This window comes from Rufibacter sp. JT3400010 (assembly GCF_054956755.1).
On record NZ_JBUDXA010000008.1, the window covers coordinates 1 to 57,671 of the forward strand.

Annotated in this window: 39 protein-coding genes; 13 read left to right on the forward strand and 26 right to left on the reverse strand. The window is 51.7% G+C overall.

The genetic code is table 11. The features are described 5' to 3' along the window. Nucleotides 1-8: 8 nt before the first annotated feature. Together ACY0JR_RS09980 and ACY0JR_RS09985 are read right to left on the reverse strand one after the other, a co-directional pair. Nucleotides 9-1,178 (reverse strand): trans-sulfuration enzyme family protein, encoded by a 1,170-nt coding sequence (locus tag ACY0JR_RS09980; RefSeq protein ID WP_462633894.1) that lies wholly within the window; start codon nt 1,176-1,178, stop codon nt 9-11. Between the two features lie 249 nt (nt 1,179-1,427). After that, nucleotides 1,428-1,850, reverse strand: a complete 423-nt coding sequence (locus ACY0JR_RS09985; protein WP_462633895.1) for an OsmC family protein — start codon at nt 1,848-1,850, stop codon at nt 1,428-1,430. 56 nt (nt 1,851-1,906) lie between these two features. On the opposite strand from ACY0JR_RS09985, the gene ACY0JR_RS09990 reads away from it, so the two are divergent. Then, nucleotides 1,907-2,962: a homoserine O-acetyltransferase family protein gene (locus ACY0JR_RS09990; RefSeq protein ID WP_462633897.1), complete on the forward strand. Its 1,056-nt coding sequence runs from the start codon at nt 1,907-1,909 to the stop codon at nt 2,960-2,962. A gap of 176 nt (nt 2,963-3,138) precedes the next feature. On the opposite strand, the gene ACY0JR_RS09995 is transcribed toward ACY0JR_RS09990, so the two are convergent. From ACY0JR_RS09995 to ACY0JR_RS10025, 7 genes are all read right to left on the reverse strand, one after another. Continuing rightward, a complete protein-coding gene (locus tag ACY0JR_RS09995; protein WP_462633898.1) occupies nt 3,139-4,638 on the reverse strand; it encodes a TSUP family transporter in 1,500 nt (499 codons plus the stop codon). A gap of 202 nt (nt 4,639-4,840) precedes the next feature. Next, nucleotides 4,841-6,520: an NADPH-dependent assimilatory sulfite reductase hemoprotein subunit gene (locus tag ACY0JR_RS10000; RefSeq protein ID WP_462633900.1), complete on the reverse strand. Its 1,680-nt coding sequence runs from the start codon at nt 6,518-6,520 to the stop codon at nt 4,841-4,843. Between the two features lie 206 nt (nt 6,521-6,726). Further along, a complete protein-coding gene (locus ACY0JR_RS10005) occupies nt 6,727-8,442 on the reverse strand; it encodes a diflavin oxidoreductase (RefSeq protein WP_462633902.1) in 1,716 nt (571 codons plus the stop codon). Nucleotides 8,443-8,452: 10 nt separating this feature from the next. Beyond that, nucleotides 8,453-9,274, reverse strand: coding sequence for a uroporphyrinogen-III C-methyltransferase (gene cobA, locus ACY0JR_RS10010; RefSeq protein ID WP_462633903.1), 822 nt, complete (start codon nt 9,272-9,274; stop codon nt 8,453-8,455). An 80-nt stretch (nt 9,275-9,354) separates the two neighbouring features. Beyond that, nucleotides 9,355-10,632, reverse strand: a complete 1,278-nt coding sequence (locus tag ACY0JR_RS10015) for a sulfate adenylyltransferase subunit 1 (RefSeq protein ID WP_462633904.1) — start codon at nt 10,630-10,632, stop codon at nt 9,355-9,357. 197 nt (nt 10,633-10,829) lie between these two features. Beyond that, nucleotides 10,830-11,738, reverse strand: a complete 909-nt coding sequence (gene cysD, locus ACY0JR_RS10020; protein WP_462633906.1) for a sulfate adenylyltransferase subunit CysD — start codon at nt 11,736-11,738, stop codon at nt 10,830-10,832. Between the two features lie 16 nt (nt 11,739-11,754). Next, a complete protein-coding gene (locus ACY0JR_RS10025) occupies nt 11,755-12,510 on the reverse strand; it encodes a phosphoadenylyl-sulfate reductase (protein WP_462633907.1) in 756 nt (251 codons plus the stop codon). Between the two features lie 693 nt (nt 12,511-13,203). Here ACY0JR_RS10025 and ACY0JR_RS10030 point away from each other — a divergent pair. Continuing rightward, nucleotides 13,204-14,520 (forward strand): leucine-rich repeat-containing protein kinase family protein, encoded by a 1,317-nt coding sequence (locus ACY0JR_RS10030; protein WP_462633909.1) that lies wholly within the window; start codon nt 13,204-13,206, stop codon nt 14,518-14,520. Nucleotides 14,521-14,715: 195 nt separating this feature from the next. Further along, nucleotides 14,716-16,500: a glycoside hydrolase family 15 protein gene (locus tag ACY0JR_RS10035; RefSeq protein ID WP_462633910.1), complete on the forward strand. Its 1,785-nt coding sequence runs from the start codon at nt 14,716-14,718 to the stop codon at nt 16,498-16,500. 453 nt (nt 16,501-16,953) lie between these two features. Here ACY0JR_RS10035 and ACY0JR_RS10040 read toward each other — a convergent pair whose 3' ends face one another. Continuing rightward, a complete protein-coding gene (locus ACY0JR_RS10040) occupies nt 16,954-19,134 on the reverse strand; it encodes a bifunctional alpha,alpha-trehalose-phosphate synthase (UDP-forming)/trehalose-phosphatase (protein WP_462633911.1) in 2,181 nt (726 codons plus the stop codon). A 264-nt stretch (nt 19,135-19,398) separates the two neighbouring features. Here ACY0JR_RS10040 and ACY0JR_RS10045 point away from each other — a divergent pair, with 264 nt between their 5' ends. Continuing rightward, a complete protein-coding gene (locus ACY0JR_RS10045; protein ID WP_462633912.1) occupies nt 19,399-20,496 on the forward strand; it encodes a mechanosensitive ion channel family protein in 1,098 nt (365 codons plus the stop codon). A gap of 617 nt (nt 20,497-21,113) precedes the next feature. Here the strand turns inward: ACY0JR_RS10045 and ACY0JR_RS10050 are convergent. The 5 genes from ACY0JR_RS10050 to ACY0JR_RS10070 all read right to left on the reverse strand — a co-directional run bounded on the left by ACY0JR_RS10050 (nt 21,114) and on the right by ACY0JR_RS10070 (nt 28,102). After that, entirely contained in the window at nt 21,114-22,337 is a 1,224-nt protein-coding gene (locus tag ACY0JR_RS10050; RefSeq protein ID WP_462633914.1) for an RtcB family protein, read from the reverse strand. A 165-nt stretch (nt 22,338-22,502) separates the two neighbouring features. Next, on the reverse strand, nt 22,503-23,078 hold the full coding sequence (locus ACY0JR_RS10055; protein ID WP_462633916.1) for a sugar O-acetyltransferase: 576 nt from the start codon (nt 23,076-23,078) through the stop codon (nt 22,503-22,505). 102 nt (nt 23,079-23,180) lie between these two features. Next, complete coding sequence (locus ACY0JR_RS10060) at nt 23,181-26,453, reverse strand: S41 family peptidase (RefSeq protein WP_462633917.1); 3,273 nt, start codon at nt 26,451-26,453, stop codon at nt 23,181-23,183. 460 nt (nt 26,454-26,913) lie between these two features. Beyond that, the gene (locus ACY0JR_RS10065) at nt 26,914-27,507 is read right to left on the reverse strand and encodes a thymidine kinase (protein WP_462633918.1); all 594 of its coding nucleotides are present in this window, start codon (nt 27,505-27,507) and stop codon (nt 26,914-26,916) included. Nucleotides 27,508-27,781: 274 nt separating this feature from the next. Then, entirely contained in the window at nt 27,782-28,102 is a 321-nt protein-coding gene (locus tag ACY0JR_RS10070; RefSeq protein WP_462633919.1) for a 2Fe-2S iron-sulfur cluster-binding protein, read from the reverse strand. A gap of 34 nt (nt 28,103-28,136) precedes the next feature. On the opposite strand from ACY0JR_RS10070, the gene ACY0JR_RS10075 reads away from it, so the two are divergent. Further along, on the forward strand, nt 28,137-29,183 hold the full coding sequence (locus ACY0JR_RS10075; RefSeq protein ID WP_462633920.1) for a hypothetical protein: 1,047 nt from the start codon (nt 28,137-28,139) through the stop codon (nt 29,181-29,183). Nucleotides 29,184-29,621: 438 nt separating this feature from the next. On the opposite strand, the gene rodA is transcribed toward ACY0JR_RS10075, so the two are convergent. From rodA to ACY0JR_RS10125, 10 genes are all read right to left on the reverse strand, one after another. Next, entirely contained in the window at nt 29,622-30,899 is a 1,278-nt protein-coding gene (rodA, locus tag ACY0JR_RS10080) for a rod shape-determining protein RodA (protein WP_462633921.1), read from the reverse strand. A 10-nt stretch (nt 30,900-30,909) separates the two neighbouring features. Then, complete coding sequence (gene mrdA / locus ACY0JR_RS10085) at nt 30,910-32,748, reverse strand: penicillin-binding protein 2 (RefSeq protein WP_462633922.1); 1,839 nt, start codon at nt 32,746-32,748, stop codon at nt 30,910-30,912. Further along, nucleotides 32,745-33,269, reverse strand: coding sequence for a hypothetical protein (locus tag ACY0JR_RS10090; protein WP_462633923.1), 525 nt, complete (start codon nt 33,267-33,269; stop codon nt 32,745-32,747). Before ACY0JR_RS10090 ends, mrdA begins: the two co-directional genes overlap by 4 nt. After that, complete coding sequence (mreC, locus tag ACY0JR_RS10095) at nt 33,262-34,167, reverse strand: rod shape-determining protein MreC (RefSeq protein WP_462633924.1); 906 nt, start codon at nt 34,165-34,167, stop codon at nt 33,262-33,264. Before mreC ends, ACY0JR_RS10090 begins: the two co-directional genes overlap by 8 nt. 12 nt (nt 34,168-34,179) lie before the next feature. Beyond that, nucleotides 34,180-35,208 (reverse strand): rod shape-determining protein, encoded by a 1,029-nt coding sequence (locus ACY0JR_RS10100; RefSeq protein WP_062542777.1) that lies wholly within the window; start codon nt 35,206-35,208, stop codon nt 34,180-34,182. Nucleotides 35,209-35,610: 402 nt separating this feature from the next. Continuing rightward, nucleotides 35,611-37,140 carry a bifunctional phosphoribosylaminoimidazolecarboxamide formyltransferase/IMP cyclohydrolase gene (gene purH / locus ACY0JR_RS10105; protein WP_462633926.1) on the reverse strand — a complete coding sequence of 510 codons (1,530 nt, stop codon included), beginning with the start codon at nt 37,138-37,140 and terminating at the stop codon, nt 35,611-35,613. 222 nt (nt 37,141-37,362) lie between these two features. Continuing rightward, entirely contained in the window at nt 37,363-37,974 is a 612-nt protein-coding gene (gene purN / locus ACY0JR_RS10110; RefSeq protein WP_462633928.1) for a phosphoribosylglycinamide formyltransferase, read from the reverse strand. 809 nt (nt 37,975-38,783) lie between these two features. Continuing rightward, nucleotides 38,784-39,683 carry a TIGR03915 family putative DNA repair protein gene (locus ACY0JR_RS10115; RefSeq protein WP_462633929.1) on the reverse strand — a complete coding sequence of 300 codons (900 nt, stop codon included), beginning with the start codon at nt 39,681-39,683 and terminating at the stop codon, nt 38,784-38,786. Beyond that, nucleotides 39,637-39,783 (reverse strand): hypothetical protein, encoded by a 147-nt coding sequence (locus tag ACY0JR_RS10120; RefSeq protein WP_462633931.1) that lies wholly within the window; start codon nt 39,781-39,783, stop codon nt 39,637-39,639. Before ACY0JR_RS10120 ends, ACY0JR_RS10115 begins: the two co-directional genes overlap by 47 nt. Nucleotides 39,784-39,863: 80 nt before the next feature. After that, complete coding sequence (locus tag ACY0JR_RS10125) at nt 39,864-41,129, reverse strand: putative DNA modification/repair radical SAM protein (protein ID WP_462633933.1); 1,266 nt, start codon at nt 41,127-41,129, stop codon at nt 39,864-39,866. 234 nt (nt 41,130-41,363) lie between these two features. Here ACY0JR_RS10125 and ACY0JR_RS10130 point away from each other — a divergent pair, with 234 nt between their 5' ends. The 3 genes from ACY0JR_RS10130 (at nt 41,364) to ACY0JR_RS10140 (ending at nt 48,260) form a co-directional block, all read left to right on the forward strand. After that, nucleotides 41,364-43,223 carry a hypothetical protein gene (locus ACY0JR_RS10130; protein WP_462633934.1) on the forward strand — a complete coding sequence of 620 codons (1,860 nt, stop codon included), beginning with the start codon at nt 41,364-41,366 and terminating at the stop codon, nt 43,221-43,223. Between the two features lie 270 nt (nt 43,224-43,493). After that, nucleotides 43,494-47,216 carry a PKD domain-containing protein gene (locus ACY0JR_RS10135; RefSeq protein WP_462633935.1) on the forward strand — a complete coding sequence of 1,241 codons (3,723 nt, stop codon included), beginning with the start codon at nt 43,494-43,496 and terminating at the stop codon, nt 47,214-47,216. 12 nt (nt 47,217-47,228) lie between these two features. Next, nucleotides 47,229-48,260: a PorP/SprF family type IX secretion system membrane protein gene (locus tag ACY0JR_RS10140; RefSeq protein ID WP_462633937.1), complete on the forward strand. Its 1,032-nt coding sequence runs from the start codon at nt 47,229-47,231 to the stop codon at nt 48,258-48,260. Nucleotides 48,261-48,991: 731 nt separating this feature from the next. Here the strand turns inward: ACY0JR_RS10140 and ACY0JR_RS10145 are convergent. Further along, nucleotides 48,992-51,583 (reverse strand): zinc-dependent metalloprotease, encoded by a 2,592-nt coding sequence (locus ACY0JR_RS10145; RefSeq protein WP_462633938.1) that lies wholly within the window; start codon nt 51,581-51,583, stop codon nt 48,992-48,994. A 332-nt stretch (nt 51,584-51,915) separates the two neighbouring features. On the opposite strand from ACY0JR_RS10145, the gene ACY0JR_RS10150 reads away from it, so the two are divergent. The 5 genes from ACY0JR_RS10150 to ACY0JR_RS10170 all read left to right on the forward strand — a co-directional run bounded on the left by ACY0JR_RS10150 (nt 51,916) and on the right by ACY0JR_RS10170 (nt 57,575). Then, nucleotides 51,916-52,752, forward strand: a complete 837-nt coding sequence (locus ACY0JR_RS10150; protein WP_462633939.1) for a CvfB family protein — start codon at nt 51,916-51,918, stop codon at nt 52,750-52,752. 33 nt (nt 52,753-52,785) lie between these two features. After that, complete coding sequence (locus ACY0JR_RS10155; RefSeq protein WP_462633940.1) at nt 52,786-55,284, forward strand: DUF5916 domain-containing protein; 2,499 nt, start codon at nt 52,786-52,788, stop codon at nt 55,282-55,284. Between the two features lie 2 nt (nt 55,285-55,286). Further along, nucleotides 55,287-55,949 (forward strand): oxidoreductase, encoded by a 663-nt coding sequence (locus ACY0JR_RS10160; protein ID WP_462633941.1) that lies wholly within the window; start codon nt 55,287-55,289, stop codon nt 55,947-55,949. Nucleotides 55,950-56,106: 157 nt separating this feature from the next. After that, a complete protein-coding gene (locus ACY0JR_RS10165; protein ID WP_462633942.1) occupies nt 56,107-56,946 on the forward strand; it encodes an SAM-dependent methyltransferase in 840 nt (279 codons plus the stop codon). A gap of 119 nt (nt 56,947-57,065) precedes the next feature. Beyond that, nucleotides 57,066-57,575 carry a hypothetical protein gene (locus ACY0JR_RS10170; protein ID WP_462633944.1) on the forward strand — a complete coding sequence of 170 codons (510 nt, stop codon included), beginning with the start codon at nt 57,066-57,068 and terminating at the stop codon, nt 57,573-57,575. Nucleotides 57,576-57,671 lie beyond the last annotated feature (96 nt).

Below are 57,671 nucleotides of genomic sequence, written 5' to 3' on the forward strand. Positions count from 1 at the left end.
CTACCCTGCTAGCACTTCTCCAGCGCCTGCAGAATATCGTTCAGGATATCATCGGCGTACTCCAGGCCTACGGAGATTCTGATGAGGCCGGGCGTGATGCCTACGGCCTGGCGTTCGTCTTCGGTGAGTTTGGCGTGGGTAGTGCTGGCGGGGTGTGAGGCGATGCTGCGGGTATCTCCCAAGTTAGCGGTGAGCGACATCAGTTGCAGGCTGTCCAGGAACGTACGGCCGCTTTCCAGGCCACCTTTCAGCTCGAAGCAGAACAGTCCGCCGCCGTTTTTCATCTGTTTTTTAGCGACCTCATAGCTGGGGTGCGTGGGCAGGAACGGATATTTCACCCAGGTCAGTTTGGGATGGTCTTGCAGTTTGGTGGCGATGGAAAGGGCATTGCCCGCGTGGCGTTCCATGCGTACATCCAGCGTTTCCAGGCTCTTACTGAGAACCCAGGCATTAAACGGCGACAAAGCCGGACCCGAGCTTCGGCAGAACAGGTAAATGTCTTTGATTAACTCTTTCTTGCCAACCACCACACCACCCAGTACACGGCCTTGTCCATCAATCCACTTGGTAGCGGAGTGCACAATCAAATCAGCACCAAACTCAATGGGGCGCTGGTTGACGGGTGTGGCAAAGCAGTTATCAACGTTGAAAATGAGGTTGTGCTTTTTGGTGAGCTTGCCCGCCGCTTCCAGGTCAATGATATCCAGACCGGGGTTAGTAGGCGTCTCAATGTAGAGCATCTTGGTGTTCGGTCGAATGGCCGCTTCCCACTCCTCTGGCTTGTCTGCGGGTACGTAGCTGTACTCAATGCCGTATTTGGGCAAGTATTTGGTGATAATGGTATGCGTGCTCCCGAAGATAGAGTTACAGGCCAATAGATGGTCCCCCGCCTTCAGCAACGCCATAAACGAGGCAAACACCGCGCTCATGCCAGAGGCGGTGGCGTACCCGGCTTCGGCACCCTCCAGGGCGCACATCTTATCGGTGAATTCCTGCACCGTGGGGTTGCTGAACCGGCTGTAGATGTTATCATCGGTTTCATCGGCGAAAGCCGCCCGCATGTCCTCGGCGTTGTCAAACTGGAAACTGCTGGTCAGGAACATGGGGGTGGAGTGCTCCATCTCATTCGTGCGCTCCGTTTGTATTCTTATGGCTTTGGTAAGCGGATGGTATTCCATGAGTTAATGTGCTAATTTTTGAATGTGCTGATGTGCTAATGGGTGGGCTGCCTACCACCGTTCTTAGAACGCTGCCCTGTAGCGGCGTTTCACCGTAACGCCGTGGTACTATGAAACGATACCGCCCCCCATTAAGAAAAAGCCCTGCTACACCTCAGAAAGAGGTTTATAGAAAGTTTGAAGCTGAGTTGCGGCAGAGAACCACGGCGTTACGGTGAGACGCCGCGATAGTACAGCGCTCTGGGCTTCTTACGCAGTAATCCTTGCTTCCCAGGTAATCTCGGCTCCGGCTCTTCTCAAGGTCTCCGCTACGGAGCAGTATTTACCCATGGAAAGCTCACAGGCGCGCTCAGCTTTCTCTTGGTCAATGGCACCCTGCAGTTCAAACACCACGTGTATTTTCTTCCAGAGGGAGGGCTCTTTGCCGGTTTCGCGCTCGCCGGAAATATCCATTTTGAAGCCGGTTACTTCCTGGCGTTTTTTCTTCAGAATCATGACCACGTCAATGCCGCTGCATCCGCCCAAAGCCATCAGGAGCATTTGCATGGGACGTACCCCAAAATTCATTCCGCCGGTTTCTGGGCTGGTATCTGTGTGGATGACGTGTCCGTTGGCGTCCTTTGCCTCAAAGCCATAGTCGCCGCTCACGCGGTTCATCTCAATTCTTATCATTTTTATTACGGTTTTACGTCTGTAGGCCTTTACTTTGTAAGTTATAAAGGTACTACATGAATTATTTTCAATATAACCAACCTTTTGAATTAGAAGGTGGGCAAATACTTCCTGAAATCACCATTGCGTACCACACCTTTGGTACTCTGAACGCAAATAAAAGCAATGTGGTCTGGATTTGCCATGCACTTACCGCTAATTCTGATGTGTTGGACTGGTGGGGCGGTATAGTGGGGGAAAGTAAGGTCATTGACCCTGAGCAACATTTTATTGTCTGTGCCAACATTCTGGGCTCCTGCTACGGCAGCACCGGCCCATTGAGCATCAACCCCGAGACGCAGCAACCGTATTACACTTCTTTTCCGCAGGTCACCATCAGAGACATGGTGAAGGCGCACATCCTACTGCGCGAGCACTTAGGCCTGGCCAAAATCCAGATTCTAGCCGGAGGCAGCTGTGGTGGCTTTCAGGTATTAGAGTGGGCCGTTGCCGAGCCGGAAGTAGTGGAGAACCTGTTCCTGTTGGCTACCGCCGCCGCTGAAAGCACCTGGGGCATTGGCATTCACACCACGCAGCGTCTTATGCTGGAAGCTGACGGCACCTGGGGCGAACCCAGCCCAACCGCTGGTGACAAAGGCCTGAAAGCGGCTCGCGCCCTGGGTATACTCACCTACCGCAACTTCCAGATACTGGCCCAAAACCAAACCGACCCCGATCCCGAGAAGCTGGACAATTACCGCGTCTCTTCTTACCTCAACTACCAGGGCGATAAACTAGTGGCCCGCTTCAACGCCTACAGCTACTGGGGCTTGACCAAAGCCCTGGACAGCCATCACCTGGCCCGCGGCCGAGGTGGTCGTTTAGAGCCAGTTTTGCAGAAAATAGCCCAGAAAACGCTCATCATCGGTATCAGCAGTGACATTCTCTGCCCGGTAAAGGAGCAGCAATTCTTGGCCCAGCACTTACCAGAAGCCACCTACGTGGAAATTGACTCCAACTACGGCCACGATGGGTTTATCATTGAAGGTCAGAAAATCTCGCAGCATTTCTCGGCTTGGTATTCTGAAATTCAGAAGGAGAGCCCTGTTGCTGGCACCTATTTATCAGTGTGAAGAAGCCGAGAATGTAGGGGCAATCCTTGTGGTCACCCTTCACGGTAATGAGCAGGTAAGGGCACCACAAGGGATTGCCCCTACATTTCTCTTATAGACAGCTAAAACCCGGAAGTCCGTTTGGGGCCTGCTTAATGAACACAGGCCCCAAACGGACTTCCGGGTTTAGCAGGCGCTTAGAACAGCCCTACAGCTTTCAGCAAGATACGCAGGCTCCAGATAATCACCAGGGTGCCTACGGCAATGAACATGGTTTTCATGGGCAGCCGCCCTGCCAGACGAGCCGCAATGGGGGCTGCCAGCATGCCGCCCACTACCAAACCTACAATGACCTGCAGGTGACTCACGCCTAACATAGCAAAAAACGTCAGGGCACTGGCGAAGGTCACAAAGAACTCCGTAATGCTCACCGTGCCTATCACAAACCTGGGTGTACGCCCCTTGGCTATGAGCGTACTGGTGACCAAAGGTCCCCAACCGCCGCCCCCGAAGGAATCCAGGAAACCTCCGGCCCCGGCCAGCACTCCGGCCAACTTGATTTTCTTGCGTTCTTTGTTTTTCTTGAAGGCCGTGTAGATAATTCTGGCTCCCAGCACCAGCGTGTACGCCGCCAAAATAGGCCGAACGTAATTGGCGTACTCCTCCCCTACTTTCGCCAGAAGCCAGGCCCCTGCAATGGCGCCCAGCACGCCAGGCACCAGCAGCACCTTGAACAGTTTCCGGTTCACATTCCCGAATTTGTAGTGGCTGAAGCCTGAGATACCGCTGGAAAAGATCTCGGCGGTATGGATGCTCCCGCTAATGGCCGGCAGGTTCACGCCCAACGAAAGCAATACCGTGGTACTGGTCACGCCGTAGCCCATGCCTAGCGCTCCGTCTACCATCTGGGCCAGAAACCCGGCGAAGATCATCCAGTAGAAGATAGGTTCAATGCCACCCACGTAGGTAGATACCTCCTCCATGGTGATGGCCGAAAACACAAAACGTCCCAGAATCATAAAGAAGAAAGCCAGAGCTGCGCCCGAGGCAATCAGTTTCCATGGCTTTTCCTTGCGTTGGGGAGCATTATTGGTTCGTTCTTTGACAGCTAGCACTTTGGTGATGTCATTGAGTTGGGTCACTTTGGCGGAGAAATCGCCGGAAAGCTGGTTCCTGATGGACTGCATGTTATCCAGTACCTCGTCCAGTTCTTCGGGGAGCGTCTCGTTGAACGTCTCTTTCAGGCGCTTGGCCATGGTGGGCGATTTGCCGTTGGTAGAGATGGCGATCTTGAGGTTGCCTTTGCGCACCACAGAACTCAGGTAGAAATCGCACAGATCGGGTGTGTCGGCTACGTTCACCAGTTTGCCCTGGCGCTTGGCTTCCAGGCTAATGGCCCGACTGGCTTCGCGGTCGTTCACAGCCACAATCACAATATCAACGCCTGTCAGGTCTTCGGGAGTAAATGCTTTGGCTTCTAACGTGATGGTAGTATGCTCCTGCGCCAGTTGCAGCACCGCTTCATGGAACTGGATGGCCACTACCTTGATAGTGGTCCTGGGAGAATTCTGCAGCAACGCCGTCAATTTCTCCAGGCCTATGTTGCCCCCACCTACCACCAGCACGCGCATCTGTTCCAGCTTCAGGAAGATGGGGAACAGGTTATTTTGTTCTTTGGTGACAGTAGCTGGAGTCATTTTTTAGTTTCTTTGGAAGGAACCAGAATATATCTTTAATCAAATATAATGCAATCTCTAGTAACTCTATCAGGTTTCAGAATTTAAATTCAAGTTTAAGGGCCACTTTCTAAAAAGTAGCCCTTAAACTTGTTCTTCCAATTTCTGAATTTTAAAAGTAAATAACCGCCCTTAGCCTTTTACCAAAACCGGTAGCTAAACCTTAATTCAGCAGCGTACGGTACGCGAAATCGCCGAAGCGCTCGCCTGGGATTCTCTGCTGCTTGAAAGCCGCGAAAGCAACATCCAACTCTTGCAGAATCTCGGCTTCATTCAGGTTCTCTTTGTAGAGTTTGTTCAGACGATAACCTTGCTCATCTCCTCCCAGGTTCAGGTTATAGCGGCCGGGAGCAGTTCCTATAAAACCAATCTCCGAAAGAACCGAGCGGCCGCAACCATTGGGGCAACCCGTCATTCTAATGATGATTTCCTCATCCTGCAGCCCGTGGTTTGCCAGAACACCGTCAATCTTCGTGATCAAAGTTGGCAGGTAGCGCTGTGCTTCCGCTAGAGCCAACGGACAGGTAGGAAGGGCCACACAGGCAATCGCGTTTTTGCGAAGCGGGGAAGCCGCCTCCGTGTGCACGATGACGTTGTGTTTTATCAGAATCTGCTCAATTTCGGCTCTATTTTCTGGCGTGATGTCGCTCAGGATCACGTTCTGGTTACAAGTGAACCGGAAGTTGGCTTTGCCCGTCTGAGCTACCTCCAACAAAGCCGTTTTCAAGGCTACATTGTCCAGGTCTGTGATGCGGCCGTTTTCCACGAACACCGTGTAATGCAGTAGACCGTTGTAACTCGTGGCCCAACCGTAATGATCTACCCGGGTTTTCAGCTCATAAGCGCGGGCTGGCTCCAACGCGAATCCAGTGCGTTTTTCCACTTCTGCCCTAAAAACGTCAAGCCCCATGTTGTCTACGGTGTACTTCAGGCGGGCCAGTTTACGGTCAGCCCGGTTCCCGAAGTCACGCTGCACAGTCAACACTTCGTACACGGCTTTGAACAGCTTCTCATCAGACTCTTCGGTGCTCACATACCCGATTTCAGTAGCCAGACGCGGATACGTTTCGGCGTTTCCGTGGGTGAAGGACAAACCACCGCCAACGGCCAGGTTGAAGCCTTTCAGTTCATCGTTCTCAATGATGGCGATCATCCCCAAATCTTGGGCGAACACATCAGAATCATTGTTAGGCGGAATCACGAGACCAATCTTGAACTTGCGGGGCAGGTAACGGTCTTGGTACAACGGGTCTTCTTCCTCTACTTTGTCATAGATTTTCTCGTCGTCCAGCCACACGTCATAGTAAGACCGGGTTTTAGGCAACAGGTACTCACTAATTCTATCAGCGTACTGGTAAATGCGCTCGTGCAACGGCGATTCCAGCGGGTTAGCGCTGGAAACCACGTTCCGGTTCACATCGCCGCAGGCCGCAATAGAATCCAAACCAGCCAGGTTGAAGGCTTTGATGGTAGGTTTGGTTTTGGTTTTCACGATGCCATGCAACTGCAGGGTCTGCCGCGTGGTGATCTTGATCACGCCGGTAGAGTTCTCACCCGCGATATTGTGCGTGGCGATATACTGCGCAGGGGTCATGAAACCACCCGGCAAGCGCAACCGGATCATGAAGGAAAACAGCCGTTCCAGTTTCTTGGCGGCACGGTCTTCGCGGCGGTCCCGGTCGTCCTGCATGTACATGCCGTGGAACTTCACCAGCGCCGTATCATCCTCGCGAATGGCCCCCGTGATTTCGTCTTTCAGGCTTTCCTTCAGCGTGCCGCGCAAGCCCTGGCTCACCTCTTTTATTTTCTCTATAGGAGATAAATTCTTTTTCTCAGTTGACATGGTAACTGGTGTTTATTTTGACAGGATTGCTCCTGTTGAATTCTGGTTTTCTGTTTCAAGGCTGTTTCTGAGGAAACGGCTTTGAAACAGAAGCATTTAAATACCACAAGTTTGCAACTTGCGTTGCACGCATTCTAGAAAGGCAGTCACGCAAGTTGCAAACTTGCCTAATGGTTGCTCCAAGTTGAAAACTTGAAGCATGGACATTAATAAACGTCTTTTAAATAGCGACCTTCTTCTTTCATTTGCTCCAGGTACACGGCAGCTTCTTCTGGGGAAGAACCAGCACCTAAGCCGATGATTTGCAACAGCGTGTTTTCTACGTCTACGCTCATGGGTTCTTTGGCGCCACACACATACACGTACGCTCCGGAGGTTAACCATTGGTAGAACTCAGTCGCGTTTTCCAGCATCTTGTGCTGCACGTACACTTTCTCCTGTTGGTCACGGGAGAAGGCGGCGTTAAATCTGGTCAACGTGCCGGTCTCGTACCAGTTCTGAATCTCCGTCTGGTACAGGAAGTCGGTGGCGAAGTGCTGGTCTCCGAAGAACAGCCAGTTGCGGCCATCGGCTCCAGTAGCATCACGTTCCGCCAGGAAAGAACGGAAAGGTGCCACACCGGTACCCGGTCCAATCATAATCACGTCCTTGTCAGCCGCCGGTAATTTGAACTGGCTGTTTTTGTGGATGTAGAACTCCAGCGGCTGACCTTCTTTCTGCTCTGACAAATAATCTGAGCAATGGCCGCACAGCAACTCTTCGTTGATTCTGAACTCGTCTCTGGCCACCGTCACATGAATTTCACCAGAATGCGCTTCCAAAGAAGAGGAAATGGAATACAATCTTGGGGCGATGGGCTCCAGAATCTGTAACACTTCTTTGAACTGCTCAGCATCTTTCACCGGGTAGATTCTCAAAAGGTCCAGCAAATCAATGCGGGTAGCCGGAATGTCCTGCTCTACCACCTCGGCATATTTCTTTACTACGCGCTCCGGCAAAAACGTGATGTTCAGTTTATCGTGCAGCAGCTCGCGTACGGTTGATTCGCTGTTGCGGTGCAGCACTTTCTCATCTGGCGAGATGCCAGTTACTTTCAGGATAGCCTCAATGGTAAACGGACGGTTTTTAGGAACCACGCCCAAAGCGTCGCCAGGTTCGTAGGCTAAATCCTCGGCCTCAATCTCAATGTGGTGCGTGAGTTTGTTTGACCCAATGTCGTTTAGAACGATGTTGGTCAGGATGGTGCCGTTATAGATTTTCTTGCCTGCTTTTTTGGCGGGAGCAGCAGCGGCAGCCGGGGCTGAAGCCGGAGAAGCTGTCTGGTTTAGGGACTGCAACACGCTCTGGAACCAGGCGTTGGCCTCGTCTTCGTAATCTACGTCGCACTTCTGGATAGGCACCAAGGGACTTCCGCCTAAACGTTGTAACTGGGCATCTACGTCTTCACCGGCTTTGCAGAACAGCGGGTAGGCAGTGTCACCCAATGCCAGCACGCTGTACTTCAGTTTGGGCAGCTTTTTGTCGGTTTGGTGCACATAGTCGTAGAACTTTTGGGCACCGGCGGGCGGGTCTCCCTCTCCCTGCGTACTGATGACGGTTAAGAAATATTCTTCCTTCTCCAGGTCGTTCAGGCGGTATTGGTCTAAGCTGACCACTTTGGCATTGATCCCAGATTTCTTTGCTTTGCTCGCAAAATCAGTAGCTACACGCTTGGAGTTACCGGTCTCGGTGCCATAGGCGATAGTAATCTTTCCTACCGAAGGTTTAGGAACTTCGGCCACTGCGCCTGTTGAGGGAGCCGAGGCCGTTGCGCCCTGTGAGGCAGTAACCCCCGCCAGGTAGCCGCTCATCCAGATTTGTTCCTCTTTAGACGATTGCTGGACCAGTTCCAGGAAGGTTTTTAATTTAGCTTCTGCTAACATAGCTTTGATATTATTGAAGTACTAAGCCTACTTGTTCAGAAACCGGCTTGAAGTAATGTTCTCTACTTAGGTTGTTAGTGAACCACTTGAACTCTTGGTGCAAGTTCACCACTTTGCCTATAATCACGAGCGAAGGCGACACAAACGTCTTTCCGCCCAGGTTCTTTTCGTACTCATACAGGCTGCTGGTTTGCACGTGCTGCAAAGGCGTGGTGGCCTGTTCTACTACCGCCAGTTGTTTCTCCTCTGAGATGCCGTGGCGCGTCAGTTTCTCTACTACCTCCCCTAGCCGCTCACTAGACATGTAAAACACCAGCGTGTCTTCGGTCTGAGCCAACTCCTGCCAATAGGCATCGGTGAGTTTGCTGTAGGTGTAGAAAGTGAGGAAACGAACGGCGGTGGAGTGTTGCCGGGCCGTTAGCGGGATTCCCGCATAAGCGGCCGCGCCCAAGGCTGCGGTGATGCCCGGGATGATTTCGTACTCAATCTCGTTGGCTACCAGGCTTTGCAGTTCATCCAGCACATTGGAGAAAATAGACACGTCTCCGCCTTTCAGCCGAAGTACCTGTTTACCTTGCAACGCATATTCTACCAGTAATTCATTGATAGTGGCTTGAGGAGTGGTGCCATGGCTGCGGCACTGCTTGCCCACGTACACGACCTCGGCAGAAGAAGCTGCATAGCTTTGCAGGATTTCGGCACTCACCAACCGGTCCACCAGAATCACCTCAGCCTGCCGCAACGCTTTTACCGTCTTCACGGTAATCAAATCAGGGTCACCGGGACCGGCTCCTGCTATGATTACTTTTCCTTTCTGTGGCGCTGCTTGCATGGTTTAATTATCTTGTTCCCGAACCTCCGGCGAAGGAGATTCGGGCTTGGTGTTTGGGTATTCTGCTTTAGGCCCGTTTTCTAGATTTCAGGCCAGAAAGGCTTCTCAGTGGCTTCGGTAGAAATCATGCAGGCTCCTACCGTTACATTGCTGGTTTCATCAATCAAGATGGCACCACCGTTGGCTCTAAGTCTCCTGTAAGAATCAAAGGCAATCGGCGAGGCTGTTTTGATGGTGGCCTTCACTACATCGTTAAGACCCGCCGAAACCGGAGAAAGTTCTTTTTCCAGTGAATTCACATTCAGTTTGTACTCTAGTTCTTTCACCACGCAGCGCACGGTGCGGCTGTTGATTTGCAACAGGTAGCGGTTACGAGGCACCAGTGGCGTGTTGCTCATCCAGCACAGCACTACTTCAAACTCCTGAGCCACCTGTACCGGAGCGTCCTGCTTTACAATAGAATCGCCGCGGCTAATGTCCACGTCGTCTTTCAGGTGCAGGATGGCGCTCTGCGGAGCGAAGGCTTCTTCCACTTCCTCGCCGCCTACTTCCACGGCAGAGATAGTGCTTTCTACGCCGGATGGCTGCACCACTACTTTGTCACCCTTGCGGTAAATGCCGCTGATGATTTTGCCGGCGTACCCACGGTAATCAGGCAATTCCTCAGTCTGAGGACGAATCACGTACTGCACCGGGAAACGGCCTTCAGTAAGGTTAATATCTTCGTGTACTTCCACGGTTTCCAGCACGCTCAAAAGAGACTCGCCTTCATACCACGGCATGGAAGTAGATTTCTCCACAATGTTGTCGCCATTAAGGGCACTGATGGGAATATAGGTCACATCCTTCAAGCCCAGAGATTTTGCCACCTGTGAGTAGTCAATCACGATGTTGTTGTAGACTTCCTCTGAGTACTTCACCAAGTCCATCTTGTTAATGGCTACCACCACGTGCGGAAGGTTCAGCAAAGACACAATGATGGAGTGACGGCGGGTTTGCTCTACTACCCCATGACGGGCATCAATAAGAATGATAGCCAAGTCTGAGTTAGACGCGCCGGTCACCATGTTGCGGGTGTACTGGATGTGGCCTGGCGTATCAGCGATGATGAACTTGCGCTTAGGCGTAGAGAAGTATTTGTAGGCCACGTCAATAGTGATGCCTTGCTCCCGCTCAGCGCGTAAACCGTCAGTTAACAAAGCTAAGTCCACCTGGCCTTCTTCGCGGTTCTTGGTGCTTCGCTCAATGGCCTCCAGTTGGTCTACCATGATGGATTTGCTGTCATACAACAAACGTCCAATCAAAGTACTCTTGCCATCGTCTACGCTACCGGCGGTTAAAAATCTTAGAATATCCATTTCAAATGAGTTCTGAGTCTTGAGTGCTGAGTCTGTTTGGATGCTGTTTTAGAAAATCAGCTATAAAACAATGGATTCTTCACCAAGCTTCTCTTTCTATATCTTTCGGCTACGCCGATACAATTACTTTTTTCACTTTCATGAGGCGGAGCCGAACAATTCTCTCATTCACTCCCATCTCTCAATCATTCAATTCCTTAGAAGTAGCCGTTTTTCTTGCGGTCTTCCATAGCGGCCTCGGAAACACGGTCATCAATGCGGGTCTGGCCGCGTTCGCTGGTGTTGGTAGCGATAATCTCGTTGATGATGTCATCCAGGGTAGAAGCGCTGGACTCTACGGCGGCAGTACAGGTCATGTCGCCTACGGTGCGGTAACGAACCACTTTGCGGGTCACCACATCATGGTGGTCAAGCGTTACAAACTCATTGGTGGCAACCAGGCGGCCATCAAACTCCAGCACCTCGCGCTCATGGGCGAAGTAGATGGACGGCAACTCAATTTTCTCGCGACGGATGTAGTTCCAGATGTCCAGCTCAGTCCAGTTACTGATAGGGAACACGCGCACGTTTTCGCCTTTGTTGATTTTGCCGTTGTAGGTGTTCCACAGCTCAGGACGCTGCAACTTAGGATCCCAAGAACCGAACTCGTCACGCACGGAGAAAATGCGCTCTTTGGCGCGGGCTTTCTCTTCGTCACGGCGGGCACCACCAATACAAGCATCAAACTCAAACTCCTCAATGGTGTCCAGCAAGGTGTAGGTCTGCAACCCGTTGCGGCTTGGCAATTTGCCTTTTTGCTCGGTGAGGCCTTTGGCTTTGATGGTGTCTTCCACGTTGCGCACAATCAGCTTCTCGCCAATTTTTTCGGCCAGGTAATCTCTGAAGTCTAAGGCTTCCTCGAAATTATGGCCGGTGTCAATGTGCACCAGCGGGAAAGGGAACTTGCCAGGTCTAAAGGCTTTCAAGGCCAAATGCACCAACACAATAGAGTCTTTTCCGCCGGAGAACAACAGCGCGGGGCGCTCAAACTGACCTGCTACTTCCCTGAAGATGTGAATCGCTTCTGATTCAAGCTGGTCCAGGTAATCTAATTTATATGCTGACATAATCTGTAAATGCTATCTAAACAATTTTGGCTAATGAGTTGGCTACCCCCGGCTCCTGCTCGGTCACGTGCAAACCGCATTCTTTTTTGCTGGCGTCTTCCCACCACCAACGCCCGGCCCGGAAATCTTCGCCCGGCTGGATGGCGCGGGTACAAGGGGCGCAGCCGATGCTGATAAAGCCTTTGTCGTGCAGTTTGTTGTAAGGAATGTTGTTCTGTTTGATGAACGCCATCACTTCCTCAGTGGTCCAGTACAGCAGCGGGTGGAACTTGATGAGCTTGTTTCCTTCGTCCCACTCAAACTTAGGCAAGTCACTGCGGCCCTGGGAATGCTCGGCTCTTAGGCCGGTAATCCAGACGGCGTTGCCTGCCAGCGCGCGTTTCAACGGCTCCACTTTTCTGATGTGGCAGCAGTCTTTGCGGTTCTGGGTAGACTCATAAAAGGAGTTAGGACCGGTAGAGGACACAAACTCCTCCAGCTGCTCATTGTTAGGATAATAAGGCTTGATACGGGTGTTGTATGCCTCATTGGTCCGGCTCCATACCGAGTACGTCTCAGGGAAAAGGCGGCCGGTGTCTAACGTGAAAATGCTGATGGGGAACTGGTTTTCAAGGATGTGGTGAGAAATCACCTGGTCCTCAAAGCTGAAGCTGGAAGAGAACGTCACCTCATTGGGGTAACGGCTCACCAGCAGCGCGAAAGTCTGGTCTATGGTTAAGCCTTCTGTCTCTTGTATAAGTTGAGACACATGCTCTTGTGAAGAAGAGGCCATGGCAAGAAAATACGTTTGAAAAAGAAATTGAATTTATGGGGTGCCGTCTAGGCAATAGAATTTGGTTGATTGCTAAGGATTAGCAACAACAGCAGCAGGTGCTGCAACAGCAGAAACGCATTCGCATTATGTAAGATGAATAGACCATGTAGTCTTTATCTGGCTGTTTTTAAAAGATGACGCAAAGATAGGGGCCGAATTTTACAAATCAAGTTTTCCTATCAATTTAGTAGAGTTTAACAATTAAAAATCAGCAGGTTTCCCTGCCTTTCGTTACGCTTCTACCAACAAAAAATCTAAAGCATTAACGTAATCTCAATTAGGGAGTTCCTTTTTTTAAGGTAGTTTCCTAAAAGTAACGAGAAAACGTCTGCTTCATGAGTAAAACCAATCCACCTCCCTGAAAAGTTTCCCAATGGTTACTATTATATGTACCTACTTATGAATAATTTAGACAGCCTTGTTCCCTCGCTCGCCTCTGGCGAGTGTGAGCTACCTGCGGCGTCCCGCCGCTTGTATAACATTAAGAATAGCCCAACAAGCGGCCAGAGGCCGGAGGTAGCTCACACTCGCCAGAGGCGAGCGAGGAAAATTAAAAGCTACTGAATATACAATTGTCCAGAAATCTTCTCTTAAAGGCAAAAGACATCCAACCGCAATGGCTACCTTCACGGCCGTATATCTTCTGTTTTCATGCACACCTTAGAACAATTACAGGCCGGTGAACTGGCAGGCGCTACCAGAGTGAAACTTTCCTGCGGATTAACCGAAGTCCCCTCCGAAATATTTGACTTAGCCGAAACGCTTGAAATCCTAGACCTTTCCGGTAACCACCTGACCAGCCTGCCCGAGGATTTTACCCGCTTGCAGAATCTGCGCATCGCATTTTTCTCAGATAACGACTTCACCGTTTTCCCCCAGGTGCTGGGCAAACTTCCCCGTCTGGAGATGATTGGTTTCAAAGCCTGTAAGATTAACCACATAGCCGAGGATGCCATTCCGCACACCACCCGCTGGCTTATTTTGACCAATAACCAGATTGCAGAATTACCCGCTTCCATTGGGAAATGTGCTCACATGCAAAAACTGATGCTGGCCGGAAACAAGTTGAAACAGCTGCCTGAGGAAATGGCTACTTGCCAGAACCTGGAGTTGTTGCGCATCTCAGCAAATGAGCTTACAGCACTTCCGGAGTGGTTATTCGCTTTACCGCGTTTGTCCTGGCTGGCTATTTCGGGTAATCCCTGCACCCAGCACCAGCAGGTAATAGCAGATTTGCCCGAAGTGCCCTGGAGCGATTTGACCTTGGAAGAAGAATTAGGTCAAGGTGCCTCCGGCATCATTTCACGGGCGATTTGGCGAAATCAGGCCAAATCCAGTCAACAGGTAGCCGTCAAAGTATTCAAAGGTGAAGTAACCAGCGATGGTTTGCCCGAGGACGAGATGCAGGCCACGCTGCTTGCCGGCGCCCACCCCAACTTGGTGCAGGTATTGGGAAAGCTCAGCCAACACCCGGCCCAAAAGCAAGGTCTTGTTTTTGAGTTGATTCCGGCCGGATACCGCAACCTGGGAGGCTCCCCCAGCTTTGAATCCTGCACCCGTGATGTTTATGCTGAGGACACGGTTTTCACCCTGGAAGAAGCTATCAGCATCTCGTCAGGCATTGCTTCCGCCGCCGCGCACTTGCACGCCCGCGGCATCTCGCACGGCGACCTTTATGCGCACAACACCTTGGTAGATGAAACAGGTCATCCGCTCTTCGGAGATTTTGGCGCGGCAACAGTGTATGACCGGAACAACACTGCATTGGCCTTGGCATTAGAAAAACTGGAGGTGCGGGCTTTTGGGTGTTTGCTGGAAGATTTGCTGGACCACCTTACGCCCCAAGATAAGATGCAGGAACGGGCGCAACAGCTTCTTCAATTGAAACACGAGTGCATGCAACCCCAGGTGCAGAACCGGCCATATTTTGCGAGCATTGTGGAGCAGATAGCTTCTGTTTCTTTATAAAACCAAGTTCTCTCCGGAAACCTATTCTAATAAATTGTTTTTGAAGTTCAGCAGTTTCAGGTCTGTTTCCCAGAAAATAGACCTGAAACGGAGCCAATCTCCGTGGTCCAGAAAAATTAAGAAACCTCTATACGTCTAATACGGTACATGTAATTTCAGACATTCCCTGGAACTTCACCTATCCGTAGAATCCGTATGGCGAAACATACCTATGACATGGGGTTGATTGGCAACTGCGCCTATCTGGCCCTCATCCACAAAGACACCAATATTGAATGGCTGTGCTGGCCTCGTTTTGACAGCAGTTTTGTATTCGGCCCCATGATGGACCGGCAAAAAGGCGGGGAATTTTCCCTGAAGCCTGATGCCGAGGACTTCACGTCCCACCAATACTACGTAGAGAACACCAACATTCTGTGCACCGAAATCACCTGTCAGGATGGTTCTTACCGCGTCACAGATTTTGCCCCCCGTTTTAGGCAGCACCAGCGCTACTACAAGCCCTTGATGCTCATCAGGAAAGTGGAGCCGATGTCCGGTTCACCGCGCATCAAAGCTATTTGCCAACCGGTGGGAAACTACGGGCAACTGGAGCTAAAGCGCCGTCGCAGCAGCAACCACATCGCGTTTTTAGGACTGGACGAGGAAGTGCGCCTCACCACCAATGCCTCCCTGAGCTATATTCTGGAAGACCGCCCTTTCGTCTTGAATGAGACACTGTATTTTGTGGTGACCTACGGCGCACCGTTGGAGGCCAATCTGGAAAGCACTTCTGAGGAATTCCTGCGGCAGACCACCCGCTACTGGCGCATGTGGGTGAAGAACACCAGCATCAGCAACTTCTTCCAGGAGCAGGTGATTCGTTCGGCCTTGGCCTTGAAGATACACCAGTACGAAGATACCGGCGCCATCATCGCGTCGCCTACTACCAGTTTACCGGAACACCCCGGCAGCGGCCGCAACTGGGATTACCGCTTCTGCTGGATGCGCGACACGTATTACATCCTCAATGCCTTCAACAACATCGGGCACTTTGAGGAAATGGAGCGGTACTTCCACTTCATCGCTAACATCACGGCCAAAGATACCCAACGCTACCAGCCGCTCTACTCCATCAGTGCGCAGAGCAAGTTGACGGAGATAGAATTGGAACTGGACGGCTACCTGGGCAACAAACCGGTGCGCATAGGGAACGATGCCTACACGCACATTCAGAACGATGTGTACGGTCAGATTCTGGTAGCCTTGCTCCCGCTCTATGTAGACCGCCGTTTCAATGATGCTGAGCGCATAGAATCGCAGAAACTCATCTACAAGACGCTGTACAAAATACGCGACACCATGCATGAGCCCGATGCCGGTTTGTGGGAGTTCCGGGATTTCGCGCAGTACCATTGCTACACCTACCTGTTCCATTGGGCCGGAGCCTCAGCGGCGGCCAGCGCTGCCCGCTACATGGGCGACGAAGAACTGGGTCAGTTAGCTACCAAACTCATGGAAGAAGCCGCCGCTAAAATAGAGGAGTGCTTTGACCCTGCACAGGGCGTGTACACGCAGGCCATCGGGAAAAACCACATGGACGCCAGTACCCTGCAGCTCATTATGATGCACTACCTGGACCCGGCTTCTGAAAGAGCCAAAACGCACCTGGAGGCCATGGAGAAAGAACTCAAAACCCCCGAAGGACTTTTCTACCGCTACAAACACGCCGATGACTTCGGGGTGCCGCAAAGCACCTTCCTGATTTGTGCCTTCTGGTACATTGAGGCGCTGGCCTGCGTGGGCCGCGTGGAGGAAGCTACCGCTGAGTTTGAAAACATCTTGCAGTACACGAACCATTTGGGCTTGCTCAGCGAAGACGTAGACTCCAAAGACGGTAGCCAATGGGGAAACTTCCCGCAGGCGTACAGCCACGTGGGTTTACTTAACGCCGCTTACCGCATTTCCAAACGTCTGGATAAACCATCGTTCCTGCTGTAGAGCGCAACTTCTGTTATCAAACAAGAAAGGCTTACCAGTTTGGTAAGCCTTTCTTGTTTGATGCATTTTAAGGTTGATTTTCTGAAAAGGGTGCTGAAACGGAAGTTGGCGTAGATGCTCGTAGGACCTTCGGACACTACAAGGTCTTTTGAGCAACGCTGTAGCTGTTAGTTCGGCTGTGCGTAGAGTTAGCGCCAGCGCTCTACGCACCCTTGGACAGCCAATCTCCTGATTGGCGTTACGGAGCCTTAGCAAAACGCACCTCAAGAAGCATGAAATCAGCAAAAGTCAGTTTGAAGCTTTCGCTTCACGGAAGTTGCAAACTTCCGGTCATGGTAGGTCCAAGTTGAAAACTTGAACCATGTTCTTTCTGGTGGATGAACGCAAAAATCAATCAAACCCGTTTCGGGCCTGTTTTCCTTCAAACAGGACCGAAACGGGCTTTAGTAATTTTTACTGTTCAGCACACATGGCCTGCAACAGCAAACGTACTTCTTTGGTATTGTCCACGTTGAAACGGGCCAAGGAACGTTTGCTTCCTACTTTGATGGTGTAGGCTTCCTTGGGCATTATCTTGAACATGTCTTCATCAGTTCGGTCATCGCCTATGCCCAACAGGAAATCATGCGGATGCTCAGCGAGCCAGTTCAAGGCGGCCAGCCCTTTGTTCACCTCTACGTTTTTGATCTCTAAGACTTTGTTGCCCTCCATTACCTGCAGGTTAATGTTAGAGGCCAGGTACTGCAAGTGGTTGCTCAGTTCCCGGGCACGCAACTCGCCCAGGCCTGGATCTACTTTCCGGTAATGCCACACCAGGGAGAAATCTTTTTCCTCTATGAAAGAGCCAGGGGTTCGGCTTACTAAAAGATCCAGAATTGGTCTTATTTCCGCTTTCCAGTCGCTGGTGAGGTGGTGCAGCATTTGCCATTCCTGGCCTTGTTCCTTGCCCCAAACCCCGTGCTCAGCAATGATATCCACGTCCAGATGGCCCAGCCATTCTTCCAACGTAGCGCGGTCGCGGCCACTGATGATGACCACTTTGTTATTATCTTCCTGCGCCAGGCAGCTTAAGACCTGCAGCAACTCTTCATCTGGGCTGGCGTGCTTGGGGTTGTTGGTGAAAGAAGTGAGCGTACCATCATAATCCAGGAATAGGATGCGTTGGTCTGCTTTGGTGTATGCCTCCAGAAGTTCTTCTCGTTCTTCTTCAGAAAGGTATTGAGTGGCCAGGCTCATCTGCTTCAGTTTGATGTAGTCTAACCGGTTCATGAAAATACTCACCCAGTGGTGGATGTCATAGCGTTGCAAGATTTCCTGCATGTGCTGCATCCTTAGTTTCTGCTCCCCTTCTGGCATCACCATGGCTTCCTGCATGGCCCGTACCATGGCGCCCAGATCATTGGGGTTAATGAGGATGGCATCTGACAGTTCCTTGGCGGCACCGGCCATTTCACTAAGAATGAGGACACCGCTCTGGTCCAACTTACTGGCTACAAATTCTTTGCAGACCAGGTTCATGCCGTCTCGCATGGGCGTTACCAGCGCAATGTCGGCCAGGGAATACAACGCCGATAGTTCCTCTAAAGGGAATGAGCGGTAGAAGTATTGGATAGGGTTCCAGGTGATGGTACGGTATGAACTATTGATGCGGCCCACCAGTTCGTCTATGGTTTCCTTTAACTCCCGGTATTGTTCTACCTGGTCGCGGGACGGTACCACCAACATAAACAACGTTATTTTCTCCCGGAACTCGGCATGCTCCTGCAATAGTAATTCAAAGGCTCTGAGGCGCTGCGGAATGCCTTTGGAGTAATCCAGCCGGTCAATGGACAGCATCACTTTCTGGTCGTGCAAGGCCTCGCGGTACTCCACCAGTTTTTCTTTCATCTCTTCTGATGCCGCCAGTGAAGCATATTTCTTATAGTCAATGCCCATGGGGAAGGCATCTACCATGATCTGGCGGTTACCGTTGTCAATAAGGCCTTGCGTGATGCTCCAGCCTACAATTCGGCTCACCGAACTGAGGAAGTGCCGCGCATCGTCATAGGTATGGAAGCCTATTAGGTCAGCACCCAACATGCCTTTCAAAATCTGCTCGCGCCAGGGCAACAGCCGGAACACTTCAAAAGACGGAAACGGGATGTGCTGGAAAAACCCGATGGTGCTCTCCGGTAACTTCTCCCTGATCAAAGCGGGCAGCAGAAGCAGTTGGTAGTCATGCACCCAAATGGTGTCGCCGGGTTGGGCATGCTCCATCACGGCGCGGCAGAATTTCTGATTCACTTGTTGGTACGCCTCCCAGAAGGTATCGTCGTAGACGGCGTACTGGCTGAAGTAGTGAAAAGAAGGCCACAGCGTTTCATTGCTGAACCCCTCGTAAAAATCCCGGATTTCGCTCTCCGTCAGGAAAACGGGTTGCATGCTCTGCTCAGACAAATCTTTGATGACCTGCTCCTCCTCAGACGCATCAGTGAAAAAGGTGCCGGGCCATCCAATCCAGATATTGTCACCGGTTTTATAAATAGACCCTAAACCCGTTGCCAGACCTCCTTCACTGGTTTCATATGTTAATCCGCCTTCGGTGCGTTGAACTTTAATGGGAAGCCGGTTGGAGATGATGATTGTTTTAGGCATAGTATAGTATTTGGTAGGAAATAGCGATGTGCCCGCAAATGAGAGATAGGTTCTCTCGTCTTTTCTTGTAGACAGTAGCCTATTGGTAGATTCTGCCGGGCAACCGCTTTTATATTTACTCATTTGGCAGCCCATAGGTTAAAACTTAGTTGAAATTCCAGGAGAACGGGCACTACGTTGCAGATAGGCAGCGCAGAAGTCAGACAACCTTTCAGCGCCTCTGGGGTATGTATGAACTTGTTTTTGCTTAGAATTAGAAAAGGAATGCTAGAACAGATCAGACATTTCGCCCTGGATCATCTTCCTCAGTTCCTGCAAAGTGCCGGTGTGGTTATAGGGGCCTTGGTAGGAGGCATACTTATCAAATGGCTTCTTTTCAAAGTGTTAGCGGCGTATCAGCATTGGTTTCCGCACTCTTGGGTAGAGGCTATTTTGGTCAAACTCAGCAAACCGCTCTCTTACTTTCTGCCACTCCTGCTTCTTTCCACCTCCCTCCCGGTTATTCCGCTGGCTCCAGAACCAAGGGAAGTAGCGAGGCGGGTGTTAGAGATTCTACTAACGTGTGCCTTTGCCTGGTTTCTGATTGGCTGGGTGAATGTGGTACAATACCAGGTCAGGAAGAAACACCAATTAGACAAAGCAGACAACATTAGGGAACGGAAACTGTTCACGCAGCTTCAGTTTATCCGGCGCATTGCTGTCATACTCATTATCTTCTTTGCTGTCTGCCTCATTCTCATGAGTTTTCCCACTGTACGGAGAATAGGAACAGGTTTGGTGACTTCGGCGGGTATTGCGGGTATCATCCTGGGTTTTGCCGCGCAGCGCTCCCTGGGTAATTTGTTGGCTGGTTTTCAGATTGCGTTCACCCAACCCCTGCGCATTGATGACGTGCTGGTGGTGGAGAACGAGTGGGGCCGGGTAGAGGAAATCACGCTCACCTATGTAGTGTTGCGTATCTGGGACCAGCGCCGCCTGGTGCTGCCCATCAACTACTTTATTGAGAAGCCCTTCCAGAACTGGACCCGCACCAACTCCGAACTTCTGGGAACCGTTTTCCTGTACCTGGACTACACCGCTCCCATTGAGGCTTTGCGCCAGGAACTTGCGCGCGTGCTGAAGGAAACGCATCTGTGGGACGGACGCGTAGGAATCTTACAAGTCACAGAATCTAAGGAGAGAACCCTAGAACTTCGGATCTTGGTCAGTGCCGCAGATTCTTCTGCTTCCTTCGATTTGCGCTGTTTTGTCCGGGAGAAACTGGTGGGTTTTATTCAGAAGAATTACCCAGAGTGTCTGCCGGTTACCCGGAATGTAGGGTTTGTGGATAGTGCTAAATTGCCGTTTGTGCCTATGGGGTAAGGGAGGTGAAGGGAATATCCATCTTCTTTTATCAGTAAACTTTCGCTGTGTGTAGAGTTAGCGGCAGCGCTCTCCGCATTTGGTGGATAGCCAATCTCCTGATTGGCGAAACTGGAGGGTGGATTACTTCCTACTTCCTGACTCAGAACTCTGGACTCAACACTCGCTCTGCTGGCGTTTGTCACTTTTCTCCTTGATGAGAAAAGTAACCAAAAGAATCAAGAAGCTCCGAACTCGCTGCCGCTCAGACAAGCGGAGCTTCAGTAAGGTACCACCTGGTAAAAGCCTTTTGTTTCATAGGGAGCTTACGGCATTGCTGTTTGAACCGCTGCTGCGTGCGCTTCCCTCCGCTTCGGGCTACGCAGGCGGCCCTCCGCTTGGGAAGGCGCAGGAGACGGGTTGCTGCTTTTTCCGCTGCAATGCCTTTATCGTCCTGAGGACGGACAGAAGTAAGGTGGTTTGGAGGTAATTGGCTAGAGAGTGGCTTATGGGAGAATTCCCTTCCTGGTATGGGTAGGGGTGGGTTACGCTTTTGCCCTCCTTTTCGGAAAAGCAGCGCAAAAACACCGCAAGAGCAAAAGCTCCCCTCCTAATTTAGGAGGGGCTGGGGGTGGTTACTAATCCTTATAAGGGTCATAGACATCTTCTCCGGCCATGGCTACTCCTAAAGGTCTGAGGGTGTGCAGAATTTTGATGGTATTTCCCTGGTGCTTCAAAACGTCTTCCAGTTTCTTATAAGCTTCGGGGGCTTCATCTGCACCGGCGCCACGGAGTTCTATGTGGTGGGCTTTCATGCGCTGCTGTACGGCCTCAAAATCTACTAAGCCCGGTGAAACCACGGTTTTGCGTTTCACCCCTCTTTTGTCCTTTATCCATTTGGTTTTACCTGCCGCGGCCCGGCGGCTGAGCAGGCGGCCTGCGCCGTGTACCGTTGAATAAAGTCCGCGCACGGCTAACTCGCTTTCTACGCCTTCAATAATGACGGAATTATCAAACATGTTCGCGCCAATGAACCCTTTCTGGCCGGGGAACGCGGGGGTACAGCCCTTTCGAACCACCCAGTATTCTTCGCCCTGGTGTTTCTCAAACCACGCGAAGTTGTGGTGGTTGTGAATGACCTCGGTACTCTGGGCTCCCAAAATCTTTAATACCTGTTCTACCACCACATCGCGGCCCGCATAGGCGTATTCGCCCGCCAGGGCCATGGCCGCAATGTAGTCTTGCCCCAACTCTGAATGAATGTCGAACAAAATGGGGGGTGCATCCATGGAGCCTTCTTTGGCTTTGTCAAAAAAGCTCAGCCCCTGTGACAGCGCAATAAACCCCGAGGCCGTCTTGTGCCCAAACCCCCTTGACCCGAAATGCACGCCCACCCAGAGATAGCCTTTTTCGTCTTCAAACAAATCAATGAAATGGTTGCCGCTGCCCACGGTGCCCAATTGCTCGGTGGCTACTTTGCGTAATTCCCGCTGCGGCTTGAATTCGGCCTTCTTGATATGCTCCAGTACCAGATGGTCAATGCGCTTGGGGTTAGGTCTTCCCACCCCAAACCCGATGGTGCTGACTATTTCATCCATCACGCGGGCTATGTTTACATCGGCCGCCATGACGTTGGTGCGTACGGCTTTGTTTCCGCAGCCAATGTCAAAACCCACCCCAGAAAGCGACACTTTGTTTTTGTAGGCTACGGCTCCGCCGATGGGGTGCGCGTAGCCGTAGTGGGCATCGGCGGTGAGCACCCCAATGTCTTCTTCGCTCACGCAGCGTTTGAGCTGGTCAATAGCGCTTTGGTCAATGATTTCTTCGCCAAATACCGTGATGTTATTAATTACCGTAGCCATGGACCTACAAATTGGTGGTACAGGCTATACGTAAAAACGGCCTTGCGTTTTTTACCTGTATTTAGGAAAATAAGCTTAAAAGTCGAGAGCCCGACCTTTAAAGACAAACTCTCCGCTTTTTAAACACGCGTCTGCTGCCTGATTAGCTACGCTCAACACCCATTCTCAAATTGTTTCTTCCTCCTGATCCAGAGAACGGATTACCCGGCAAGGATTTCCGACAGCAAACACATAGGACGGTATGTCTTTGGTGACCACGCTTCCGGCTCCAATAACGCTTCTATCGCCTATGGTCACTCCGGGGCAAACGACTACACTGCCGCCCAACCAAACATCTTCCCCGATGGTAATGGGTCTGGCAAACTCCACGCCTGAGGCTCTTTCTTTATGGTTCATGGGGTGCATGGCGGTATAAATCTGCACGTTTGGCCCTATCAGCGTTCTGCTTCCTATGGTTACCTGCATCACATCCAGTACCACACAGTCAAAGTTAAAAAACACCTTATCGCCTAGCGTAATGTTTGTCCCGTAGTCGCAGTAAAATGGAGGCTGTATCCAAAGGTCTTCGCCTGCGTTTGGAAGCAAGGCCTTCAGCAATCGGGCTCTCTCCTCTGGCTGGTCTTCCCGCGACTCATTCAATTCTTTGAGGTATAATCTGGTTTGGATTCTTTCTTCTGAAAGTTGCTTGTCCAAGGCATTGTATAGCTCACCAGAGAGCATTTTCTCTTTTTCGGTCTTCATCTTTCGCGGTAGTGTTTATAACCTGTTTTAGCCAAAGTACACTAAAAACAAAGAAGCCCCACTTATAAGGCGGGGCTTCTTTTAATCATATGCTTTGAAATGTTACTTCTTAGGCAACTCTTGCAACAGCACTTCCACGGCTTTCTCCAACTGCTGGTCACGGCCTTGGGAAACTACGGCGGGGTCATTGGCTACCAGGTAATCTGGCTCTAGTTGCGAATTCTCCAGAAACTTGCCGCCGCCCAGAGTGCGGTAACCTACCTGCGGAATCCCGAAGACCATGGTGGGGTCAATCAGGGTTTCCCACCACACAAAGGTACCGGTTCCGGCCACGGGCATACCCACGGTTTTGCCTATGCCCAGTTCTTTGTAGAGTACCGGGAAGATATGCGCGTCTGAGTAGTTGCTCTCGTTCATGACCACAATAGATGGTTTTGTCCATTTGTTGCGGGGCTCGTCTGAGAGGTGCTGGCCGCGAGGAATAAACTCAGCGTAGCGTTTGGTGTTCAGGAAGCTGATGAGGTCGTCGTGCAGGTTTCCGCCGCCGTTGGAGCGGGTGTCTACTACCAAGGCTTCTTTGGTGGCGTTTTTACCCAAAGCCTCTTCATACACGGTGCGGTAACTGGCATCGTTCATGCCTCTGATGTGCACGTAACCTAAACGTCCACCCGACAAGCGGTCTACTTCTTTGCGGCGGTTGTCTACCCAGCGCTGGTACAGCAACTCGCTCAACTCGGTACCGGAAATTGGCTTCACGGTCTCTTCCCAGCGCTGCTTCGTTTTCTCATTATACAAAGACACCAACGTGTACTTGCCCGATTTGCGGTTCAGGAGCTGGTCTACATCGGTGTTGTCTTCAATGGCCTGGCCGTCAATTTTCTCGATGACAATGCCTGGTTTCACTTTAGAACTGGCCCGGTCAAACGGACTCAGATTGATAACCTCTTTCACTTTGAGCCCACGGCCGGTGTATTGCTCGTCATAGAACAGACCCAGAGAAGCAGTGGCATCTGGGTTGGCCGAACGGTGGCTGTAACGTCCGCCGGTATGGGAGGCATTCAGTTCACCCAGCAACTCGCTCAACAGATCAGAGAAATCATAGTTATTGGCGATGTGCGGCAGGAACTGACGGTAGTTTTCAGCATTGGCTTTCCAGTCTACGCCGTGCAGTTCATTCACGTAGAACTTCTTCTCCAGTTCCCTTATCACGTGGTCATACATGTAGGCGCGCTCGGCGGCGGCATTCAGGTTCATCTCGCCGTTCACGCGTAGAGTTTCCTGCTTGCCGTTTTCAGTATCTACCTTCAGAATTTTGCCTTCGGTTAAGACAAACAGGTTTTTGCCGTCTTTGCTCATGACCATGTCACCGCCACGGGCACCCAGTTTGGCCAGTAGTTTGGTGTCATTGTCGCGCAGGTTAGTTACCCACAGGTCGTAGCCTTTCTCGAAGCGGCTCAGATAGAACATGCGGTCGCCTTTAGCAGTTACCACGGCATCTGCCAAATCGGAGGAGGTAGCGGTAAGGCGGGCTTTGCGCTGGGGCAGATTGTCCAGTTCTAGGGCCATACCCGCCGGAGCAGCAGTTTTAGACTTTTCGCCCTTTTTGCCTTTGGCTTTCGGTTCGGACTTTTCGGTTTGGGCGGCGGCTTCGGTTTCGCGTTTTTCCAAGTCTTCCAGCAGCGTGAAATCTTCTTTGCTCAGTTTGAAGCGGTCAAAGCCATCTTGGGTGGTGAAAAGCGCATAGATATCACCGGTGCCGGAGTTGTTACCGTTGCCGCGCAAGCCTTCACGGTTAGAGTAATAGGTGATCATCTTGCCGCCCATCATCCACTGCGGGCTGTTCTCATAGTAACCACTCTGGGTCAGATTGATGATTTCGCCTTTGCCGCTGGCCGAGATCAGGCCTACTTCACTCAACCACTGCTTGGGTTGGTTATACTGCACCAAAAACCACTTTCCGTCTGGCGACCACTCAAAATACTGGTCTCCGTCTGAGTACGAGTAGTTGTTGGCGTTGCCAAGAATGGTGCGCACCTGTTTACTGGCTTTGTTCACCACTTTGAGCTGGACACGTTCTTCCAGATAGGCTACTTCTTTGCCGTCTGGCGAATACGCGGGCTGGAATTCCTCTGCCGCAGTAGCAATAACCGGCTCTTCTTTCAAAACCGTGGAAGCGTAGAAATAAGGCTCGGCGCTCCGCACCAGACTGGTTTCATAGATGTTCCAGCTTCCATCGCGCTCGCTGGCGTACAGAATCTTGCGCCCGTCTGGCGAGAAACTAACGCTCCGTTCCTGCTCCGGCGTATTGGTGATCCGGCGCGTAATGCCGCCTTCTACGGAGGAAACAAACACTTCTCCTCGGTTCACAAACACCACTTCTTTACCATTGGGCGATACCTCCATCTCTGTCATGCCGCCGGAGATGGGCAACACCGTCTCTGGGTTAGAGCGGATGTCTGAATAAAGTTGGATGGCTACTTTCTGCGGCTGCGCACCTGGTTTCAGCGTATAGATGTCGCCGTTGTACGTAAAGGAGAGCACGCCGTCTTTGGAACCGCTCAGGTTGCGGACCGGGTGCTTGGTAAACGTAGTGACCGCCGTGCTCTGCTTCGGGTTTTGCAGACTCATCTTGCGCACGTTGAACGTGCCGTTGGGTTGCTCACTCAGATAATACACGTCCTGCCCGTTGGGCCCGAAAACCGGCTGACGGTCTTCACCCACATTGTCGGTGAGTTTGGTGTGCTGCTTGGTTTTGGTGTTATAGCTCCAAAGATCACGGGCAGAGGAAGAGGTCTGGTGTTTGCGGAAGTTGTTTTCCAGGCTTTTCTTGTCCTGGTAAAGCAGCACCTCGCCAGAAGCATTGTATTTGGCGGCTTCAGCGGGCGTCGTCAACACCATGGCATTTCGGCCACCGCCCAAAGACACGCTGTACAACTCAGAAAAGGCCCCTGACGGGAACATGGCGTTGGACGCCGCGTCTACCCTGGCCGAAGTAAAAATTACGCTCTTGCCGTCTGGGGTGAAGTCTGAAGGCAAATCTGCGGAAGAATGAAACGTGAGGCGTTTGGACTCGCCGCCCTGTGCGGGCATGACAAACACGTCAAAGTTGCCGTAGCGGTCAGAGGCGTAGGCAATGGATTTTCCGTCCGGCGACCACACGGGCATGTATTCATAGCCTTCGTGCATGGTGAGCGGCGTAGCGTTTCCGCCCACCGAAGCTACTTTGTACAAATCTCCCTTGTAACTGAAGACAATGGTTTGCCCGTCTGGCGAAATGGCGGGGGTATTGAGCCAAAGGGGCGTTTGGGTCTGGGCCATGGCTCCCAAGCTACTTGCGCAGCAAAGAGCCAATACGGCTAGAAACCTCTTTTTCATGATGTAAGCGGTTGTTTGTTAGATTGGATTACTAAATGTAATAATTTGTCAGGGCTTATTCAAAAGGAACAAGATTTCAGCTGCTTTTCAGGAAGGGAATATTGATTGGGTGTTTGGGGGATGTTTTAAGGAAAACTGGCGAGAAATAAATAAGCTAATAGGGGCAATCTCTTGTGGTTGCCTCTATTAGCTAGCCTAAGAATGTTTCCTGGCGTAGTAGGACAGGTCGCGACCTGTCCGTACAAATCTCTGAAAAATAGCCTAAAAATGGGAAAGGGCAACCACAAGGGATTGCCCTACAAAATCAGGTACCGTAAATCAGGTGCCGCATTGCTGCCAATGCCAGAAAGGATTGTCTTCTGGTAAAACGGAAAACCGTTTTAGCCCTGTTTCTCAGAATTAAGGGTTAAAACAGTCATTACCTGACTCAGGACTCAGAACTATAGACTCAGGACTCTCTTTAGAACTTTCCTTTCAGGCCTTCCTGGAAGCAGTGGCGGCAGCGGGCTTCGTAGGAATCAGTTTCGCCTAGGAGGACTTTCTCTTGAGAGGCGGCTTTGCGGAAGGAATAGGAGGCGATGTCGCCGCACTGCACGCAGATGGCGTGTACTTTGGTCACGTATTCGGCTACGCCCATCAAGGCAGGCATGGGGCCGAAGGGTTTGCCCAGGTAGTCCATGTCTAGTCCGGCTACAATCACGCGCACGCCGGAATTAGCTAGATGCACACAAACCTCAGTGATGGCCTCGTCAAAAAACTGGGCTTCGTCTACGCCCAGCACATCACAGCCGCTGCCCAGCAGGAGCATGTCATTGGCAAACTGGATGGGCGTGGAACGAATGCTGGTAGAATTATGGGAAACCACGTCTACGTCATGGTAGCGGGTATCAATGGCCGGTTTGAAAATCTCGACACACTGTTTGGCTATTTTGGCACGGTTGAGCCGCCGAATTAACTCTTCGGTTTTCCCCGAGAACATAGACCCGCAAATCACTTCTATCCAACCTCTCCGCTGCCCTTGCTGGCGGTTTCCTACCCGGGGTTCTATGAACATAACTTAACTTAATGTGCTAATTTCTTAAGGTGCTAATGTGCTATCTCTTCCAGAGGATGAGGCGTTTCCACGTTAACTTATGCGAAGGTACTAGCCCTCTCCCCTTCCCTAATGCACAATTTTTCCACACAGTTATTAGAATTGAATGAGTGAGAGATGGATTGAATGAGAGAATTGGTTGATTTGGAGATGTGCTGATGTGAAGAGTTGGAAATGGATCTAACATCTTCAAATTTCCACATCACCAAATCTTCACATTACATCCATCTCTCACTCATTCATTATAAGAAAGATGCGGGAGTTTCGTTTGTTGGGGAACGCGGCAGGTGACGGGGCCGGTGAGTTGGGCTTGGCAGGTGAGGCGCTCGTTGGGGCGCAGGCGACCGTTGTTGCGGAAACGCGTTTCGGGGGCCGTATCTGGGGCCAGGTTTTCGGCTCCGGTGAGCACCACCATGCGGCAGGAAGTACAGCGTCCTTTTCCGCCGCAGGCGTGCATCCAGTCAATGCGGGCGGCTTGCAGGGCGGCCAGAACCGTTTGCCCCGGGGCTACGTTCACCACAACTCCGCCTAGATTTTGAACCGTTAATTCGGCCATATTTCGCTATATTTACGAGCGTATGCTTCCTCCAATGAAAGACAAATATAATCAAATACGTCTGGCCCAGTACAGCCAGAGCCTTGCCCAGCGCCTCAGCGATGAACATTTTGCTCATCATGAGAACGTTACCGCCCAACAGCTGATTTCCTTTACCCCTGTCAAGCAGGTGAACCTGTACATGATCAGGGAGCTGCTCACGCTTTGGAACCATGAGATGGCCAACCTGCGCAGCCCGTACTTTGATTTTGAACATCCCGAGGTGAAAGATGCGCTGGTGCAGTTCATGAACGTGCTTTCGCGCAAGATATCCATCAAACGTCCGCACTTTGAACCCCTGTTGCTGAAGGCCATTCAAGACACGCTGCGTACCGTATTGGAGCCGGTAGCCGTGTTTGAAGAGAAATTCATGCGTCTGGACGACCTTTCGGTGACCAAGCTGCAGGAAAGCCTCAAGTACCAGGACATTGACAAAGACGTGTACCGCCAGTTTCTGGACACCCTGGCCAACGGTACGTTTGACCGCCACCAGGTCATTCCCAGACTGAACCGCTTCCTGGCCGAACACGAAGCCGAGCGGATGTCAGTAGATGAGTTAGTGGGTAGATTCAATGAGTTACAGCCCCTCAGGGTAGAAGATCTGTTTCCAACCGTGGCTGCTCCGGCTCCTGCCCCTACGCCGGCGGTTAGTACGCACGTGGCGACCCCGCAGCCCAGCTTCCGGCCCACGCTGCACGCCGAGCCTAAACTGAACGAACGTTTCCAGGCCGAGCAACGCCCCACGCTCAACGAACGCTTGCGGCAACCTGTGGCTGTCTCCATGGCCGATCGGCAGCAAGACCAGAAAATAGGCTCTCTCAAAGAGGCGATCTCCATTAACCAACGCTTCTCGTTCATCAATGAGCTGTTTGAGGGCGACAACATGGCCTACCACGCGGTCATCAAAAACCTGGACGAGTACCAGAACCCCGACCAGGCCAAGCAGTACCTGGTGCAGGAAGTGGGCAGCAAATACAACTGGAGCCGCAAAGAAGAGCACGTGCAAAAACTCACCAAGCTGATTGATCGCAAATTCGCGTAAGCTTTCTGCCTACTTTTGGCAAAACACACTAAAAGCGCCCGTCTCTGTAAAAGAGACAGGCGCTTTTAGTTTATAGCTTTGTTGAAAATGCTTTTTGTTCTCTTACAAGACTTGGCATAGTGTCTGGGGAACCTGTCCGTAACGCCAATCAGGAGATTGGCTGTCCGTTGGTGCGTAGAGCGCTGACGCTAACTCTACGCACAGCACTATTTGTTTGTGGTTCCCGGTGATTCTGGAGACTCGCATCATCCTAAGGCACAAGTTTGGAAACTCGCGCCTTAATCAGGTGCTGACAACTATGGTGCGGATTTACTTACGTGACTTTCAAGAATGCCTGTAGACACTCGTAAGACTTTGCGTTTTAAAGCCTGTTTTGCCAAAAATAACCCCAAAACAGAGAATGTCTTGCTACTTGATACGTGCTACCTGATACGCATTCTACCCTCGACCTAAATCTAGTTTACGGTGGGCATCAATGGCGAGCAGAATGAAGAGGAGAATGGTGAAAGACCAGAGCGAAGACCCGCCGTAGCTGAAGAACGGCAGCGGAATACCTACTACCGGGGCCAGTCCTATGGTCATACCCACGTTCACCAGAAAGTGGAAGAAGATGATGGAAGCCACGCAGTAGCCGTAGGTGCGGCCAAAGACAGAACGTTGCCGCTCGGCCACGTAGATGATACGCGTGAGCAAACCCATGAATAAGGCGATGATGACCAAACTACCCAGCCAGCCGTGTTCTTCGCCTACGGTACAGAAAATAAAGTCGGTGCTTTGTTCTGGTACGAAGTCAAATTTGGTCTGGGTGCCTTCCAGAAATCCTTTCCCGAAGAAGCCGCCCGAACCGATGGCTATCTTGGACTGCGTCACGTTCCAGCCTACGCCCAAAGGGTCTACCTCAGGGTCTACCAACACTTTAATCCGGTTCTGCTGGTGCTCCTGCAATACGTTATCAATAAAGTAGGTTACGCTGAAGACCGTTGCCAGCACCACAACCCAAACGCCGATGTACGTGGGCAAGTAACGCTTAATCCGGTGAAAGTTGAGCCAGAGGTAAGCTCCCATCAAAACGGTCACAATACCAGCCAGGTACCATTGCGGAATCAATAGCGTGAGCACGAAGACAAATACTGCTACCGCGCCAATGATCAGAATCAACGGTGACATTCCTTCTCTAAAGAACGCCAGCGTGAAGGCCGCGAACACCAGTGCAGAACCAGTTTCGTTCTGGAGAATGATAATGATGGGCGGCAACATGGCAAGGCCCGCCAGTTTAGCGTGGTCTTTCCAGTTCTGTTGCCGCAGGTTAATGCTGCTCATGAACCTGGAAACCGCCAATGCCGTGGCAAACTTGGCAAACTCGGCGGGCTGTAACCGGACGGATTCTGTAATTACGAGCCAGGAACGGGAACCTTTAATCGGCGAAGCCAGGAGCAGGGTACCCAGCAGAATCAGAATCACAAACCAGTAAATACCATAGGCCAGCGAGTCATAGGCTTTGTAGTCAATGGCAAAGAGCATGATGATGATGATCAGGGAAGTCCCGATCCAGGCCAACTGCTTCCCAGAGTTCAGGGTGAAGTCAAAGATGCTGGTGACATGCTCAGGGTTATAGACGGCCGCGTAGATGTTCATCCAGCCCAGCATAACCATGAGCAGGTACAGCCCAATGGTGACCCAGTCTATGTTGTTGGCTATTTTATAGGAAGTCCGCATTTCTGTTTCGCTAATCCGTCCATTTGTAGAAACCACCGTTGATCATGTCATTCTCCCAACGTTTGCGATAACTCGTCTTGATGGTGTCTGTGAGGTACTTTTCAATCATGAGACTGGCCATGGGCGCAGCGGCAATTGCGCCCCCACCGGCATTCTCCACGTACACAGCAATGGCAATCTTAGGATCATCTTTAGGGGCAAAGGCAATGAACACCGAGTGGTCTTTGCCGTGGGGGTTCTGCACCGTACCGGTTTTGCCGCACAGCACCACACCAATATGTTTCAGGCTGGCGTTTCTGCCGGTTCCCTTGTCTACCACCAACTGCATGCCTTCAATTACCGGCGGGAAATACCTGGGATCTACGGAGGTATAATTCTTCACCAGATATTCCGGCAACGGTTTGCCCTTTTCACCTACTGATCGCACAATGTGTGGTTTGTAATAAAAGCCCCGGTTGGCAATGGTAGCGGCAAAGTTCGCCATTTGCAGCGGCGTTACACCCGTTTCGCCCTGGCCTATACTCACTGAGTAAATGGTAGGGTACTTCCAGCCATCCCGTTTGTAGATGCGGTCATAGAACTTGGCATTAGGCATCATTCCTTTTTTCTCGCCGGGTAAATCTATGCCTAAACTGCTGGCAAACCCGAAGGTCTTGATGTGCTTGTTCCAGTTGTCCAGCCCTTGGCGGGCGTCTTCGTACACATTGCGGGACCGGCCCCGGTTCACTACCGACCGGAATACCTGGTAAAAGTAAGGGTTGCAGGAGTTCTCTATGGCGATGTTCAGATTAGCTGGATACTGATGCCGGTGCGAACATTTCACCAGTGACCAGTTACACGGGTAGCCGGTCTCTGGGGTGAGCACGCCTTCCTGCATGGCAATCAAGGCTTGGGCTAGTTTGAAGATGGAACCCGGCGGGTACGTAGCCATGAGCGGACGGTTGAACAGCGGCTTGGTAGGGTCCCGCAGTAATTTCATGTAGTTGTTACCCAGTTCTTTCCCCGTCAACATAGAAGGGTCAAAATATGGGGCCGATACCAAAGACAGGATTTCACCGGTTTGGGGTTCAATGGCCACAATACTGCCTACTTTCCCGCCAGACATGAGTTTCTCGGCGTAGGCCTGTAGTTTCAGATCAATGGTGGTCACCAGGTTCTGGCCAGCCTCTGAGAGTGTGTCATAGGCACCGTTCTTGAAAGAGCCTTTCTCAATACCGCGCACGTTCACCATCGTGTATTTCACCCCGCGCTTGCCCATCAGGTATTTTTCATACTCGCGCTCAATCCCGCTAATGCCCAGGTAATCGCCCTGGCGGTAACCATGGTACGAACTATCCTCTAACTGCCGGGGGCTGATTTCGCCGATATAGCCCAAGGCGTGGGCCAGGCTGGAATGCGGATAACTTCTGACGGTACGGGCATTGATGTAGAACCCCGGGAAATCTACCAGGTTGTCTTGAATAGCCGCGAACTCTGCGTTAGTGAGGCGCTGCAGAAACGGCGATGGCTTCACATAGGAATACTTCTTGGCGGCCGTGATTTTCTCCCGGTACTCCGGCAACGTCATGCCTACCAACTGGCAGAATTTAAGGGTATCAATGGCGCGGGCCTCTTTGGGCACTACCATTAAATCATAAACGGGAGTATTTTCTACCAGCAGCGTACCATGGCGGTCATATACCAATCCCCGGAACGGATACTGCACCACCCGGCGCATGGCATTGCTCTCGGCGGCGGTTTTGTAGCTGTCATCCAGTACCTGTATGTAGAAAAGTTTGATAAGATAAACCGCCCCTATCGCTATGAAAATTGCTTGAATGACGTATTTGCGGCCTTCTAAGTACTTCATCTAAAACCTCTTGCCCTTCGCTCAAAAAATAACATTTGAAAAATCACCAGCACGGTTCCGGTGAACAGGCTACTGGCGACTATCTTGGCTAACGTAAAACCAATCAGTTTAAATCCGTTGAGCTCCAGAAAAAACAGCGTAAAATGGTGCACAAAGATAAGGGCCAGCCCATACGTGAGAAACCAGCGCCAGCCCATAGACGGCAAACTGGCATGGTCTGAGACCTCATAGCCGTCGCGCGGGGTAATCAATTTGAGCATAGACGGTCGCAGATAGGCCATGAGCACCGTAGCGGCGGCATGCACCCCAGAGGTGTCATAGAAAAGGTCAATGGTAAACCCGCAGATGAAGCCTAGCACCAACAGCAGCACTTTGTCTATTTCTATGGGCAAAAACAGAATAAACCCGATGTACACAAAGCAGAACCCGGTTTCAAACAGCACCAAGTTGCGCATGAGCAACACTTGCAGGCTCATCAAAACCACAAACTGCACTACATGTATGAACCTGAAACTATTCATTCCCTTCGGTTATGCCTGATCTAAGCAGCAAGCTGTCCAGCTCGGGCTTGCGTTTGTTTTCTACCACGTACACGTAAGACAATTTCTCGAAGTCCACGCTCAGCCGCACCAGAATGGTGTAGAAGCTTTTGTCCAGTTCCTTGCGCACACTGATCACTCGCCCCACCAAAATACCCGGCGGATAAATCCCTCCCGCGCCCGAGGTCACCACCGAATCGCCTTTGAAAATTTTCTCGCTCAACGGAATGTAGTGCAGGCTGGCCGTCTCGGGGTTTTCCGTATCCCACCTGATAGAGCCCAGGCTTTTGTTTCGGCGCAGTTTCACGGAAATCAACGTCTGGGAATGTAGCAACGAGGTTACGGTGGCATAATGCTTGGAAACCGCTTTCACTCTTCCCACTACCCCATTAGCCGTTAAAACACCCATTCCGGCCTGAATACCGGCATCTGACCCCACATTCAGGGCCAGGTGGTTGTTCAAACCGCGCACAGAATTACTCGTAACCCGAGCCGGACGATAGGTAAAGACCATCGGCCCCAAAGAATCAAGAGGAGCTAACAGGGTGTCCGTAGGGTCAGTCGAGGCAATGCTGGCGAAAAGGGAATCCTTGACGGTGCCCAGGCTGTCGTTCAGTTGCTGTTCCTGTATCTGCGTGAGTACGCCTCGTAGCCTGGCATTTTCCAGAGCCAGATTCTGATTGACCTCCGTTAACCGAAAATAATCAGCCACCTGGCTCTGGATCTCCAGCACCCGCCCCACATAATAGTTAGACGACTGGTAGAAAGCCGCGCTATGATAGGTGTTGCTCCTATACAGCAGGTACAAGGAAACGCCCTCTAACAGCAGGAACACCAGAAAAGCCCTTATCCGGAAGATGAAAATAAATAATTTCCGCATGGGCGCGTGTGCTTAGCTCAACAGCACGTTGCGGAAACCCTCTATGTTTTTCACGGCCGCGCCGGTACCCCGCACCACCGCTCTCAACGGATCTTCCGCAATATGGATAGGCAATTTGGTTTTAGCGGCCAGACGTTTGTCCAGGCCTCTCAGCAAAGCGCCCCCGCCAATGAGGTGAATCCCGTTGTCATAAATATCCGCAGAAAGTTCTGGTGGCGCAATCTCCAGCGCTTTGAGAACAGCCTCTTCAATCTTAGACACCGATTTATCCAGTGCAATGGCGATTTCCTGGTAGGTCACTTTAATTACCTTCGGAATACCCGTCATCAAGTCACGACCTCTAATCTCAAAGTCAGCGGGCGGGTTGTCCAGTTCGGTCAGTACCGCGCCTACCTCAATCTTGATTCGCTCCGCGGAACGCTCGCCAATTAACAGGTTGTGCTGGCGGCGCATGTGATCCAGAATGTCTTTGTTGAACACGTCACCCGCTACCCGGATGGACTGGTCGCACACAATCCCAGACAATGCGATCACGGCAATCTCGGTGGTACCGCCTCCTATGTCCACCACCATGGTGCCCACGGGCTGCTCCACGTCAATGCCAATCCCTATGGCGGCCGCCATAGGTTCCTGGATCATCCAGACCTCGCGGGCATCGGCGTGCTCCGCAGAGTCTTTCACGGCACGTTTTTCTACTTCGGTAATCCCAGATGGTATGCAGATCACCATGCGGTACGAAGGCTGAAACAAGCGTTTCTTGCCTTTGTCAATCATCTTGATCATGCCCCTGATCATCATCTCGGCGGCCGTAAAGTCAGCAATCACGCCGTCTTTCAAGGGACGAACGGTTTTGATGTTCTCGTGGGTTTTCTCGTGCATCTGCATTGCCTCCCGCCCTACAGCCAGAACTTTGTTAGTTCTGCGGTCCAGGGCAATGATAGAAGGTTCGTCAACTACAATTTTATCGTTGTGAATGATGAGGGTATTGGCCGTACCCAAATCAATCGCTATATCAGAAGTGAAAAAATTAAATAATCCCATTATTTGTCGGTGGTGCATTCACAGTTAGAATGCTATATATGAAATCTATTTTCTCTACAAGGTACTATAATGGCGCAAAATTACGTATTTCCCGCTAATAATTACGCTTGAGAAGGAGGCAGTTCTGTTTTAAGACAATTTTCTACAAGAGAACTCCAAAACAGCGCAATTTAGTCTATTGCCTCGGCTGTCCTTATACTCCCTTCTCTCCAGAACCGATGTACCAAAGGAAAGATTGAAGCTGAAACTTGGTGAATGGCTTTCTCGGGCAAAGAGCCCAATGTTTTTCAAATTCAGCCTTCTCAGATTCTGTTTTAGCACTATTTTCAGAAAAATACTTTAAAAACAAAGCCCGGCTGCTCTGGGAACAGCCGGGCTTTGTTTTGATAAAAATGGAGAAGATTAGTGTTTGAAGTGACGCACACCGGTCATGACCATGGCCATGTTGCGGGCGTCGCAGGCATCAATGGAGTCTTTGTCTTTGATGGAACCGCCCGGCTGCACCACTGCCGTGATTCCGGCTTCGGCGGCAATCTCTACGCAGTCTGGGAACGGGAAGAACGCATCTGAGGCCATCACGGCACCTTCCAACTCAAACCCGAAGCCTCTGGCTTTCTCAATGGCCTGGCGCAGCGCATCTACGCGGGAGGTTTGCCCCACCCCGCTAGCTAGCAATTGATTTCCTTTGGCTAGCACAATGGTATTGGATTTGGTATGCTTGCAAACCTTGAGGGCGAACTCCAGCCCCTGCACCTCTTCTGCTGACGGCCACCGCTGGGTAACGGTTTTAAAATCAGCAGCGGTTTCAACGGCCAAGTCTTTGTCCTGCTCAATCACGCCGTTAAGCAACGTTTTAAACAGTTTAGAAGGCAATTGTACCGGTTTTTGGCGCAGCAGAATGCGGTTTTTCTTGGATCTTAACAGCTCCAGAGCATCAGCGTCAAACTCCGGCGCAATGAGAACTTCAAAGAACAGTTTGTTCAGTTCCTCGGCGGTAGCCAGATCTACGGTTTTGTTCACGATGATCACGCCTCCAAACGCCGAGACCGGGTCACAGGCTAGCGCATTCACGTAGGCTTGGTGCAGAGAATCGGCGACGGCCACGCCGCAGGCGTTGGTGTGTTTTAAGATAGCCACAGCCGGCTGGTCGGCGAACTCGGCCATGAGCAACACGGCGGCGTCTACGTCTACCAGGTTGTTGTACGACAGCTCTTTTCCGTTCAGTTTGTCAAAAAGAGCCTCTAAATCACCGTAGAAGATGCCTTTTTGGTGGGGGTTCTCGCCGTAGCGCAAGGTTTGGCTTTGACGCTGGCTCTGCTTGAACGCAGGGGCCAACTCCTGCTCCTGGCTCAGGTAGTTAAAGATGTGGGTGTCATAGTGCGAGGAAATATCAAATGCCTTGGCGGCGAAACGCTTGCGGTCGGCTAACTCTGTGCTGCCTTCTTTGGTTTGCAGCAACTCTACCACCTCGCCGTATTGCTCGCGAGAAGACACAATCAGCACATCCTGGAAGTTTTTCGCCGCGGCGCGGATAAGGGAAATACCACCGATGTCAATTTTCTCAATTACGTCTTCTTCGGCCGCGCCGGAAGCAACGGTTTCCTCAAACGGGTAAAGGTCTACAATCACCAAATCCAGGGCCGGAATCTGGAACTGCTCTACTTCCTGCTGGTCGGTTTCGTGACCACGACGGTGCAGGATTCCCCCGAAGATTTTAGGATGCAGGGTTTTCACGCGTCCTCCGAAGATGGACGGGTAGTCAGTCACGCTGTCCACAGCCACCACTTCGGCCCCCAGGCCTTCCAGAAACGTCTGGGTACCGCCGGTAGAGTAAAAAGTGACACCTTGTTTCTGCAACTCGCGCACCAACGGCTCCAGGCCGTCTTTGTAGTACACCGAGATAAGGGCAGATTTGATTTTAACGGAATTCATATAAGTAGCGAAAAGTGTAGGTTAGATTGGAAAGGGTAATTGTGCCCGTAAAGGCATGGGCATAACAAAACTGTCTGACCTTTTTCTAGGCAGAGCGTTTGCATAGTTGATTTTTGAAAGCTTGAAAGCGTTTAGCAGCCTAAAAAAAGCCCGCAGGTGACACGTGAATTGCCGCAAGGGCAGAAGAAAGGGCCGTGTCAGTCGCTTCATCTTTGGTCAGGGTTAGGCGGCGGGCGTTTGGGGGCTGTTTTGGCCAGAAGTGAGCAATTCCTCTACTATGCGGGGCAGGTGCCGGTGCTCCAGGGTAAGGACGCGCGCGGCCAGCGTCTCGCAGGTGTCATCTGGGTGTACGGCGCAGAACTCCTGGTAAATGGGCGCCCCCTCGTCATAATGCTCGTTCACGTAATGGATGGTGATGCCGGTCTGGGCTTCTTTGGCGTCAATCACCGCCTGGTGCACGTGCTGGCCGTGCATGCCTTTGCCGCCAAACTTGGGCAGCAACGAGGGGTGAATGTTGATGATTTTGTTGGGAAATGCCTGCACAAACGCGGCGGGCAACAGCCAGAGAAAGCCGGCCAGCACAATCAGGTCTGGGTTGTAGGCTTGTACCTGTGCCTGTACGTCTCCGGCGCGTAACGCGGCTCGGTCAAAGACGGCGGTAGGTACGCCATAGTTCTGGGCCCGCTGCAAGGCAAAGGCCTCGGGGTTGTTGGAGAAAAGGACCACCACCTGAATCTGCGGATGGTGCTCAAACTGCTCCAGCAGCCGCTGGGCATTGCTCCCGGAGCCGGAAGCGAAAATGACGATGTTCTTTTTATTTGCGGAGGTACCCAAAACTGCCGGTGCTGTCAATGGAAGAGCAAAGATAGTGTTTCTGGGGTATTTTCTGGTAAAGCGGTTGAAAACGTTTGAAATGGTGGTTTGCGGCTTCGTTCGCCTGTTTACTCTTCTCCTTCTCTTTCCGATCTCCCTTTTTCTGGTTCAAGTTTTCAACTTGGACCTACCATGGTCTGAAGTTTGCAACTTCAGTGAGACGTCAGCCTCAAGTTTGCATTTTGACCCACTATGGCGCGGAAGTTACTTCCGTGACTTTCTTTCTCGCGTTATTTGCCGTTGTTGGTGTTCTCACCAACAACCATGACTGCTTACCCATTTGTATATGAGCATTTACCTCCCACCACCTTCTTACATTGCTTCCGGCACTTGTTCCTCCGTTTGGAGGTTTGTCACTTTTCTCCTTGATGCTCAACCTAACCAAAAGAATCAAGAAGCTCCGAACTCGCTGACGCTCAGACATGCGGAACTTCATTTCAGTACCACCTGGTGACCGCTGTCTGTTTCATAGTGAGCGCAGGCCATTACTGCTTAAACGGTCCCTGCTTGCGGCAGGCCGTGTCTCGGCCTCACTGTAGGCCTTCGCCCCGACCTGCCGCATGTAGACTGCTTTCTTTTCTCTTTATTCATCTCATATACAATGGTTCAAGTCTGCGACCTGGACCAAGAATGAGCGGCAGTTTGCAACTGCCGTGCGGCAAGAGCCTCAACTTAGGTCTGCGGATAAAAGAAACACAAAGGCAAAAGATGCGAATGAGGTTTCAAGGCCGTTTTCCCTAAAACAGCTAGGAAACGGAAACGGCAAAATATTAGGCTTTCAGCCTGGGTACTGCGGTAGGTACCTGCTTGTTCTGAATGGGCTGATGCGCCTGCATACGGGGCTTTTTCTCGGTGAGGTACTTCCAATAGCGCTCGGGCATGTGCCGCAGGTGCAGTTTCTTGTTCGTCCGCTCGGGGATGTTCACGTGGTCAAAATAGGCCTGCCACAACTGCTGGTACATGGGCTCCACCGACGTTAGGATGTCCGGCGACAGTTGTCCTTTCCGGAGGCCCAACAGGGTTTCTTCCAGCGAGACAATATGCACGTGCTTTAAATCATAGTAGGCACCGTACTGCCGGCGCACATCGTAGATGAGCCAGGTTTGGTCAGCATAGCGTTTTTCAAAATGCGCTACCACTAACGGCAGCACGTTGAAATCTGGGCTGATGGGGGCAACGTACAAACCATCTTGGGTGCGCTGAAACCTGATGAACGCCTCCATGCGGTGTTTCTCACGGTGCATTTGCTTACCCACCACGGCCATTTTCTGCACGTACGGGTCCGCGAAGTTCTCTTCTATGCCTTGCTTGGTACTGGAGAAAACCAGCCGTACGAACTGAAAGATGAGCATCTCAAAGCCGGGTTGCTCCCAAAGATATGCTTTGTACACGTTCTCCCAGGCGGCTTTGGACAGTTTCTTGCCCAGTCCTTCCCACACGCGCTTGGCTTTCTCCTCCTGCGCAGGCACAAAGTGGTGCTCCGCGAAGATGCCCGGCGGGGCCTCTCCTTCCTTGCCAATTTGGGTAGGCCATTCTTTGCGCTCATACGCTTCAAACACCACCGTCAGGAGGCCTTCAAAGGAACCATCATAGGTATAGAAATGCATGCGCGCGGCGGTTTGCTTAGGAAGCGATACGGATGGAGTTGCGTCTGCCGCCGTTGTTCTCATGGCGCTGCGCCGAAAGCTGACGCAGATATGGCACCAGGGTGCTCAGCTTGCAACGGAAAGAAACAGGGGCTACAGTCTGGCGGTTAACTAAAGTTGGCATATTGGGTAGATTTTGATGTGGTTTTACAAAAACAATGCTTTTTCGCTTATAAGGCGGAAGCGGTGCCGCTGGCTTTTGGCTTAGCTTGCCTGCTGGAACAAATCCAGTTGGCTGCCCCACAGGCTGGCCCGGCTCCCCTTCTCCCCGAAAATGATTCTTCTCCGGATGGCTTCTTCGTCCCATTCTCTCGTCTCCAAACTGCGCCCTCCGCAGGTAATAAAATATTTGGCCCTCTTTAGCACGACCCCTATCTGGCGCAGGTGGTCCCAGGTAAGGTGAGCGAAGCGGCGGGCGGCCACTATCTTCTTCGCTGATTTAATCCCAATACCCGGCACCCGCAAAATCATCTCATAGTCTACGGTGTTGATCTCCAGCGGGAACACGTGCCGGTTTCGCAGCGCCCAAGCTAGTTTAGGATCAATCTGTAGGTCCAGTTGCGGGTTCTGCTCGTCCAGTAATTCATTCACCCCAAAGCCGTAGAGCCGCACCAGCCAATCGGCCTGGTACAATCGGTTCTCCCGGATGATAGGTGGTGTACTGATGATGGGCAGGCGGCTATCCGTTACTACCGGCACATAACCCGAGTAGTAGACCCGTTTCAAGTTGAAGTTTTGATACAAGCCATCGGCGAGGGTCAGGATCTGGCGGTCGCTTTCTGGGGTAGCCCCTACAATCAACTGAGTGCTCTGCCCGGCCGGCGCGAAGGAAGGCGTAGACTTGAACAGCTTCTTCTCTTCCTTCACCAGCACCAGTTGGTCTTTGATATGGCCCATGGGCGTGAGCACCTCCTTGAAGTTTTTCTCGGGGGCCAGAGACTGTAGGCTCTGCTCGGTAGGTAACTCAATGTTCACGCTCAGCCTATCGGCGTATAAACCTGCTTCTTTCACCAGTTCCTCGCTCGCGCCCGGAATGGTTTTGAGGTGGATGTAGCCGTTGAACTTGTGCTCCAGGCGCAGCTTCTTGGCCACCCGCACCAACCGCTCCATGGTATAGTCGGCGTTCTTGAAAATGCCCGAGCTCAGGAACAGGCCTTCAATGTAATTTCGGCGGTAGAAATTGATGGTCAGGTCCACCACTTCCTGCACCGTGAAGGCGGCGCGCTTTACGTCGTTGCTTTTGCGCGACACGCAGTAAGCGCAATCGAAAATACAGAAGTTGGTAAGCAGTATTTTTAGCAAAGACACGCACCGGCCGTCTTCGGTATAACTGTGGCAAATACCCATGCCTTCGGCGTTGCCTAATCCTTTCCCCTCGTTCTTGCGTTTACCGCCGCTGGAAGAGCAGGAAACGTCATATTTTGCAGAATCTGCCAAAATACTTAGTTTTTCTAGAAGCGGAGTGTGCATGTGCTATGCGTTTTAAGTCCTTGAATACGTTAGCAAGATACAGCACATCAGCATAATTAACTAATAATTTTAGCCACAACTTATCAACAGGGGTGTGGATAAAGCTAATTTAAATAGCATTAACCTGCTCAACATTGTTCTAAGTAGATTTTGCCGTATTTTAGGGATGGAGTATTAGGTATGAACACGGCCCAAAGATTTTCTGCGTACACAAGACTGCTATTTCTGCTAGTTATGGTAGTAGGAGGCAGTTGCGTTTGCGCCCAAGCTCAGGAAATTCCGCCGGTCAAGACTCCGCCGCCGGTGGTTACTCCGCCCTTAGAAGACACCACAGACGCGAATAACTTTCTCACTTCTCTCAAGCGCTTCAGCCAACGAAAGTCGCTGCTGGGCCGAGCGGTTAAGGCATTGGTCATCTTTAAGCCGAAAAGAATAGAAGGTCCCATTGAAAACACGTTGCTGCCCCCCACCCATGCCCAGCATAATTACAAAGTGGTGCGGAGCATCTATTTCAAGCGGCTAGATGCGTTTGGCTACTCCATTAATGATACGCTTGCTTTGCCAGATACCTGGCTAGAGCGCTGGGGAAATGCCCTGCACATGCGTACCAAACAAGGCTTGCTCCGGAACCAGATCCTTTTCAGGGAAGGAGAATTGCTGGAACCCATGGCCCTGGCTGAATCTGAGCGTTTGCTGCGCCAAACCGACTATCTTTTAGATGCCCGGGTGTTTGTCAATGACTCCACCTCTACCAATGACAGCGTAGACGTAGTCATCATCACCAAAGACGTGTTCAGTATCAGTGGTTCCGGTTCTGCCAGCACCTCCAGTTCGCGCATCGCCCTGCGGGACATTAATTTTATGGGAGTAGGGCACCAGATCAGGACCAATTACCGGTTTGGGTTATCAGAGCCGCAGACCTGGCAATTCTCGGGCAGTTATTTCATCCAGAACATTTCGCGCAGCTTTATCTCAGCGGAGCTCATTTACCAGAACACCTATTACTACAAACAGCAGAGCCTCAGTTTCCGGCGCGATTTCTTCACCACCAATACCAAATACGCGGGCGGCGCCTCAGCGGCCTGGTACCAGACCCTGGTTCCTGATTATTATGAACAAGGCGAGAGCGAAGGAGACGAAACCCAGGACCAGTTCATTGACCATGTTCCGTTAGATTACAACATTCAGGATGTATGGATTGGCCGCGCGTTTCACCTGAAGTCCTATGATCTAGCCCAGGACAACTCGGGCCAGTTTATTACGGCGGCGCGGTTCATGAACATCAAATACACCCAGGGGGCGGGTCCTACCATTCAGAGCGCGCGCTTGTACCTGACCGCCTTCGGGTACAGCTTCAGGAGGTACTACAAAGACCAATATCTTTTCGGGTTTGGTCGCACCGAGGATATTCCGGCCGGGAACTTGCTGGCCCTTACTGCCGGGTATGAAGATGGCTCCCTCAAAAACCGCATGTATCTGGGGGTAAAAGGAGCCTTCGGGAAATACCAGCCTAATTTCGGTTATCTCTACGGCGGCCTGGAGTACGGAAGTTACCGCAACAAAAGCTCCTGGGAACAAGGCGTCCTGACTACTGAAGCCTTGTATTTCACCCCTTTGTACCGTCTACGCAACTGGCGCTGGCGGCACTTTATCTGGAACAGAACTTCCCTAGGCATGAGCCGCCCAGATTTATTTGCACTGGATATTGACCAAGAAGACGGCATACGGGGCTTCAGTTCCAGAGATGTGCGGGGCTACCGCAGGTTTGTCCTGAACTATGAAACCAACTTCTTCACGCCTTTGACGCTGTTGGGGTTCCGGCTCGCCATCATTGGGTTTGCCGATCTGGCCTGGCTCACCAATGTGGCGAACAAGTCTCCTCTGAAGGAAAAGCCTTACACCGGCTTCGGCATGGGCCTGCGTTTCCGGAACGAATTCTTGCCTATCAACACCATTCAAGTGCTTTTGGGGTATTATCCGCGTCTTCCGCAGTCAAGCAGCCAGCAGGATTTCAGACTGTTTCAGACCACCCGGCAGTACTATGATTTCAATGACCTGCGCTTCACCCAGCCCCTCATCACTGAGTTCAGATAAAATCTTCTGAAAATTGCCTTATACGTCAAAAAAACTTCATTTAAATACAAAAACGAGGCAACCAAATAACAATATCAGCATATAGGTATATAAGCAATAAAACATTTTATCACGGCTTTGCCGAATGAACTTATAAACCTGTAGCTATAGAAAGTGAACTTTTACCCCCTTTTATTAAGGGGCCTTTGTGCGTGTCTGCTGCTGTTAGTGACTTACACCACAAAAGCCCAGAGTACATCTAACAAAGGCCGGGACTTTTGGCTGGGATACATGGCCCACATTCAGAACGAATTGGGACCGAATCCGCAAGGAGGTATCTCTCAAATGAACCTGTACGTTACCTCAGATGTCAACACCACCGCCCGCGTAACAGTTGGCCAGGGCGCAGTTGCCACTTACCCGGTTACTGCCAATTCGGTCACAGTTATCCCCATTAGTCCTTCTCAGGCGTATGTGGGTTCCAGCGAAGAAATTGAGAAAAAGGCTATTCACGTGACGTCAGATGCGCCAGTGGTGGTCTATGCCCATATTTACCACCTTAATAAGTCTGGAGCCACGTTGGTGCTGCCTACCAACACGCTGGGCCGTTCTTATTACGCGGTCAGCTATAACCAGACCGCCCAGCAAGGGACCGTGGCTGCTTCGCAACTCATGGTGGTAGCGCTGGAAGACAATACCACCATTGAAATCACCCCCACCGCTACCACGCTAGGCGGGAACCCTGCCGGAAGAACGTTCTCCCCTTCAAGGCCCTTGATGAAGGGCGAGGTGTACCAGGTGCGCGCTCTGAAAGACCTGACGGGAACCAAGGTAGAATCTGTTTCCGGTTCAGGCACCTGCAAGCGCATTGCGGTTTTCTCGGGAAGTTCCTATACCGCCATTCCAGAACCCTACACCTGCGCCTCCAACCGAAATGTAAGCGGAGACAACCTGTACCAGCATCTATACCCGGTGAGCGCCTGGGGCAAGAACTTTGTGACGGCACCTTTCATGACCAGAACCGCCGGTGACATTTACCGGGTGTTGGCCTCTAAAGACAACACCGTGGTTACGGTCAACGGCCAGTCGTTTACTATAAATCAAGGGAAGTTCCACGAGTTTGAGAACAGCGCGGCCAATTACATTTCTGCTTCTGAGCCGGTGCAGGTAACTCACTATACCAAGTCACAAGCCTGTGACGGCGTTCTCAGCGATCCTGATATGGTGCTTGTCAATCCTGTGGAACAGACCCTGAACAACATCACGCTGTATTCCTCGCCCAATTTTCAGATTTCGAGCCATTTTATCAATATCACCATGAAAACGGCCAACACCGGTTCTTTCCGGTTAGATGGCCAGCCTATTTCCTTTTCGCCGGTTCCTTCCAACCCAGGCTATTCCTTCTCCCAGAACAAAGTGATGGCCGGTAACCACACCCTTACCGCCGACAGCGGCTTTAATGCCTTTGCCTACGGATTGGGGAGCTTTGAATCGTATGCCTATTCGGCGGGAGCCAACGTCACCAACCTCAACCAGAACATCACGGTTCTCTCAGACAGTATCTGTGATGGCAGCAATATTCGGTTCAAAGGCTTTGCGATTTACCAGCCGTTGGCTTGGAAGTGGTATTTTGGTGATGGAACTACCTCTACGGAGCAGAATCCTTCCCACACCTTTCCCAGTGCGGGGAAATACACCGTCTCATTGGTTACTACCAAGTCTAACGGCAATGACTGCGACTCGCAGGATTCTACCTACATAGAAGTAGAGGTTTTCCCGAAGCCTGTGGCCGACTTCACGTTTGAGGTGGCCTGTTCCAATGAAAGCACCCGCTTCAAAGACGCCAGCAAATCCACCACGGGAGAAAGCATGGCAGCCTGGAACTGGAATTTTGGCGATGGCACCACTTCTACAGAGCAGAATCCGGCGCACAAGTACAGCAGTCCGGGCACGTACAAAGTTACGCTCTCGGTTAGCAGCAAGAATCATTGTGTTTCAGAATTCCTTACGCGCGAGGTCACCATCCTGGCTCCGCCCGTGGCGAAATTCTCAGCACCTGAAACCTGCGCGAAAAACGCCATGATGTTCCGGGACCAGAGCACGGTACCCGTGGGCCGCGTGACCCGGTGGGAATGGGACTTTGGGGACGGCTCCGCCCGTAGCACTGAGCAGCACCCGCAGCACGTCTATGCGCAGGCGGGTACGTATACCGTGAAACTGAAAGCGTTTTCTGAGCAAGGTTGCCAGGATTCCACCCAACAGATGATCACCATCAACCCTATGCCGGTGGCGGCCTTCAGCCTGCCTGACATTTGTGTACGGGATGAAGCAGCTTTCCAGAACGAGTCTACCATAACGGCTGGCACGCTAAGTTATCGTTGGGATTTTGGGGATGGGACCACTTCTACGGCCTCGGCGCCCCGCCACCGCTATACCAAAGAAGGAGAATATACCGTGCAACTGGTAGTCACCTCCAACAAAGGCTGCCAGGACATTGTTTCGCACACCTACATTATCAGCGGCGCTACCCCAGTGCCCAACTTTACGGCTTCCTCCTTTTGCCAGGAACAAGGCGTCAATTTTCAGGATGCCAGCACCATTGCTTTCGGGAAGATCCTGAAGCGGCGCTGGAGCTTTGGGGACGGCACTTTCTCTGAGGAACCCAACCCGAGCCATTTGTACAGCAAATCTGGTTCCTACAGAGTTACCTTAGAAGTATGGTCTGGTATTGTCTGCATGGAGACTCTTACCAAAACCATTGTGGTGTTGCCCAACCCGGCCGCCAGCTTTACCACTGCTAATGTCTGCGAAAGCACACCCGCCCGTTTTACCAACACCACCCAAAATCAGGGCAGCGGTGAACTCTCCTATACCTGGAGCTTCGGAGATGGCACAACCTCTTCTGAACGCAGCCCTATGCATCAGTACAAGGCCCCCGGTACCTACACGGTTTCATTGGCCGTGAAAGCCGCTAATTCCTGTGAGCAGACCTTTACCAGTTCCATTACCGTGTATCCTACCCCCAAAGCAGACTTCTCCCCTAGCGTAGGCTGCGTGACGGATGTGGTTTCCTTCCAGGACATGAGCAGCCTCTTGAGCGGAAACCTTACCACCTGGGCTTGGGACTTCGGGGACGGAACTACGGCCAGTACCCAGCATCCTACGCATAAGTACCCTAAAGAAGGTTCCTATTCGGTGAAGCTCACGGTTAGCACGGCGCTGGGCTGCCCCAATACCATCACTAAAACTGTGACTATTTCTCCGGCTCCCATCGCGCTGGCGGGACCAGACCAGCTGATTTGCGGGAATGTCACGGCCCGCCTGGAAGCCAATGTCCCTGCTCCGGCCACAGGCCAATGGACCATAGTACAAGGCACCGGCGGCACTTTCGCGAATACGGCCAACCCCACCACTACTTTCACGGGAACCATGGGCGGCACCTACGTCTTGCGCTGGACGGTGAGCAACAGCCCTTGCGTCAATGCCACAGATGAAGTGGAAATTAAACTGCGGCATACGCCCGAAGTAGATGCCGGGAACAATCTCCTGCTGGTGGAAGGCGAGAGCGTAGAGCTACAGGCCATAGGACAGGGCAAACTCACCTGGAACCCTGCTCAAAACCTAAGCAATCCTTCGGTTCTCAATCCGGTTCTTACGGCCACCCAGGCGGGCACTTTCAAATATTACCTGCACAGTGTCTCAGAGGCGGGTTGCCCTAACGTGGACAGCATGACAGTAACGGTAGTCAAACGGCTGAACATCCCCACCGCGTTTTCGCCCAACGGCGATGGCTCCAATGATACGTGGGAACTAGACGGAATTCAGGATTACCCGCGCATCAGCATTGAGGTTTATAACAGATGGGGCCAATTGGTTTACTCCACCAAAGGGTATCCTAGCCCTTGGGACGGCAAACGGAACGGCAGTGATTTGCCCATTGGTGCCTACTACTACATCATTGACCCACAAAACGGGCGGCCTAAAATGACGGGGCCACTCACCATCCTGCGGTAACGCCAAGAGCCTATGAAAAAGAACAGCTACTTCTTGCTTTTTCTGCTAGGTCTCCCGCTTTTAGGGTTGGCGCAGCAGATTCCCCACTACAGCCAGTACATGCTCAACCCCATTCTCCTGAATCCGGCGGTGAGCGGTACTGACAATTACCTGGATGTACGGGCCGGTTACCGGAACCAGTGGACCGGGTTGGAGGGTGCGCCCACCTCCTATTATATGAGCGCGCACATGCCCCTGGGCAAACTAGATTACCTGAGTCCGCCTACCAGCTTCAAGGCACGGCCCGTTATAGAGAAGGGAAAAGTCCAGTGGCGGCCCGACCGCCGGAACAATGCCCAGAAAACCAGTCCGCACCACGGCGTGGGTATTCTGGTACAGGCAGATAAAGCCGCCGGCCTTAAACGCACAGAGGTGCAGTTACTCTACGCCTACCACCAACCGCTCACGGCCAATCTTAAACTAGCCGCGGGCGTAGCCGCCGGATTCACCCAGTTCGGGTTAAACCGCGATATGCTCACGTTTGCGGGCACCGGCGGAGACCCCGTCATGAACGCTGATGAATACAACCGTATGTTGCCGAGCATAGGAGTAGGCACGCTCCTTTACAGTTCCCGGTTTTTCCTGGGGGCTTCGGTGGCCCAGGTATTGCCCACGCCTTTTGGTGCCAGGGAGACCCGCTCCACGGTTCCGGCCAAACAACAGCGGCACTTCTTCGGGCACGGCGGGTACCGTATTTCCGTCAGCCATTTCCTGAGCGTGACTCCTTCGGTGGTAGTGAAGTACGCGGTGCCCAGTCCGCTCTCCGTAGATGTAAACACCAAGGTTTTCTGGCGCGACCAGTTCTGGGTGGGCGGCTCTTACCGGCTGAAAGACGCAGCCGTGCTCATGGCGGGTTTCCAGTACAAACACAGATTTCACCTGGGCTACGCGTACGACCTCACTACCACGGGCCTGAACCAGGTAAGCTACGGTTCCCATGAATTGGTGCTGGGTCTCATGCTCCGCAACCGGCACTCTGTTTATTCCCCTTCGCAGTACTGGTAAGGTGTTTTGGGCATGTTTTAGAAAAATCAGGTTGAAAACAGAATGTACCGGAAAATCCCACTTTGGTCTAACGAAAAATAAAGCCCAGCAGTAATTTTGCTTGCTGTTTTGGCAGTGTTTTAAGGAAAAAGAGCTTGAAACGGTTTTGGTTCTAATCCCATCCCTACCCCTCCGTGGAGGGAGATTCTTTACCTACTATGTCACGGATTTGCCTCCATGGCTTATTGAAGCGTTGTTGAAAGTCACGGAAGTAAATCCGCGCCATAGGAGCTTCTGACTCACGGAAGTTGCAAACTTCCGGTCATGGTAGGTCCAAGTTGAAAACTTGAACCATATCAATTTTTAGAACTTAACGGCCCTGCCCTTCAAAGGGGGAATCTCTGCTTTCCCAAGTTCCAGCTTTTCGCTTGAGCGCCTAGAGTTCGACCACCTCTGAGCGACAGCGAAGCAGGTAGGGAGAAATCACAGCGCGAAGGCGGAAGGCGGGGCCTCGCGGCCGTGAGCGCTTGCCAGAAAAGATGAAACAACACAGCACTTGCATCCACGCAAAAAGCATACAAGCCAGGGGAACAGCAAACTGCATGCACCTCTATCTTATGTAAACACCTCAAATGAAGCTATTTTAGCCAAATACTTTAACCGCAGACCTGTAAAGAAGAACAGAGGATAAAAACGGAAAGGCAATCCCCCTTACAGGAGATTGCCTTTCTGTTTTGTTTTACCATAAATTTCTACTTCACAGCCAAAGCATCATCTACCAGATAAACCAGATTGCTACGATGCGCTTTGGTTTCTTCGTTGGTAGACACCGCGCTGGCCATTTTGGCTTTTACGTTTTTCAGGGTGTAGCGGGCGGCGGCTTTGGTGACGTCATCGGCGGGTGACTTTGCGTCTGCCAGTTGCGCCAGCTGCTTCACGTACGAAGTCTGCAGGTACTGGCGGTAGGTGTTCACGTTGCTTTTCATATCGGCGTCAAAAATGCCTTTGGTCAGGTCGCTCATCACTTCTGCCAAGCTGTATTGATTGCCATACAAGGTGCTGTTGGTGATACGTTGGGTGGTAGTGGGGTGCAGAATGTGCGCCAACGCCGAGCTTCCCAAACTGTTGTACATGCTGGTCAGCTTCGGATCCTCGGTACCGGAACTGAAGTTGAAGCCGCGGCGCTGGCCTTGCAGGTAAGGAATGAGGTACGCATCTGCCTTGAAGGCGTCTGGCGCGAAAACGTTTTTGGCTAACACGGCCATGGCTCTTTTCTGGGTAGCCTCGGGCACCGGCGTGTAAGGCTTATTGGGGCTATTCTGGCCCACAAAGCTACGGTCAATGTACACGCCGCCCACGTACCGGCTCACAGCACTGACCATGTTAGAGCGCTGCCCGTTGAGCACATTGTACCGGGCTCTCAGTTCGGCGTAGCCGCGATCATCTTTGCTGTATTTGTCTTTCAACTTGGGCACAATGGCATTGACCAGCGCGAATCTTTCCTGGGCGTACCCAATGGCGTCACTACTCATATCATTCACGTTCACGCGAGGGTCAATGGCCTTGCCGGGCGCGCGCATATCATCGGCGTCATTGCCGAAGGCCAGGTCTGGCTCAGTGCTGCGGCTCAGTACTTTCTTGCGGAAAGCCGCCTCGCTGTTTTCTGCCACGGGAGTGTAGCCGTATTCAATGGCCCACAGGTCATAAGGCCCAGGTTTGGTGGTGTAGTAGTCGCCCTGCTTGCTGCGGTCCAGGCTGATGTTGATGGCGGGGTAATCCATGACGCTGCCCATGAGCCCTTTTTTCTGGGTAATGGCGGTATTGTTCACCTCAGAAAGCTTCAGCATCTGGCTGGACTTCATGTTGTGGTTCAGGCCCATGGTGTGTCCCATCTCGTGCAGTACCAGGTAATACAGAAACTGCTGGTGCATTTTCTTGAGGTCGCTAGTAGAGGCATCAGTAGCTTCCAGAGTGGTCATGCCTGCGGAATACTGGGCTTTTAGTTCATGCGCCATGGTGCACAGGGCCACTGGGTTAGCCATACCCGGGAAATGAAGGGCTTCGGCCGAAGGGCCACTGAACAATTCATCTGAAATGGGGGTGGCGTTGCCGCTGTACCACTCTATGGTAATGTCTGAGCCCAGGATCTGGCCGGTTCTGGGGTTCACGAAGCTTGGCCCGATGGCACCGTACTGCGGGCTGGAAGAAGAAACCCACCTAATTACGTTGTAGCGGATATCACTGGGGTCCCAGTCCACCTGGTCAGGCATGATTTTCATGACCACGGCGTTCTTGAAACCAGCTTTCTCAAAGGCCTCGTTCCATTTCTCGCCCGCTTCTTTGATAGTCTGCCTAAACTCTACCGGTGTGGTGTTTTCAATCCACCAGGTAATGGGTTCTACCGGCTCGCTCAAGGCGGCAGTAGGGTCTTTCTTGACCAGGTGCCACCGGTTGATGATGTCACGGTAGTTGATGGCGTCTATGCTGGTGAGGTCGTTCACTTCCTGGGTGAAGTAGCCTACGCGGGGATCGTCTAACCGAGGCTTATAGTCATTCTGGGGCATCTCAATGAAACTGTGCTGCATGCGCACCCTAATGTACCGCGCGTCTGTGATGTCTTTTCCGCCACCCACGTACGGGGCCGGGTTGTCATAGGCCAGGTCTACCTGAATGTCAGTATTGTCTGGGAAGGACTTTACTTTGTGGTATTTAGACTTGGCGGTGTTGAGGGTACCCAGGTTGAAGAAGGCAGTGGGCGGTACGCCTACGGGCGCCAGCGGTTTCACCGGATCCATTTTCTCACTGATGAAAAGCGCATCGGCATTGACCAGGTACCCACCCGCATCTTCCACCGAAAATTTCTCTGACAGCATGATGGCCTCAGGCACGTCTACCCCGGCCGTTTTGCTTACCGCGTTGTTTTTGTCGTAATAGAAGTTGGTGTTCACCTGCTGGAACTCCAGTTTGTCAAAGGCCTTCACAATCTTGAAGACGGCCGTGTTCCGGTGCATGCTTTGGTTCAGGAACAAACTGGTGGGCCCGTTAATGGAGAAGCTTTGGTACACAAACTCTTTTCCCAGCTGATCTTTCCTGACATACAGTTGCACAGAGCCGGTGAGGGTGTCTTGGTACACCGTGAACAAGCCGTCTGCCTTTTTGCTGGTCTTTATTTTCTCAGCGAGGGTGGCTTTTTTACCGCCTGCGCCTTCCGGCGGAGTGGGTGTAGCCATGGCGGCGGCAACTTTGTCTTTTTCCTTCGCCTTTTTACTTTTCTTCTGCGCCTCCGCTTGGAAACTCAGGAAAGGGATGGTGGCCACCATAAGGGTAGATACAATTCTTTTCATCTGTTCTGGTTAAATGACACAATAAAGATTGGATAGTTAAAGAAATAGTAAGGGGTAGAAATAGAGGGGTAACGCTAACTGGTACTGGAATATAGGAAACTAACTATCATCAACCAAATAAAAGACAAAGGTTTCATTTAAAGAGACTTAAACCAGGCCACGGGCCTTCATAGGACACCAGCATCCAGGCAAGTGGGTTCCTTACCGTTTTCCGCCTCTTTTTCTGAAAACAGGCTCAAATACCCCGATCTGGCACAAAGTTTCCCCCTAGCCTTGAGAGGTGCCGAATAGAATCAATATCTTTGTTTACGAACCTCAACACTTTAGCTTCTATGTTGCACTTAGGCGATTACAACTATCTGGAAATCCTTCGGGAATTGGAACATGGCCTGTATTTAGGGTCAGATGACGGCGATGTGCTGCTGCCCCGCAAGTACATTCCCGAAGGCACGCAGGTGGGTGACATGATCTCAGTCTTTGTGTACCGTGATTCAGAGGACCGTCTCATTGCCACCACCTTGGAGCCCAAGGCCAAAGTAGACCAGTTTGCTTGTTTGCAGGTGCGGGACGTGAACAATTTTGGAGCGTTTCTGGAATGGGGCCTGGAAAAGGACTTGTTTGTGCCTTACAAAAACCAGCATGACGCACTATACCCGGGCCAATGGACGCTGGTGTACGTGTACCTGGACGAAAACTCTGACCGCTTGGTAGGTTCTACCAAATTAGGCCCTTTCCTGAACTACGACCCCATAGAACTGGAAGAAGGCGATGAGGTGCAACTGTTGATTGGCCCCGAGAAAGCATTGGGTTACCAGGTCATCGTGAACAACAAGTACCTGGGCATGCTGTACCGCAATGAGGTGTTCCGCACGCTGGAACCCGGTGAGTACACCCAGGGCTACCTCAAGAAAGTACGGGAAGACAACAAACTGGACGTAAGCCTGCAGAAACAAGGCTATGACGAAGTGCGCGAAGCCACCGAAACCGTCTTGGCCAAACTGAAAGAAGCAAACGGGCATTTGCCCCTCACGGACAAAAGCTCTCCCGAACTGATCTACCAAACCTTGGGCATGAGCAAAAAAACCTTTAAAAAAGCACTGGGTGCTTTATATAAACGGGGAGAAGTGCAACTATTGCCAGAAGGGGTTAGTCTTTTGGTTAAGTCCTGATTTGTCTCTCCACTAATTGCCGCCCTTTGCTCTATGAAATACGTCTGTCTGCTTTTGCTTTGCCTGGGCAGTACCTTCCTCAGCTATGCCCAAGCGCCTAAAGTCACCAAGCAGATTACCGCAGTACGTACCACCACACCCCCTAAGTTAGACGGCATCCTAGACGAGGAAATCTGGAAGCAGGTACCCGCCGCCACTGACTTTACCCAAACCACCCCCGCCAATGGGTCACCGGCCCGCCAGCACACCGAGGTACGCCTGTTGTATGACGATGAGGCCGTGTACGTGGGTGCCCTGCTGTTTGACACTGCCCCGGATTCTATCTTATCCCAGCTCAGTCAGCGTGACGGGGGGCAGGTAAACGCCGATATGTTTGGGGTGTACTTTGACACGTACCTGGACAAGCAGAACGCCTTCGGGTTTGAGGTATCTACCGCTGGCGTACAGACGGACTTTAAAGCCACCAGCAACGGAAACCAGACCTCCTGGGATGCCGTCTGGCAAAGTGCCGTCGCCAGAAATCCGCAGGGCTGGAGCGTGGAGCTCAGAATCCCGTATTCGGCCATCCGGTTCCCGAAGAAAGACGTGCAGACGTGGGGCATTAACTTCTGGCGCTCTACCCGGCGGTTTCGGGAAGACTCATTCTGGAACTTCGTGGACAACTCCATTCAGGGGTTCGTGAATCAGTTTGGCGAGGTGCACGGCATCACCGGCCTGCAGGCTCCCTTGCGTTTGTCCCTCATGCCGTACCTTTCCGGCTACGCCGACCATTACCCGCAGGACCAGCCCGGCAAGAAAGACCTGAAAACCACCGTGAACGGCGGCATGGACATCAAGTACGGCATCAACGACGCCTTCACCCTGGACATGACTTTGGTGCCGGATTTTGGGCAGACGCAGTCAGATGCGCAGGTACTCAACCTGTCGCCGTTTGAGGTGCGTTTTGACGAAAACAGGCAATTTTTCACGGAGGGCACCGAGCTTTTCAACAAGGCAGGGCTTTTCTATTCGCGTCGCATCGGGGCGCAGCCGCTCAACTACTACAACTACACCTATGACAAAGAGCGGTACGGCGAAGATGCGTTGATTTTGGAAAATCCAGAGAAAACCAGCTTGGTCAACGCCACCAAATTATCTGGTAGAACCAACAAAGGTCTGGGGATTGGCTTGTTCAACGCAGTGACTAGAAACTCTTACGCCACCCTTAAAAGTGGCCTCACCAACGAAGAGTTCAGGGTATTGACCGACCCGGTGACCAATTATAATGTTCTGGTGCTGGACCAGAGTTTGCCTAACAGCTCGTTTGTCACCTTCACCAACACCAATGTAACCCGAGGGGCCGGTTTCTACAATGCCAACGTGACGGGTCTCATGAGCAAACTCACGAACAAGAAGAACTCCTACACCCTCAACCTGACTGGTAACCTGAGCCAACGCTACAACAAAGGCGAACTACAGCCAGGAACTGCCAAGGTGGAATTGGGCCACATGTATTCGGCCAGTTTTGGGAAAACCAGCGGCAATTTTCAGTTCAACGTACGGCACACCGCCGAAAGCCACACCTATGACATCAATGACCTGGGCTACCTGGACAACAACAACTCCCGTGAGACGCAGGCGCACATTGCCTATAACATTTACAAGCCTTTCTGGAAACTGAACAACCTCTACAACGCCCTGGGCGTGCAGCACCGCATGTTGTACAAGCCGTCGGTGTTTACCCAGTTGGTGTATTTTCTGGAGACCAATGCCACCACCAAGAAATTCCTCTCCTTCGGGTCTAATATTGCGTGGCTGCCCAAAGATGGCTATGACTATTTTGAGCCTCGTTCTTACAAAAACGGCGTACCCGATAGAAAATGGCGTAAACCCGCCGGTTGGGAAGTAAGCAGCTACATTTCCAGCGACTACCGCAAGAAACTGGCCCTGGACGTGAACTTCGGGTTTTACCTAGCACCGGAATATGACCAGTTTGACAAATGGATTGGCGTAAGCCCAAGGGTACGGGTCAACGATCACCTGCAATTGGTTTACGGTCTTAACTACAACCACGCACCACGGGATTTCGGCTTTGCCGGAAATGGCCTTCAGGACAGTATTTTCTTTGGCCGAAGAGAAGTACGCACCGTGAACAACACCTTAACGGGCACCTACATTTTTAACGCCCGCACCGCGCTTAACCTGAACATGCGCCATTACTGGTCCAATGCCACTTTTAACCAATACCTGCTCTTGCAGGAAGACGGAAACGGATCGGTTCTGGGGTATAGGCCTCTTACTCCGTCTGCCCAGCCGCGCAACTTCAACGCCTTCAACATTGACCTGGTGTACAGCTGGCGTTTCGCGCCGGGCAGTGAGGTGAGCGTGGTCTGGAAAAATGCCATTTATGACAGCGCCTTGTCCCAGCGCACCGACTATTTCCTGAACCTGGGCAATACGCTGCAAGCCAAACAATTGAACAGCTTCTCCGTTAAGATTCTATATTACCTGGACTACCAGGTGCTCAAACGCGCCCTTAACACAAGATCTTAACCATGGTCTCTCCCAAAGCTGCTCTTATTGCCGGTGCCAGCGGACTGGTAGGCAGTCACTGCCTACAACTGCTGCTGCAAAGCCCCCGGTACAGCAAAGTAATTGCAGTAGGCCGCAAAAGACTGGACATCAACCATCCCAAACTGCAGCAGATCATCGTAGATTTTGACAACCTGGAAAAACACCGCCACAGCCTCATCGCCGATGACGTGTACTGCTGCCTGGGCACCACCATCAAGAAAGCCGGTTCCAAAGAAAACTTCCGGAAGGTAGATTACACCTACGTGGTGAACCTGGCCAAAATCACCTCCACCCATTTCGCTTCCCAATTTCTGGTGGTTTCGGCCTTGGGCGCCGATGCTGATTCCCGTATTTTCTACAATCAGGTGAAAGGCGAAATGGAGCGAGACGTGAAAAAACTGCCGTTCACCGCCGTGCATATCTTCCAACCATCTTTGCTGCTGGGCGAACGCCAGGAAGTACGATTTGGCGAGAAAGCCGCCGAAGTATTCATGAAAGGAGCGAGCTTCCTGTTTAACGGTCCCTTGCGCAAATACAAAGGTATTCCGGCCAAGAGCGTAGCCAAGGCTATGCTGGAAGCAGCCAAGCAAGACGGCGGCGGTGTACTAGTCCACCCCTCTGAGCAAATGCAGCAGTACGCTTAATTATTTGAACTGTAGCGTCGTTACACCGTAACGACTTGTCTCCCTGCAACAGAAGAACAGCCCCTCATCCAGGGCATAGTATTGCAAGGAACGGTTCTTTGTTAGTGGTGGCATTTCTGCTTCGTAGAACCCCGTCGTTACGGTGTAACGACGCTACATGGGTCAACTTCCGTCCGTTTCCCGCGTACTGTTTGCAAAACCACCCCAAACCATGGACTCGGCCCAACACCAGATACAACACCATTTTCCGCGCAGTACCCAATATGACCCCACGTGGGTGCGCGAGCATTCCATGGGCGAGAATGTGCTCTTCAATCTGGAAAGCATCACCTCGCTTATTCCCTTCAAGAAAGGGATGCGCGTGCTGGATTTAGGCTGCGGGAAAGCTGCCAGTTCTATCTTTCTGGCCAAGGAGTTTGACGTACAGGTGTGGGCCGTGGACGAAGCCATCTCCGCCTCAGCGAACTACAAACGGGTGCAGGAAGAGAATCTGGAGAACCACGTGTTCCCGCTTCAGTTGGATGCCCGTTCGTTGCCCTTCCCCGAGGAGTTCTTTGATGTGGTGCTGGTCATTGACTCGTACACGTACTTCGGAACCGATGACAAGTACCTGCCCTATATCTGCCGTTTCCTCAAATCTGACGGGTACATTGGCATTGTGGACGTGTGTTTCAAAGACGAGATTGAGACCATTGACCAGGTACCCGAGTTTCTGCGCGAAGATTTTCAGGCCTACTGGTACTACATCCACTCGGTGGCCTGGTGGCGCAAACTCTGGGAAAAGACGGGGCTGGTACAAATCAAAACCGCCGAGCTTCTGCCCGCCGCAGACCTTATCAGGGAGCAATACGTGCGCGATTTTGAGGAGCACGGCCAGAAAAAAGACCCGTTTGCCCGAGGTCTCAAAAAAGATACGGACCACCAGATCAGCTTCTTCCGGCTCATTGGGCAGCGTACCTCCCGCGAGGCGTACCTGCAATCCTACAAAAAGAGCTAACTTGCGGGCCAGAAAAGCATTTTACTGGTTTTTATCCACAGGTAAAATATTCACAGGGGCTGAGAAGTTCTAAGAAGACAAACCCTGTTGCGCTGTCTTTTGTGAAGAATCTTTTTACTATGAAAAACAAACATCTTATTTTTGGGCTGGCATTACTGTTGCTCTCCTTCGCCAACCTGGAAAGCGCCAAGGCTCAGACCGTGGGCCTCGGTCTGCGGGTGGGAGGTTACAACGCTGGTATCTCCGGAAAGTATTTCTTCAGAGATGACCTCGCCATAGAAGGAATTCTGGGAACTGGTTTCGGCCGAAGAGGTTTTCAGCTAACCGGTTTAGTGGAGCAACACGCCTCGGCCTTTGGCATACAGGGCCTGCAGTGGTTTTACGGAGCTGGCGCGCATATTGGCGTCTTCCGCGGAAGGTACTACCATGAGCCCTCCAACAAACACTATGCAGGCTCTTACAATAGAACTCTCGCCACGTTGGGAGTAGACGGTATTGTAGGTTTGGAATATCAGATTACGGAAATTCCGATTTCAGTGGGTATCGATTTTAAGCCATTTTTCGACATCAACCGAGACGGTCTTTTCTTGTATGGCGACGGAGCTCTGACCGTCCGCTACACATTCTAATGCTTCCCCGAACCTACTTGAAAAGCCTGCCTCGTGCAGGCTTTTTCTATTTAGGCAATTCTGTTTCAAGTTTGTTTTTGAAAAACTGAGGCAAAG

Coding starts and splice junctions, on each gene's coding strand:
- ACY0JR_RS09980 (WP_462633894.1), bottom strand. CDS start 1,178: ATGGAATACCATCCGCTTACCAAAGCCATAAGAATACAAACGGAGCGC.
- ACY0JR_RS09985 (WP_462633895.1), bottom strand. CDS start 1,850: ATGATAAGAATTGAGATGAACCGCGTGAGCGGCGACTATGGCTTTGAG.
- ACY0JR_RS09990 (WP_462633897.1), top strand. CDS start 1,907: ATGAATTATTTTCAATATAACCAACCTTTTGAATTAGAAGGTGGGCAA.
- ACY0JR_RS09995 (WP_462633898.1), bottom strand. CDS start 4,638: ATGACTCCAGCTACTGTCACCAAAGAACAAAATAACCTGTTCCCCATC.
- ACY0JR_RS10000 (WP_462633900.1), bottom strand. CDS start 6,520: ATGTCAACTGAGAAAAAGAATTTATCTCCTATAGAGAAAATAAAAGAG.
- ACY0JR_RS10005 (WP_462633902.1), bottom strand. CDS start 8,442: ATGTTAGCAGAAGCTAAATTAAAAACCTTCCTGGAACTGGTCCAGCAA.
- cobA (WP_462633903.1), bottom strand. CDS start 9,274: ATGCAAGCAGCGCCACAGAAAGGAAAAGTAATCATAGCAGGAGCCGGT.
- ACY0JR_RS10015 (WP_462633904.1), bottom strand. CDS start 10,632: ATGGATATTCTAAGATTTTTAACCGCCGGTAGCGTAGACGATGGCAAG.
- cysD (WP_462633906.1), bottom strand. CDS start 11,738: ATGTCAGCATATAAATTAGATTACCTGGACCAGCTTGAATCAGAAGCG.
- ACY0JR_RS10025 (WP_462633907.1), bottom strand. CDS start 12,510: ATGGCCTCTTCTTCACAAGAGCATGTGTCTCAACTTATACAAGAGACA.
- ACY0JR_RS10030 (WP_462633909.1), top strand. CDS start 13,204: ATGCACACCTTAGAACAATTACAGGCCGGTGAACTGGCAGGCGCTACC.
- ACY0JR_RS10035 (WP_462633910.1), top strand. CDS start 14,716: ATGGCGAAACATACCTATGACATGGGGTTGATTGGCAACTGCGCCTAT.
- ACY0JR_RS10040 (WP_462633911.1), bottom strand. CDS start 19,134: ATGCCTAAAACAATCATCATCTCCAACCGGCTTCCCATTAAAGTTCAA.
- ACY0JR_RS10045 (WP_462633912.1), top strand. CDS start 19,399: ATGCTAGAACAGATCAGACATTTCGCCCTGGATCATCTTCCTCAGTTC.
- ACY0JR_RS10050 (WP_462633914.1), bottom strand. CDS start 22,337: ATGGCTACGGTAATTAATAACATCACGGTATTTGGCGAAGAAATCATT.
- ACY0JR_RS10055 (WP_462633916.1), bottom strand. CDS start 23,078: ATGAAGACCGAAAAAGAGAAAATGCTCTCTGGTGAGCTATACAATGCC.
- ACY0JR_RS10060 (WP_462633917.1), bottom strand. CDS start 26,453: ATGAAAAAGAGGTTTCTAGCCGTATTGGCTCTTTGCTGCGCAAGTAGC.
- ACY0JR_RS10065 (WP_462633918.1), bottom strand. CDS start 27,507: ATGTTCATAGAACCCCGGGTAGGAAACCGCCAGCAAGGGCAGCGGAGA.
- ACY0JR_RS10070 (WP_462633919.1), bottom strand. CDS start 28,102: ATGGCCGAATTAACGGTTCAAAATCTAGGCGGAGTTGTGGTGAACGTA.
- ACY0JR_RS10075 (WP_462633920.1), top strand. CDS start 28,137: ATGAAAGACAAATATAATCAAATACGTCTGGCCCAGTACAGCCAGAGC.
- rodA (WP_462633921.1), bottom strand. CDS start 30,899: ATGCGGACTTCCTATAAAATAGCCAACAACATAGACTGGGTCACCATT.
- mrdA (WP_462633922.1), bottom strand. CDS start 32,748: ATGAAGTACTTAGAAGGCCGCAAATACGTCATTCAAGCAATTTTCATA.
- ACY0JR_RS10090 (WP_462633923.1), bottom strand. CDS start 33,269: ATGAATAGTTTCAGGTTCATACATGTAGTGCAGTTTGTGGTTTTGATG.
- mreC (WP_462633924.1), bottom strand. CDS start 34,167: ATGCGGAAATTATTTATTTTCATCTTCCGGATAAGGGCTTTTCTGGTG.
- ACY0JR_RS10100 (WP_062542777.1), bottom strand. CDS start 35,208: ATGGGATTATTTAATTTTTTCACTTCTGATATAGCGATTGATTTGGGT.
- purH (WP_462633926.1), bottom strand. CDS start 37,140: ATGAATTCCGTTAAAATCAAATCTGCCCTTATCTCGGTGTACTACAAA.
- ACY0JR_RS10115 (WP_462633929.1), bottom strand. CDS start 39,683: ATGAGAACAACGGCGGCAGACGCAACTCCATCCGTATCGCTTCCTAAG.
- ACY0JR_RS10120 (WP_462633931.1), bottom strand. CDS start 39,783: ATGCCAACTTTAGTTAACCGCCAGACTGTAGCCCCTGTTTCTTTCCGT.
- ACY0JR_RS10125 (WP_462633933.1), bottom strand. CDS start 41,129: ATGCACACTCCGCTTCTAGAAAAACTAAGTATTTTGGCAGATTCTGCA.
- ACY0JR_RS10130 (WP_462633934.1), top strand. CDS start 41,364: ATGGTAGTAGGAGGCAGTTGCGTTTGCGCCCAAGCTCAGGAAATTCCG.
- ACY0JR_RS10135 (WP_462633935.1), top strand. CDS start 43,494: ATGGCCCACATTCAGAACGAATTGGGACCGAATCCGCAAGGAGGTATC.
- ACY0JR_RS10140 (WP_462633937.1), top strand. CDS start 47,229: ATGAAAAAGAACAGCTACTTCTTGCTTTTTCTGCTAGGTCTCCCGCTT.
- ACY0JR_RS10145 (WP_462633938.1), bottom strand. CDS start 51,583: ATGAAAAGAATTGTATCTACCCTTATGGTGGCCACCATCCCTTTCCTG.
- ACY0JR_RS10150 (WP_462633939.1), top strand. CDS start 51,916: ATGTTGCACTTAGGCGATTACAACTATCTGGAAATCCTTCGGGAATTG.
- ACY0JR_RS10155 (WP_462633940.1), top strand. CDS start 52,786: ATGAAATACGTCTGTCTGCTTTTGCTTTGCCTGGGCAGTACCTTCCTC.
- ACY0JR_RS10160 (WP_462633941.1), top strand. CDS start 55,287: ATGGTCTCTCCCAAAGCTGCTCTTATTGCCGGTGCCAGCGGACTGGTA.
- ACY0JR_RS10165 (WP_462633942.1), top strand. CDS start 56,107: ATGGGTCAACTTCCGTCCGTTTCCCGCGTACTGTTTGCAAAACCACCC.
- ACY0JR_RS10170 (WP_462633944.1), top strand. CDS start 57,066: ATGAAAAACAAACATCTTATTTTTGGGCTGGCATTACTGTTGCTCTCC.